Here is a 51745-nt window from a genome sequence, read left to right on the forward strand (position 1 = left end):
AGGGACTGGACGCGGTGCAGGCGGTGGCCGCGGTCCTGGCGGGTTTCCGGGTGTCCGCGCACGAATGGAAAGATCTCCCCCTCCTGGCGGACCGGTTGGAGCTGAGCATCGACCGCAACGTGACACGCACGACGCTCGGCGACGCCGAGCTGTTCGTGACCGCACTGATCCTGGAACTCGACCAGGACACCGTACGCATCATGGACTGCGGCCACCCGCCCCCGATCGCCGTCGGCCCCCACGGCGCCCGCATCCTGGCGACGACCCCCGCACTCCCCCTCGGACTCAAAGAACTCTCTCCCGTCCCGGGGCTGACGACCATGCACAGGCTGCCGCCCGGCGAAGTCCTCGTCCTTTACACGGACGGCATCAGCGAGGCCCGCAACTCCGACGGCGTTTTCTACCCCGTCGTGGAACGGCTCACCGAACACTTCCGCGGCACACAAAGGACGGATCCGGAGGCGGTCGTGGCGTTCCTGGAGACCGACACCAGGAACTGGTCGGCCACCTCCGAGAGAGACGACCAGGCCGTACTCGCCATGGCCTTCATCTGAAACGGCAAGGCCGCACACCGCACCTCTTCTCGCGGACCGTGATCTCCTTCGAGGCTTCGACACTCCGAAGATCAGCCAGTGGCCGTTCATCCATGCCGGCACCATCCCGATGCTGGAGCAAACCCCTGCATCAGGTCGAACCCCTACACCACTTCCTTGGACGCAACCCGAGCGTTGAAGATCGGGAAGATGTGCTGACGGTGATGACGCCTGTACCTCACTACCTACGGCATGTCTGAGCTGAGCTCAACAACCAACTGGACTGGGACAACCAGTAGTTCAGAGAAGCCTCCGTCTGCTGCTCCCCTACGCCCCGACCGCGCCCAGCGCGGCCAGCTCGTAGAGATCCGCGGCAACCTCCTGGACCGGATCGCCGACGCCGAGCGGGAAGGCTGGTTCGGCGAGATCGAAGGGCTCCGGGTCAGCCTCGCCGGCGCCGATTCCAAGATCTGCCAGATCGACTCGGCGCCAGCGGGCGGGCCCGTCCTGCTCGGGCTGTCGACACCGAGAGCGGAGCGGCAAGGATGATCAGGACGGTGCCGGTCAGGCTGCCGGGTCGCCCAGCATCGTCAGGATGTCGCCGACAGCGTGCTCGAAGAGGGGCTCGGGGTCACTGAGGGCGAAGTCGAGGTGTCCGAACACCTCGACCGCGACCGTCCCGTACAGCCGGGCCCAGCAGGCAACGAAGACATAGATCACTTCCAGCGGCACCGGCTCGCCAGCCAGGTGCTCGCGCACCTCCTCCAGCTGCGCGATCCACGCAGGGTCAAGGCCCACGGGCGCATGGAGGGCGCCGCGCCGCCAGAGCTGGACCATCAGGTCGAGGACGATGCCCCCGAAGCGCCAGCTGGGATCGTGCGCCTCTGCCCCGGGAGCGGTGTCGGCATCCTCTACAGGCTTGGCGAAAAGCAGAGCAAACTCCCGCGGGTGGGCCAGCGCCCAGCGGCGCAGTTCCTGGCACACCGCCCGCAGCCGCTGCCCGGGTTCCTCGGCCGGCAGTTGCTCGCGCGCCGCTGCCAGGGTGGCGGCGAGCTCGTCGTAGAGGTGTGAGACCAGGGCCTGGACCAGTTCCCGGTGGCCCGCGTAGTAGCGGTACAGCCCCGGTGCCGTCAGGCCCATCTCCCGGGCGACCGCCCGCACGGTCACCGCGGACGGCCCCGCCTCGACCAGCAGACGGCGGCTGATGCGCATCGCGTCGGCCAGCGCCTCGTCCCGCACGCGATGGCGGCGCCGTTCCGCCGTGGCTCCCGGGGTGTCCGTCATCTGGGCGGGCCTGCCTTCCGCTTGACAAAGTTAACAGGTATCACTTTAGCCCTCCGGTAAGAGTTAACGGTGTTAACAATTGCTTTGGGGGGCTCATGACGTACGGCATAGTGCTGACCTACACACTCACGCCGCGCTGGCTGGCGCTGCCGCGCGAGGAACGCAACCGGATGCGCGAGGCGCACATCGAGCCGGTCTTCGCCCGGTACGCGGAGCAGGTGACCGCCCGGTTCTTCGACACCGAGGCCTTCAGCGGCCGCTGCTCAGACTTCGCGGTCCTGGAGACCGAGGACCTGGGTGCCTACTACTTCCTCATCGAGGCCTTGCGCGACACCCCGCTCATCAGCGACGGCCACCTCGTCCTCGGCGAGGTCCTCCTCGGCGTCCGCGACGGCTTCCAGAGCTACGAGCGTCACCTCGCCCCGACCGCCCCGGCTGCGGAGGCCCACGCGTGAGCGGGCGCACCACTCGCGGAGGGCTCTGGCCGCTGCAGCTGATGCGGACCGCGGCCGTGCTGGTGCGGTGGAGGCTCGGCGGGCCCACCTGGCCAGCCGCAGCAAGCGCCGCACTGGCCGCCCTCGTGGCCGCACAGCAGGGCCTGGGCGAGGCCCGGATGCTTGCGGGCATCTGCCGCTCGGCATGGCGATCTTCCGATTGGCCACCGCCCTGGCGTACTGGACCTGCGCCTACGCTCCCGCCGCCGACGCGCGCATGGCTCCGGCGGAGGCTGCCAAGTGAGACACGCGGTTCGGCCGGCTCTCAGCCGGCGGGCGTTCCTGGGGCTGACCGCCGGCGCCGCGATCACGCTCAGCGCGGCCGGCTTCGGTCCTGCGGTGGACCTCTGAGCCAGCAGCGTGCCGAAGCTCCCCGGCATCCAGCGAATGGGGTGTGAGTGGCAAGAGGTCCTGGTCGTCAGGGTCGGCGACAGGCGACCGCACTGCCCGTCTCTCCGGTGCGCGCTGAGCAAGGGAGGTGTAGACAGGAGTCATGCCGCAGCGCCTCGAAGGACTTCGACGGCCGGTGCGAGCGGGTCGGGCGTCGCTCGCCGTCCCGATCGCGTGGATCGTTGCGGTGTCCGTGATCGACATTCTTGCCCCGCCCGACATCCATCTGGGTCCGCTGCTCGTCGCGGCCCCGGCGATCACGCCGTTGTTCGGCGGGCCCTGGTCGGTGGGCCTGGTCGCTGCATTGGCGGTGATCGCGCAGACGGTCATCGGGCTGGTGCGCGATCCTGACACGATGCTCTCGTCCAACCACCAGGCACAGATCATCGCACTGGTGTTGGTCGGCGCTAGCCTGGTGGTCTTCTGCGTATTCCGGGAGCGTCGCGCAAAAGAGCTGGCGCAAGTGCGGTACGTGTCCGAGGCCGCCCAGCGTGTGGTCCTGCCGCCGCTGCCCACGGAGATCGGGCCGCTGCGCGTCGCTTCTCTATACCTTGCAGCAGAAGCGGAGGCCCAGATCGGCGGGGATCTGTACGCGGCGGCCCGCACCACGACCGGCACCCGGCTGATCGTCGGTGACGTGCGGGGCAAGGGGATGACCGCGGTCAATGACGCCGCCTTGCTGCTCGGAGCGTTCCGCGTCGCCGCCCACCGTCAGGCGAGCCTGGGCGAGCTGGTGAGCTACCTCGACCGAAGCGTGTGCTGGGACCTGATGGAGCCGGGCGAGACGGGCTGCTACGGGGAAACGTTCATCACCGCCAACATCCTGGACATCCTCGACCGGAACGGCAGGGTCGAGATCGTCGCCTGCGGGCATCCGCCGCCGGTCGTCCTGCGCAACGGCCGACCGACGACGCTGGACGCCCTTCATCCCGCACCCCCGCTGGGCCTGGGCGAAATGGCGCATCCGCGCTACCAGGTCGACAGTTTCCCCTTCGAGTCGGGAGACCTTCTGCTCCTGTACACCGACGGCGTCACGGAGGCCCGCGACGCCAGCGGCACTTTCTACCCGCTCGTCGAGCGCATCACGGGCTGGACCGAGAACGACCCCGACGTCTTCCTCGGTCGCTTCCGGCGCGACCTGCTGCACCACGTCGGCGGACACCTGAACGACGACGCGGCCATGATCGCCGTAGGACGCACTGCACACCCCTGGCCTGATCGGTCTCGACAGGACCCACCAGGGAGGCCTTACCGGTAGTTCGTTAAATCCGGTGGTGTGTGGGTTGACGGCAGGTCGGGTTGGTCGTAAGCCGGGTGGGAGGAGTCAACTGCCTTGCTGGGGGCTGAAGATGACCGCTCGCCGTCCGTGTCCGCCCGCGCCGGGGCCGTTGGAGGACTACGCGTCCCGGTTCGACGACCTCTTCTTCAGCCTGGCCCAGCGGCGAGGGTTTCGCGAGTACCTGACCGGACTGCTGGCGCCGCGGGAGCGGAACAAGACGATCACCTGCCTGGCAGGGGGCGAAACCGGTGGCAGGTGCGGCGATGCCGGGGGTGCAGCGGCTCCAGTTCTTCCTGTCCGAGTCGCCCTGGGAGGCCGAGCTGGTCAACGACCGGCGGCTCGAGCTGCTGCGTGAGGAGCCGTCGACGGCTCCTCACGGTGGCGGGGTCATCGTGATCGACGATTCCGGGGACCGCAAGGACGGCACGGCGACCGCGCACGTGGGCCGGGAGTGGCTGGGCCGGTTGGGAAAGACAGACAACGGCATCGTGACGGTGACCACGGTGTGGACCGACGGCCGCGTCTACTACCCGTTGCACGCGACTCCTTACACCCCTGCCCATCACTTCGCCCGCGGCCGTTCCGATCAGGTCTTCCGTACGAAACCGCAACTGGCTGCCGCCCTCGCGGCCCGGGGGAAGGAGGCGGGCTTCGGCTGCCGGGCGGTGGTCGCCGACTGCGCCTACTCCGTCAGCGACGACTGGTACCTCGTACTGCGCGAGGCCGGCCTGCCCTACGTGGTCGCGCTCAAGCCGCACCGCGGCACCTGAGCTCCGGCCGACCAGCCACACACCCCCATCGAAGCGGCCCACGCCCTGAACTGGCGCAATGCCAAGCGTCCAGGCGACTGGACACCCGTGGAGCGTCACTTCCGCGACGGGCACACCGAGACCTGGTGGGCCGCTGACGCCCGCCTGGGCGGCTACGGCCCCGACGCACCCCATGCCACCACCAGCCCGCACCCGCCGGCCGACCTCGCCGAGATCGTCCGCCTCTACGGACTGCGGCCATGGATCGAGCAGAGCTACAAACAGATCAAGGACGAACTCGGCTGGGCCGACTTCCAAGTCCGCTCCGACCGCGCCATCCGCCGCCACCAGACCCTGGTCAACTGCGCCTTCTCCTTCTGCTGGGACCAATGGTTCGCCCCACCCGGACCCCTCGATGCCACCGCGCCGGACCCCTGCCCCGACGAAGGGCCAGAGAGGGGGACCGGCACCGTCCCACCAGCCCCAACAGCCCTGCTGGCCCAGGGCCTTACGAGCCATCCGTTCCTGGCTCACCCCCGCCGTCACCCTCAACCGATGGTGGCAAGCCTGGACGGACACCGACCCACCCTCCGAGCTCCAGGCCCTGATCGACGCGATCACCACCGGACACGGCATTGACCTCTACCTCCGGATTTAACGAACTACCGGTAATCGGGTCTGCATTCACGCAGCCCAGAGATTCAGTGAACTCGACAAGCCCCATCGGGGCCAACTCAAAAGCACAGTGCGCCACGTGTCGTGCTCAAGGGCCAGGTAGCGCGCTCAGTCACACGTTCTTGTGACTGGGCACTGTGCACTTGAGTTGGCACCATTCGCCAACTCAAGTGCACACAGTGGAAGCCTTCACCGCGGCGGGACGGGATCTTCGTCCCGGCTCCAGCCGACACTCGTCCGGCGTCACTTACCGCTGTAGACCGGGAACGCGCCATGCTCGCCGTAGTCCACGTCGCGCAGGCCCCGCAGGGCATCCATGTCATCGCCGGAGATCGCGAAGTCGACCTCGGCGTTGGAGCGCATGTGCTCGGGGTTCGCCGTCTTCGGCAGCGACACCGTGCCCAACTGCAGGGTGTAGCGGATGCACAGCTGCGGGACGGACACGCGGTACTTTTCTGCCATCGCCTGGACCTCGGCGTTCTGCAGGATCGCTCCGTGTGCGATCGGCGAGTACGCCTCGACGAGGATGTGCTTGCCCTCGCAGTAGTCCAGGAGCTCTGAGGGGGTGTTGCCGGCGTGTACGAGCAGCTGGTTCACGTGCGGCACGACGGTCGCGCCCTGCAGGATGTTCTCCAGGTCCTGCTGCTGGAAGTTGGACACCCCGATGGAGCGGATCCTGCCGGCCTGATGGGCCTCTTCGAGCGCGCGCCATGCTTCGCGGTTGCCCTTGGCGTAGTCGCCGCCGCGGAAGTCGTTCCAGGGCTGCGGGCTGTGGATGAGCATCAGGTCGATGTACTCGATCCCGAGTTTTTCCAGTGACCCGTCGATCGCGTCGACCGCCTGGTCGTAGTCCTTGATCTCCGCTGCGAGTTTGGTCGAGACGAACAGCTCGTCGCGGGGCACGCCGGCGGTGCGCACGCCCTCGCCGACGCCGCGCTCATTGCCGTAGGCCTGGGCGGTGTCGATGTTGCGATAGCCGATCTCCACGGCTGCGCGGACCGCCTCAGCCGCCTGGTCGTCGTCGATGAACCAGGTGCCGAGCCCCAGCTTGGGGATCTCGACGCTGTTGGACAGCGTGTAGGTCTCGTCCAGGATGGTCATGCGGTTGCTCCGTTCTTCGGCAGCTCGCCGTACGCCTCGTCGGTGACGGGCTCGAGCCATTCGTTGCTGACGTCTTCGCCAGGGGTGATGAAGGCGACGTGGGAGAACCACGCGTCGGCCTTCGCGCCGTGCCAGTGCTTCGTGCCCGCCGGCACACGGATCACCGTTCCCGGCTCCATGCTGACGGGGTCCTCGCCCTCGGCCTGGTACCAGCCGCTGCCCGCCGTGCACAGCAGGATCTGGTCTCCGCCGCCGCCGTTGCCGTGGTGGATGTGCCAGTTGTTGCGGCAGCCCGGCTCGAAGGAGACATTGCTGACGGGAACGCTCCCCGAGGCGAGCGGAGCCAGGTAGCTCTGGCCGATGAAGTACTGCGCGAAGGCGTCGTTCTTCTCCCCGCGCGGGAAGATCTGGTCGAATCCGTTGACAGTCATTTCGTTCTTTCCTTCTGTTTCAGTGCGTCCCGCCCTAGCGGTTGACGTAGGCCATGTGCTGGGCGTTGTAGCGGTCGCCGCTGACGCCGACCCGCTGGGCGAGGCTGTCGAGGTCGGCGACCTCGTCCGCGGACAGGGCCAGGGCCGTCGCGGCGTTGTTCTCCTGGATGCGTGCCGTGCGGCGGGTGCCGGGGATCGGCACGATCCATGGCTGCTGCGCGAGAAGCCAGGCCAGGGCGATCTGGCCCGGCGTCGCGCCCTTGACTTCGGCGAGCTGCCGGACGTGGTCGACGAGTGCCTGGTTCGCGGCCAGGTTCTTTGCCTCGAAGCGCGGGACCCGATGGCGGATGTCCCCGTCGGTGAAGGACGTGGACGTGTCGACGGTGCCGGTGAGGAAGCCCTTGCCCAGAGGGCTGAACGGCACGAACCCGATGCCGAGCTCGGCGAGCGTGGGCAGCACCTCGGCCTCGGGGTCCCGCGTCCAGAGCGAGTACTCGCTCTGGACCGCGGTCACGGGGTGGACGGCGTGTGCGGCGCGGATGGTGGCGACCGATGCCTCGGAGAGCCCGAAGTGCCTGACCTTCCCCTCGGCGATCAGCTCGCCGACCGTGCCCGCGACGTCCTCGATCGGCACATCGGGGTCGACGCGATGCTGGTAGAACAGGTCGATCGCCTCGCTGCGCAGCCGCTTCAGGGACTCCTGCGCGACGCGGCGGATCTGCTCGGGACGGCTGTCGAGGCCGACACTCCGGCCGTCCTGGATGTCCCATCCGAACTTGGTGGCGATCACGACCTGGTCGCGGATCGGCTCCAGCGCCTCACCGACCAGCTCCTCGTTCACGTACGGCCCGTAGACCTCGGCCGTGTCGAAGAAGGTCACGCCCTCGTCGACCGCGGAGCGCAGCACCGCGATCATGTCGTCGCGGCTGCCGGGGTTGGGGCCGTAGCTCTGGGACATGCCCATCGCGCCGAGCCCGATCGCGGACACATCCAGGCCGCGTCCGAGTGTTCTGGTGTGCATCGTCATCCCTTTTGGATCGTGGTCGGGGGCCCGCTGCGGGGCGGTACTGCGGTGGACGTCGCGGCGAGGCTCGCAAGCAGCTGCAGGCGCTCCTGGCTGGGTGAGCCGGGCTCCGCGGTGTAGATGAGGAAGGACAGTCCGGGCTCGGCGGTCAGCTCCATCCCCTCGTACGTCAAAGTGAGGTCGCCGACCTCGTGGTGGTGGAACTCCTTGGTGCCCGATCCGTGGCGGCGCACATTGTGTGCTCCCCACCGGGTGCGGAACGCGTCGCTGCGCGTGGACAGCTCGCCGATCAGGTCGTGCAGCTGCTTGTCCCGGGGGTCTCTGCCGGCTTCGGTGCGCAGGATCGAAACGGTGACGTCCGCGGCCGCCTCCCAGTTGGGGTAGAACGCCTTGGCCCGTTCGTCGAGGAAGCAGTAGCGCGCCAGGTTTTCTTGTCCGGGGCCGTCGAACACCTCGTCGTAGAAGGCGCGCCCGAGGGCGTTGATCGCGAGGACGTCCATCCGTCCGTTGCGCACGAACGCGGGCCCGTGGTCGATGGCGTCCAGCGCACGGGTCAGGCTGTCTCTGGGCACCCATTTCTTCGGCCTGCGCCGGCGCACGGGCCGGGCGGCGCCATTGGCTGCCCGGGCGAGGTCGAAGAGGTGCTCGCGCTCGGCGTCGTTCATCTGCAGCGCCCGGGCGACCGACTCGAGGACGGCGTCGGAGACGCCGGCCAGGTGACCGCGCTCGATCTTGGCGTAGTACTCCGGGCTCACGTCCGCGAGCATCGCCACCTCGCCCCGGCGCAGGCCCGCCACCCTCCGGTGCCCGGAGACCGTCAGTCCAGCCTGCTCGGGAGTGAGGTTCGCTCGACGGGACATGAGGAACTCCCGTGCTTCGTTCCTGGCGTCCATGCCTTCCACGCTAGAGCGCGAAGCCGCTGTGAGGCACGCCCTGCCAGTACACCCCTCACCAGGGACTCCCTCGCCCGGCATGTCTGGCGATGTCATTGACATTGCACCGTCGACGATCGACCGACGGATGTCACCGCAGATAGGGAGAGATCATGGCTGAGAACACGAGCACCGGCTGGAGCGGCGGGAAGAACGCCTTCGGCGACTTCGCCCCGGGGATGATCCATTACACCGACAGGGTCCTCTTCGACGAGGTCTGGGAGCGCGAGGGCCTGTCCAAGCGCGACCGCAGCCTCGTCACCATCTCCGCGCTGACCGCGCTCGGGAAGATGGACCAGCTGCAGTTCCACCTCACCTTCGCCCGCCAGAACGGCGTCACCGACGAGGAGCTGCAGGAGGCCCTGCTGCACTTGGCGTTCTACTCCGGCTGGCCCAACGGCATGGGAGCGACGAGCGTGCTGAAGAACATCGTCGAGCAGCAGGACTGAGCACACACCAGGCGCGGCCGTCCGTGCCCGCATGCTCCCAGGAGACACCAGTCGTGCCGGGACAACGCGAAGGCGCGCCCTACCCACCACGGTGCGCCGCCAGCGCCAGCGCGGTACGGCGCTCTGCACGGATCAAGGCCGACCCGGCGTGGCTCATTGTGCAATTACCGCCAGCCCGGTCGAGCCCGTCGGCGCAGGCGGGGGCGGACCGTCAGGACGTGGACTTGTTGCGAGTGCCACCGCCGCGTTGGCGCAGGGTGACGCCTGCCTCGGTGAGGATGAGGTGCACGAAGCCGTACGACCGTCCGGCACTGTCCGCGGTGCTCCGGATGGAAGCGCCGCTCTCGTATGCGGCCTTCGGGCAGAACGGTTGAGTCATCGATGAGATTGATGCCCTGGAGGTCCGGTCCGGCCACGCAGGCTCCTGCCGAGTAGCCGCCGTAGGCGAACTCGGAACATCCGTGTCATTCCTGTCTGTTTACCGCACGGCGGGCGGGTCCTGACCCTCGTCGAGCAGTTGGTCGAGTTCCGCGTCGGCCTGCATCGACTGTGCCTCGCTACCGAACGGCATCATGGCGTGGCTGCGCTCCAGGTAGAGCAGCAGCGCCTGGTGGTCGAAGTGGATGTGGGCCTCGCCCCAATCGTTGCGGACTCGCAGCAGGACCGCGAGCGGCTCGGCCTGCTCAGCCACAGGCTCCACGGTGACGTCTCCTGTGCCCGCTGTACCGGTGAGGCCGGCGGACAGCAGGTCCCGCGAGATGACCCAGCAGGCGCTGCCATGGCCGGACCGGGACACGATCAGGCCGACGACGAGCGGGTCGTCGGTGGAGTACCTGAGCTTGATGTCGCACTGCTCGCGGTCGCCGCCGGGCAGGGTGACGAACCCCCGTGTGATGCCTTCGATTTGACGGTCACGGTCAGGACTCACCCTGCCCATCCTCTTCCCCATTGCATCCGCACGCCGACGGCTCGTGCGCCATCGCATGTACGTCTCAAAGATCGAACATAGCCATGTAGCCGGGCATGCACCCGACACCGGCCGGGGGTGGGCGTCAAGCCTTCGCAACGTCTTCGGAAGAGCTCGCACACCACTCGGCTCACCATGCGGCGGTGGAGCCGATTCGTCGCCTCTCATGTCACTCCATCGCGGCTTCCGCCGAGTCATAGATCTGCAAGGACCGGTGCAGGTTCGTGATCTGGAAGATCTGGAGGACATTCGGGTTCGTGATGACCAGCCTCAGGTCACCGGCGTGTGTACGGATCCGCTTGCCGATGCGGACGAAGAGCCCCAGGCCCGTCGAGTCCATGAACGAAACCCCCACCAGGTCCACGATGAGACGATGCCGGCCCGCCTCGATGCACGCGCTCACGTACTCCCTGATCCGCGGCACGGTGGAGACGTCGACCTCGCCGTGGACCTCGACGACGGCCCAGCCCTTTTCGTCACGGTGGCTGATTGCAAATTCCGGGTGCATGGTCCGCCTAACGGCGATGCCCTGGAGAGAGGTTTCGGGCCGTGCCTACCGCACACTCGTTCCGCATATGCCACGACCGTGGCCATGACCTCACCCACGAGCACGCCCAAATCCAAAGCCCCACCTCCGCGAAGGCGCGACATGCCAACCGCGGGACGCTGTCGGGGGCGGTACTCGGCACAGTGCGGAGCTCGAAGCAGATCAAGGCCCGGCTGCGGCGAACTGTGCGGTTACGGCTGGCCCGGTCACTGACGATGCCCCACGCGGTCCCAGCTGGCAGCCGTGGCGTGAGAAGCCCATCTCCCCGTGAGACACACTTGCGGGAGCGCTCCCACACCTACAAGGATCTGCGTCATGACTCCCCCGCCGGCTTCACAGGCAACCCTTCGCCCTTATCGCCCCGAGGACCGCGACGCCCTCTTCGACATCTGCGCACGAACCGGACACGAGGGCGGCGACTCCCGCCACCTCTACCCGGACCCGGAGCTCCTCCCGAACATCTTCGCCGCGCCCTACGTCGTCCTCGAACCGGACCTTGCTTTCGTCGTCGAGAACGGCGGACGGGCCGTCGGATACATCGTCGGTACGGCCGACACCGCATCCTTCGTCGCCCGCTACCGCGTCGAGTGGCTTCCCGGCTTGACGGACCGCTACCCCGCCCTTGTACAGCCCCCGTCCACCCCGACCGAGGTGATGACCGACTTGATGCACCGCCCGGAACGGATGGTGCTCCCGGAACTGGAGGCCTACCCGGCCCATCTCCACATCGATCTGCTGCCCTCCCACCAGCGGCACGGGTACGGGCGGCAGCTCATGGAGACCTTCCTCAGCGCCCTCCACGCCCAGGGTGTCCCGGCGGTCCACCTCTCCATGGTCACCAGCAACACCCCGGCCCGTGCCTTCTACGACCGCGTCGGCTTCCACGAGATCGCCGTCCCGGACCCTGGGCCTGTCACCTACCTAGGTCGGGCCACGACCAGCCCCTGACCCAACGGCCCGGAGAGCTCAACGAAAGATCGAGTCCGCCGCGTGGATCAGAATCAGCGTATGGCCGCGTTGATCAGAATCAGGTATGTACGAACCGTTCCGGCTCCGTCGGCGGGCACCGCCACGCCAGCCGGCCAGGTCCGGCCATCTCTGCAGTCACGGGGCGCGATCCTTGGTCTGCCCCCGCCTCTATGCGCCGACCGGGCCCGCCCTTCTTCGACGAGTCGTGGTACCTGCCGGACTATATGACTCTGCCGAAACCCCCACGACGTCATCACCATCACCGGCCGGCTGAGCATCCCTCTCGGGGTCACCCGAATCCTCGTTGCAGACCTGGCAGAAGCCGGCCTTGGAGAGATCGATACGGAGCCGACGGCTACCGCCCTGCGGAGGAAGCGATCTCAGACTTGCAGTCGGCGCCGTTGCCGCGGAAGGGTCGTAGGCGCGCGTTGAGCCACGGCACGGTGGCGGCGCCGGCGTTGTGCTGCTTGCTGTCGGAGCTGCGGGGGGGCTGGTGTGTCGGGAGGGGATCTTCCGACAACGTGGCGGCCGACACGTACAGGCAGTCACGGCAAGCGGTCGATGATTTCACCGAGCAGCACAAGGACATTTCTCCTGACTCCTTGAGTGAGGCCACGGCGGCGCAGGCTCGTGGTGACGCGCGGACGGAGCTGAACGTCCAGATGCAAAATTCCTACTGTTTCGACCCGAAGGAGCGGGCTCAGGCTCAGAGTTGGCTCGCCTTGATGGACCAGACGGCCGCGAGGGAAGCTCAGCAGCCGGCTCCCGAACAGACCGGGTGTTTCTGGCATGCCGAGGAGTGCTGAGCGGCGGTGCCGGAGAACACGATCGCGCCAACGACACGCGGCTCCGGCGTAGTTGACGGTGTCCGCCCGTACGGAAGATACGGATCAGACCTGGAGAACAGGCGAATCAGCCGCCTGCTCGACAAGGTCGGGCCCAGCGGACTCGGGGCTCAACTTGAGCCGATTGCTTGCGGGTAGTCGAAGAAGCCGGTCGGATCGTACTTCCGCTTCACCTTGACCAGACGGGGGTAGTTCGTGCCGTAGTAGGCCTCCCGCCAGTTCTTCAGCGTCGGGTCGGGGAAGTTCTGGTATGCCTGGTCGGGCGACTTGCGGGGGAAGATGTCGTCGTAGAACTGCTTGAGCCAGTGGAGGTTGGCCCTGGCGACGTCGGGGCGGTCGTAGTCCGCCCACGAGGTCTCGGCGGCGAAGACGAAGAGGTCGTTTCGGTGTACGAACGCAGTCGCGTTCGGCGCTACCTCGTTGATCTCACCGCCGAGGGCGAACATGGCGAACCCGGCTCCGTCCTCGTTGTTGCTGCCGGGCCAGTCCAGCAGGCGCTCGGCTGCCGCGACGACCTGCTGATCGGTCAAGAGGGTGCGGGAGTCCAGGATCGCCGATTTGGTGGCAAAGCGGTCGACGGGTGTGGTGGCGCTCAGCAGTTCGCTCGCCTCACCGGGCGTGACCTGCCGAACGGAAGCGCTGTTACGGTCGCGTTCCTCGGTCGTGCCGATCTTGAGCAGCGGGTCGAGGATGGCGCGCAGTTCCTGCACGGTGCCGTAGAACTGGCCGATGGCGTTGACGTTGGCGTTCGCATGGATCTGCGTCTGGGTCGTCCCGTTGGTGCCGATGCCCAGCCGCAGATGGAACCGCCTGTCGCCCGCGGTGTCCTGGGCGATGCGCTGTGCGGCGGCGATCACCGGCAGTACGGAGTCCAGGCTCCAGCGGAGCTGGTAGAAGCCCACGGTGCCTTCGAACTGCTCGTACTGGAAGGTGAATGAGGTGTGGACACCGAAGTTGTTGCCGGCTCCGCCGCGGCAGGCCCAGAACAGGTCGGGGTGCGAGTCCTTGTCGGCCTTGATCGTGTGTCCGTCGGCGAGGACGACGGTTGTGGCGATGAGCCGGTCGCAGGTCAGGCCGAACATCTTGTCGCTGAAGCCGATACCGCCGCCGAGCACTAGCCCCGCGACCCCGACGCTGGGGCAACGACCGGTCGGCACGAACATGCCATGGTCCTCCAACATCGGGTGCAGGTCGCCATTGGTGACGCCGGCGTCCACGGTGACGGTACCGGCGTCGTGCACGACCTTCATCGGCCCGTAGACGCGGGAGCGGGCACCGCCCGGCGCCGGGGTGGAGACGATGCTCTTCATGCGGGCCATGTTCAGCAGCAGGCCCGTGGTGGTAGAAAACCCGGCGTAATTGTGTCCCAGCCCCGAGCGCGGCACGGCGGGCAGCCCCACCGAGCGAGCCCAGCGGATCGATGCGGACACGTCCTTGGTGGTCGCGCAGGCGACAATGCCGGCAGGTCGAATTCCGGCGTACCTGTGGTTGAACGGCAGGGCCAGCGACTCGTATTCAGAGCCGTGCGGCCGGTAGAGCGTGGCCCCGGGGGACAGCGCGTCAGCCAGCCGCTTCCACTCCCGAGCGCCGACCGGCCCTGCCGCCTCAGCTGCCGCAGCCGCACTGTCCGGTGCCTGCAGACCCAGCGCCCCACCAATGCCGCCCAGCACACCTGCCCGCAGCACGTCCCGCCTGTCGATCACAGTGACCTACCCTCACGCAGCGGTCGCAGGCTCGTCCTGCGATTCCATCGGCCAGTTCACTGGTCGTCGACCGGCGCCACCCCCGTCTGCCGTCCACTCGCCACACCCACCACGCGAAAGGACGAGAGACGCACCGCCAAACAGCTCAGACACCGGTACCGCCGGCCCGTCGAACGCACCATGGCCTGCCTCGCCGGATGCCGACGTCTTCGCTGCCGCTACGAACGTGCCGTCAGCGCCTTCGCCTGCGGTACTCGGCAAAGGCGCTGACGGCTTTCCGGACACCGGTGAGAGGCGCCACGAAGCCGTCCTGGGGCAATGCCGCTACCTACCAGTGCCTCATACCGCTAGACGCCAGTGGTCCGAAGGCCAGATTCGCCACGCCAGCAGGCAGCCCCAAGGAGTCCGGCGATGGCAGAGAAGCAGCATGCAGTCACTGACGCTGTAACAGCACTTCGCACTTGGGCCGGGCAAGAAAGCGACGACATGCTCGTCTCGAATTCTCATGACGCCCCGCGGCAAGGTCCTCGGCGCTGCGGGCCCCCTACACAGAGACCATAGAGGTCCTCGCGGATCCCCGTGTCCGCAGCGAGAGTTGGGCCGACAGCGAGAATCAGGACGGCGACGGCTCCCTGTCTCACGATGACCTCGACGACGATGCCAGCGACCGAAGCGACCGTGGATCCGTCCTCCGTGAAGCGGAGGACGGTGAGGAGACCGTCGAGCCGGTGAGTGGGCAGGCCGCTGCGTTGCTACGGCTTGCCACTGGCGGACCCGGCTGGAGCTGTCCACCGCGCTCTTCGGGTACTTGGAAATCTTCCACAACCGACAGCGCAGGCACTCCGCGCTGGCATGCTCAGCCCGGTGGAGTACGAACTCCGCACCCCACCAGTAGCGTGAATCCAAGCAACTCGACTCCACCCAACTCGGGACAGTCCGCAGCCTCCACCGATCCCGGAGCGGTTCACGGCAGCAGTTGTGCGCGAGTTCGGAAGGCCGTTAGCGGTCACCTCGGCGAGGGATGTTCACGAGATTTGACAGCGCCGCTGTGCCGCCGCGGCGTGTGAAGAATTCGCTGTGCCTTGGGGAGGGCTGTCCGTAGGGTTCCTGCATGGACGACCCCGTACTCACCGCCCGCGACCTGATACGGGACCGGTTTCCCGCCGCCCGAGCAGCCTTCCTCGCCGGCAGCGTGCTGACCGACCGCCGGACGCCCACCTCCGATCTGGACATCGTGGTCCTCCTCGACGGGCCGCCCGCACCCAACCGGGAGAACCTGATCTACCGCGGCTGGCCGGTGGAGCTGTTCGTGCAAACGGAGGCTGTCTGGCACAGCTTCGCCGACCAGGAGACCGCGAAGCGGAGTTCGCCGCTACTCGCCATGTGTTCCGCCGGCATGCTCCTGGTGGACAGGGATGGACTGGGCGCTTCGCTCCAGGCCGAGGCGCGACAGCGGTGGGCCGCGGGCCCGCCGCCGCTCTCGGACCGCGAGCGGGACTACCAGCGGTACGTCCTGACCGACCTGCTCGACGACCTGCATGGCTGCGCGGACCCTGCCGAGCAGGTGCACTTGGTCGCGCACATCCTGCACCGCGCCTCGGAACTGGTCCTGCTGGTCGGCGGGCACTGGCTCGGCGGAGGCAAGTGGTTGTCGCGGCGGCTGGCTGCGGCCGACCCCGGGCTGCACCGCACGTTGACCGCTGCCGCCGCGCAGGCGATCGCCGGGGACACAAACGTGTTCGCCGCGGCCGTGACACAGGTGCTGGAACGAGCCGGCGGCCCGCTGTGGGACGGGTACGCCATCCGATGAGTCAGCGGGGCGTGGGATACACGGCTACGCCACTCCAGGGCTTACGACCCTGCAGGCGGCTGCAGTTGGCTATGCCGAGAGACGGCACAGGGCGCGAGACGACTCGCCACGGGCGGCGGCTCTGTGCTCCTCAAGCTCCGTCATGACGTCGCGATCGACCATGGCCTTGATGTGGCGGCGGACCTCGTAGGTGCTGGTCTGTTTCGTCTGGCGCAGTGCCTTGAGGTCAACGGCTATGCGCCCGTAGAGCTACTCGTTGTGGGCCACGGTGGCAATTGCCAGGACGGTGATCGGCCGTGCCGGCGACCGGTAGGCGGCTTCGGACACCCGCTCTCACAGCGTTCGACGAGGCGGCGTCGGCCTTCAGCAGACAGCGGGGCGTTGCGGTGAAGTGCGAGGGACCCACTGGCGTGCCGGTCGCCATCAGAGCTTGCGGGTATCGCGGGGCTCGGCGTACGGCTCGTCGCCCGGTGGGAGGCCTCCTTCGATGGCACGTCCGCGTTCGAGTTCAGCGTTGAACTCCAGCCCGAGCAGGATCGCGATGTTCGTGAGCCACAGCCAGATCAGCGCGACGATGGGGGTGGCGAACGTGCCGTAGGTCTTGTTGTAGCTGCTGAGGTTGGCGACGTAGAGAGCGAACAGCGCGCAGGCGATGAGCCAGATGACTACCGCCAGGGCTGCGCCGGGCATCACTCGCCGGACTCGGCGTTTGACGTTGGGTGCGGCCCAGTACAGCAGCATGACGATCAGCACGACCAGGATGAGCATGACGGGCCATTTGGCGATGTTCCACGCGGTCACCGCCGTGTCGCCGAGCCCCAGGACCGACCCCATCTTCTTGGCCAGGGTGCCGGTGAAGACGACGCCGACCGCGGTAAGGGCCAGGAGGATCACCACCGCCGCGGTGATGGCGAGGCGGACCGGCAGGGTCTTCCATACCGGCCGGCCCTCACCGATGTCATAGACGATATTGGAGGCGCGCATGAAGGCGGCGACGTAGCCGGAGGCCGACCACAGCGCCAGGACGACACCGATGATCAGCGCGATCAGGGCCTTGCCCTGGCCGCCCTTGAGCTGCTCCAGCATGGTGGTGAGGATGTTGCGCAAGGACCCGGGCGCGATGCTGGAGAGGTTCTTGATCAGCGAGTCGATGGTAGAAGGACTCAGCAGGCCCAGAATGGACACAAGAGCCAGCAGAGCAGGGAAGATGGCCAAGACTCCGTAGTAGGTCAGGGCGGCCGCCCAGTCCGTGAGATTGTCCTCTTTGAACTCGCGCATAGTGCGCTTGACGGCGCCTCTGGACGAACTCTCTTCCGCGGCACCTTTCTGGGATGCACGGCCGGCATCGCCGCCGTGGCTCTCCCCGCCGGCGCGCGCAGGGCTGTCTGCGCCACCATCGTTACCGCCCTTGTGTGCCTGGGGGCCATCCGAGGAGGGCGTTGCCACATTGACTCCTTCGTCGAGCGCCGACACCCGCGACAGTCGGCGCGCTCTGCCTCGCCTGCACTCCAGCGGCAGATGCCGGCCGTCGAGGCGGTCGGCGGGACCGCACCCCCATCACACCTGCGGAGCTGGGTATCTGCGAGTGGACGGCACCCACATGGGCCAGCCGACCAGCGCCGGAGACATCCCCCAGGAGACCGTGCTCAGCAACTCCTTCGGCTTCGGCGCGCAGAACGTCTTACTCATCGTCACCGGCGCACGGCACCCAGTCTCCCGTACAGCCCCGATTCCTCAGACGTGCAGATGCTGATCTGTGAATGGATGCCGAACTGCGCAGAGGGCTTGCTCTTCGTCCGGTGGCTGGGTGGGGTCTCGCTCGTGGGTGGGACATGGGTGCTGCGGGAGCGGGCTCAGGGTTCGATGGAGAGGTGTTCGATGAGGTCGTCACGCAGCGTGAACTGATAGCGCAGATCGATGGTGCCGCCGGGGAAGTTGCCTTCGAGGTGGCGTGTGGCGATGTAGTGGGCCGGGTGGGTCTCCTGGGCGTTCGTGAGGTGGATGGTGTAGGTGAATTCGGTGGCGGATCGATCCAGCCACCGCTCGATCGCGGCGCTGCCCTGGTAGGTGTTGCCGTCGTCGAGCACTGTGGCGTCGTCGGTGAAGGTCGTGACCGCTGTGGCGGTGTCATGGGCGCGGTGCGCTGTGAGGTAGCGGGTGATCACCTCGGGCAGGTCGTCCGGGGCGATGGTGCGGGGCTGCTTGTCGTGCATGACGCTCCTGTTGGTGATGGCGGGTTCAGACGGTGGGGGTGGTGCCGCCGTCGATGACGTGTTCGGCGCCGACGATGGCCGAGGCGCGGTCGGAGACGAGGAAGGCGACGAGTTCGGCGACTTCCTCGGGCTGATTGGGGCGGCCGAGCGGGATGCCTCCGAGGCTGTCCATGAGCCGGCCCAGCGCCGCTTGCTGGGTGATGTCGGCGTCGTGGGCGATCCGGGCGACGAGGTTGTCGGCGGCCGAGGTCTGGACGAAGCCGGGCGAGACGGTGTTGACGCGGACGCCGTGCGGGGCGACCTCGTTCGCCAGGCCCTTGCTGTAGGTGGTCAGGGCGGCTTTGGCGGCGGCATAGGCCAGGGTGCCGTTCCACAGCGACATGCGGCGCTGGATCGAGGTGACGTTCACGATCGCGCCCTTGCCCAGGGCGATCATGTGTGGGAGGAGTGCGCGGTCCAGGCGGACGGCGGCCAGCAGATTCGTGTTCAGTTCCCTGGCCCAGTCGTCCTCGCTCAGCGCCACGAACCCTCCGGCTGGCGCCTCGGATCCGCCGAGGGTGTTGACCAGGATGTCGACGCCTCCCGCCCGGGCATCCACCTCGGCAGCCACGTGTGCGGCGCCTTCGGCGGAAGACAGGTCGGCAGCGATGAAGGTCTTCTCCTCAACGTCGTGGGGGCGGCTGCGGGCCGTGACCAGCACGGTCGCACCGGCCTGGGCGAGGCGCCGGGCGATGGCGGCTCCGGTGCCCTTGGTGCCGCCGGTGACCAGAGCGCGCCGGTGTTCGAGGGATTCGCTGATGGTGGTCACGGTGTGTTCCGTTTCCGGATGCGGGGCGTGCGAGCCGCCACCCCGATCTCTACTGCTAAAATAGAAGCTACTAACTTCGATTTTAGCAGTAACCGAGGGGATGATCGCCGTGGCAAGCCGGATCAGGCTGGAGGACCGAGAGTGCCCGCTGTCCACGACGGTGGAGCACGTCGGCGAGTGGTGGACGCTGCTGATCCTCCACGATGCCTTCGACGGCTACACCCGCTTCGACCAGTTCCAGGAGAGCCTGGGCATCTCCTCCAGCATGCTCACCACCCGGCTGAAGACCCTCGTTGCGGACGGCCTGCTGGAGCGCCGGCCCTACCAGACCAGCCCCGTCCGGCACGAGTACGTACTCACCGAACTCGGGCGCTCCCTGCGTCCGGTGATCGTCGCCCTGGCCGCGTGGGGCAACTCCCGCCTCACGCCGGCGGAGCGCAGCATGATCCTCGTCGACGCGCACAGCGGCGCGGAGGTCGAGCCCGTCGTCGTCGACGCCAAGACCGGCCGTCGACTCGACGACAGCGCCGCCTACGTCTTCACCGCGGGCCCCGCGGCCAGCGACGCGATGCGCAGCCGCTACGCGGAACGGCTCGTCATTCCCGCGGAAGAGGCGTAAGCCCGCCCGGAAGAGCCTCGTACAGCCCCGAGCCGGGCCGCAAGCACGGACTGCCCTTGACCAGCCTCGCGGCATCGACTTGTCGCCTGGGCGATACCTGCCAGCCCTCCGCTCATTGAGAACTGGATCAAGCTAAGTGGTAGTCCCCGTAAATCCTTCGGGGATTGACTCCGGAACCTGTGTCGTGCGTGGTAACGGGGCTGGTGCTGCCGTGGGAACGGGGGTTGTGACGGATCTTGTGAGCCATCGCCGCATGTCAGAGGTGCACCCGCGCTGTTCTGCCAGCGGTGAACCCCGGCCCGACCGGGCTCGACGGTCCCTACGGTCCGGTCTATGACGACGATTACCACGCGCACGGTCGAGTACCCGGCCGACGGCCTGACGATGATCGGGCCCCTCCCGCTCCCGGCCGGTGTCGACCGCCGGCCCGCAGTCTTGCTCGGACCAGAGGGCATGGGGCTCAGCGACGTAGAGCGCCGCCGGGCCGATGCGCCTGATGCTCTCGCTGAGCTGGGATATGTAGCGCTGGCCTTCGACCTCCACTGCGGGCGCTATTTAGGTGACCCCGAGGAGATGCTGGCCCGTTGCATGCCACTGCTCGCCGACCCCGACCGGATGCGGGGCATCGGCCACGCGGCGCTCGACGTGTTGTGCGCCGACCGCCGGCGTGGCCGGTTCGCCGAACAGGGATTGCCGGGCTCAAAAACACCCCAGTGCGCGCTTCCTGGATGAACCAAGTGGAGATCTACTTCTCCGTCGTGCGGCGCAAGGTGGTCCACCCCAACGACTTCACAGGCCTCGCTCAGGTCAGGGACCGGCTCCGAGCCTTCGAAGACCGCTACCGGGATTCATGTCGCTGTTCCGGCGCCGTGTTGGCCTGGCTCTTGTCGGATCTACTGCTGCCCGCCGCACTTGGGCCCGCACCTTGGAATCAACCGCGACACCCATCGTGGACCAGCGCCCCGTGCCCGGCTGAGTCACAGCCCGTGCCGGTCAAGGATGGTCATCAGCTTGCGCCTGCGCTTCAGTTCCGCCCGCAGTGCACAGACGTACGCGGTGAACTCACCCAAGGTGTCCAGCGCTCCGTGACAGTCACGGGCACCCCGCAGCAGCAGAGCCATGCGCTCATAGACACGGTCCCCTGTCGGCTCCTTCAACTGTTCAACCATGCGCAGGTACACCGCGAGCGCCTCGGCCGGCCGCGTCGTGCGCGAGAGGTCGGCGAGCTGCTGCCACTGCCGGTCGTCGGCGCCACCGGACGCCTCCCGCCAGGCGGCGTCCAGATCTCTGTCATCCAGCAGCGCGTCCATCAGCACAGACCCGCCGAAGCGTCTGTCGCGCCCCTGGCGGGCATCCTCCCGCAGGACCGCGAGCGCCGCCTCACGCTCACTCTCCCAGCCTCCCACGGCCCCAGCAGCGGTGCGCAGTTGCTGGTAGGCAGTCAGGGAGCGCGCCGCCCGCAACCGGTCCCGTCGGACCGAGACCGCCTCGGCCGCCCGGCCCGCCTGTGCGTATCGGGCGCACACGTAATCGACCAGACGGCCGTCGACATGGGCCTCAGTGGAGGTGTCTCGCAGCCCGCGCTCCGCCCAGGCAAGCGCCTCGCTTTCGCGGCCCGCCGCGTCGAGTTCTTCGGCGATGCGCAGATGCGTGGCACCGGAGGGGAGCAAGTCCTTTGCATACAGGGCGACCAGCGCATCCACGTCGCCCTCCGCCTTGACCAGACGCTCCATGAGGTACTGCTCCGCCCAGCCGTGCGGGCTGCGCCGGAGCGCCTCGGCCGCCAGCTGCCGCATGCGGGCCAGTCCGGCCGGCCCCAGCACATCGGCATAGTCGAGCGGATCCAGGTCCATCACGTCGTTCCCGTCCCCGAGCACATGACTGACCAGCCACTCGGCCAGCCGCTCCGGGTCGGGGCGCGCTTTCCGGCACGCCTGCTTGTGGGCATCCACCACCGCATGGGCGGCCTGCCCGACCATGCCGTCGGAATCGTCGATCTCCCCAGACGCCTCGTCGAGTATCCGGATCGTCTCCTCAGCCAATCCGGCTGCCTGCTCCGCCTGCCCCCCGACGGTCAGGGCGCGCAGCGCGTCCGCCGCCGCCTCGACCTGCCGTGCGTACCCACGGGCGTCCGAATACTCCACGTACCCGTACCGCTCGAACGGCCGCGGGTCGACCAGCGTCAGAACCCGCTCCCGGACCGTATCCAGATCAATGTGGGCGGCCGCAGCCCGCAGCTCCAGCCGCCTGCGCAGCTCCCGATCCCCGGCGACCTGCTCCCGCACCAACGCCACAAGCTCCTCGCGAGACAGTTCCGTGAGCCACGCCTCCAGGCCCAAGGCCCGTGCCCGGGCCGCGGCCCGCTGACGTGGAATCGCCGCCCGGCGGAGCACGGTCAATCCCACCGCCACGCAGTGCTTGCAGAAGTTGCCCTCCTGCCCGTACGGGCAGTCACACCACCCCAGGACCCCGGTCCCGGCGCCCTCACCGAGGGTGAGCTCCACCTCATAGACGTCGGAACCATGCACCCTGGCGGTGACCGCAGCGTCACCCACCTCCAGGCCGCTGACCGCATCCAGATACCCCACACCCCGCTCGAAGGACCGAGCCCCGGCCAAGGTCCGCAACTCGTCCTCGCCGAATCCCACCGCGTTCTGTGCCACACAGGACATTCAACCGCTCTCGCAAGATCACGTCGAGGTCGGTCCCGGATGCGTTCTGGGCGGCCCAGCGGACCTTGACGGCGACGGCGTCTGCCGTGTTTTCCCCGGCCCGCAAAGCGGCGGGAATCGGCCCGGTCACGCCGGCGGTTCCCCACCGAGGCGGCGGTCCCGTTCCCCGTCACGGGTCTGGCCAGTTGCCAGTCGGCGTAGTGGCGGCAGAGACCGGCAAACCGTCGGCAGTACGGCTCCTCACTTCGTCGCAATGCCGCTGTCTTACGCGCGCCGGGCACAGCACTGGCCCGCTGAGCAGCACACCGAAGACCGGGGGTTCCGCGATCCGCGATCGCTGAGCAGAACACACCCAGCGACACGTTCGCCCGTCGGGCAACAGCGTTGTCCAGGGCGGTCACAGCGACATCCTTCCCACCCGCCCCACAGGGCAAGCCAGTTCAGATGTCAGCCGATCGCGCAGCAGACTCTCTGTGTCGCAGTTGAGGGCGGAACTGCTACGTGGGGAGAGGGTGTCACCGTCCGTGCTGGCGGTGTTCTGAACAAGGCACGGTTCCTGAGCAGCCGACGGACGAAGTGGCTCACCCGGCTGGAGTGGACTTTCGGACTGATCAGCGGATTCGGTCTGGTCGTCGATGTCCATGACCTCGCCGCCCTGATGGGCTTTGGCGCGCTGTTGATGACCGTTGCCCTGTGCAGAATCCACTACGTGCTGACCCGGTCCATGCTCGTCCACGAGCCGCGCGGTATCCGAATGTTCCTGGTGCAGCGCAGCTCGAACCACACCTGCACCGGCAGCCGCGGCCAGACCGTCGTCGTACTCGGTGTGCTCTCCGCTATTGCAGGGATCGTCAGCGGGATCGTGGCCATTCTCGACTACCTGCGCGGCTGATCCCCCTGATCTTCTTCACGGTTCCGCAGCGGGACCGCCGGGCTCCGGGCCCGGCATGGCTGTTCCCCCTGCCGGAGGGATGGCCTGAGGGGGCGGTGCCACCGGGTCCGAGACGCGCCGTTGCGAAGCTGATGAGAGGTCCGCCTACCGCCCTGGCCTGGTGCAACGCCCGGCCAAGTGCCGGGGCAGCGGGCACCGCACAACGGCCGGAGTTTTTCATCCAGTTGGTGCTTCCGTGGTCGAGATGGAGCAGGAGCCCTCCCGTCGGCCTGCGCTCAAGCGGCTCGTGCACACTTCGGACTGGCATCTGGGAGGTGACATCTACGACCGGGCCATTCCCAGTCTGGACGCTGTGCGCCTGTTCCATCGCGCCCTGCATCAGCTCGCCGACCTCGGCGTGCCGATTCGGGAGGTGTCGACCTGGTGGTCGAGGAAGGCTCTCTGGGCGGGAATGCGACGGCGCGGCGGGGGGTCGGGCGTCATCCGAAAGTAGGTAACAGCGCCGCCGCCCGAACCTCGGTGGGGCTGGAGCGGTCCTCACGGCCCGGGGCAGGCAGCAGACGCGAAACGAAGGACCTCGCACCACAGATCTCGGTACGGGTGTTCACAGAGCGCCGGGCAGGCCTTGCACCTGCCCGTCTCCCCGCAGGAAGCGCGACTTTCAACGCGCCGGTGCAGGTCTTCTCTGTCTTCTCCGTCGGCTTCGGCCGTGTGGGGACACGTCCGCCCTCGTGCGGTGGCCCCGGGCGTAGTGGTCTTGCCGTCACGTGCCGCTGCCCATGGAACGCGGCATAGCGCAGCGGTGAGAGGATTGCGAGGGTGACGGCACGAACCAGTGATATCGACAAGGCAGCCGGTGTGCTGCGTGGCGGAGGCTTGGTGGCCTTCCCGACCGAAACGGTCTACGGCCTGGGCGCCAACGCCGAGGACCCCACCGCCGTAGCGCGCATCTTCCAGGCCAAGGGCCGCCCGCCCTCCCACCCGCTGATCGTCCACATCGGCGGCGCGGAACTTCTGGGCGACTGGGTCGAGGAGGTACCCGCAACAGCACGCCTGTTGGCAGAACACTTCTGGCCGGGGCCACTGACGCTGGTCCTGCGGCGCAGCCATCGGGTGCCCCTCGAAGCGACCGGGGGCCTTGAGACGGTCGCCGTACGCGTGCCCGAGCACCCCGTCGCACTCACGCTGCTCTCGGCGTTCGGCGGCGGCATCACGGCCCCGTCCGCGAACCGTTTCGGCTCGGTCAGCCCCACCACGGCGGACCACGTCCGTGCGGAGCTGGGTGACGCGGTCGACTTCGTTCTGGACGGCGGCTCCTGCGAGGTCGGCGTCGAGTCGACCATCGTCGACGTCACGGGCGAGATCCCGAGCCTTCTTCGGCCCGGCGGGGTGACACGCGAGGACCTCGAAGCGGTCTTGGGCCGCCCGATCGCGGCCGACGCGACCAGCCCCGTCCGGGTGCCGGGCCAGCATCCGTCCCACTATGCGCCGCGGGCGAAGGTCGTCCTCGTCGAGGCCGAGAACGTCAAAGCCGAAGCGGAACTCGCGCAAGACGCTGGGCACCAGGTGGGCGTCTTTCTCCCCCCTGCCTTCGCCGATAGCCCGGTGAAGGCACACGCCGTGGTGGCGGTCCCCGCTTCGATGGCCGCCTACGCGCGCGGGCTGTACGGGTTCCTGCGCGAACTCGACCAGCAAGGGTGCGACCTCATCATCGCCTCCTTGCCGGCAGAGAAGGAATTGGGACTCGCCATCGCCAACCGGCTCCGCCGCGCCGCCGGACCCCGACCCACCGCCTGAACGTCAACCAAGGCCCGCTTCACGTTCCTGACCACGCGCACCGGCGCCACAGCAACCGATGCACCACAGGTCGCGCGCACCGACAGGCGTGCGCGACCAGTGGTGCCCTGCCACGCGATGGCCGAGCACCAGTGGGCACCCCAAGGGGTGGCCGCCTCACGCCTCATCCGCAGGCCTTCGCTGGCACCGGACGCCCGCACCGGTGCTGTCACCAGCGGCAGTGCCACCCGCGGCTGCGACATCGGCGTGACCCGCCGCTACAAGCCGGTGCCGGCAACCTCCCGCACCGCCATGCGGTTTTGCGACCGCACGTGCGGAGCGGCAAACCGAAGATGGCGCCGCCACCGGCGGACGCCTTCGCCATCAGCCTTGCCTGCCTCTGGGGCGAGAGCCCGCACAAGTCGTGCGCTGCCCGGTGTGCGGACGGCACTGTGCGCACGGTGTCTGGAGGCGCACGAGTGCGGCCCACACGGGCCGAAGCTCTCGTGAGCTGGCACGCGTCTGCCGGATGAACGGGCGGCGCCGGCCCCTCGCCTCCATGTTTGCGCGGCACGCAGTGGAGATCCCGCAGTCGGACGACGTCCTGTTCGTCGAGAAGGGTTGGTACGACTGGCGGGCGCTGGACGAACTGGCGGTCTCGGCGTAGTGGGTGGGTGAGTACCGGAGTCACTCAAGTGCGCCGAGAAGCTCCTCGACGACGGCAAACTGCTCGAAGGGCATCGCCAACGCATCATCGAGAACAGGGACTTCGCGCGCTCCGAGCTGCGCTGGCCACGCGAGCGAAGACACGGAAACGCGCCAGCACCTGACTTGCGCCGACACGCGCCGCGGCCGTCGACTCGGCCATCCAATGCACCGCTCGGTGCTACTGGCGGTCCGGCTGCGGCAGGTCCTGCTCGGTCCAGATGGTCTTCCCGGTGGACGTGTAGCGCGTGCCCCAGTGGTGGGTCATCTGGGCGATGATGAACAGGCCTCGACCTCCCTCGTCGTCGCTCGCGGCGTGCCGCAGATTGGGCGCGGTGTGGCCGGTGTCGGACACTTCGCAGGTCAGGGTCCGGTCGCGGATCAGGCGCACCTGGATCGGGCCGCCACTTGCGTAGCGGATGGCGTTGGTGACCAGTTCGCTGACGATGAGCTCCGTGGTGAACGCCACGTCGTCCAGCCCCCAGTCGCCGAGCTGCTTCCCGACGGCGGAGCGGATGGCGGCCACGGCCGCCGGGTCCGGGGCCAGTGCCCATTGGGCGAACCGATTCCGGGCGAGCAGGCGCGTGCGGACCAGGAGCATCGTCGCGTCCACGTCCACCGCCCCGGGCAGCATGGTGGTCACCGCCCGGTCGCACAGTTCTTCCAGGGATCTTCGGTCGTCGGAGAGGACCTGTGAGAGGTGCGCGAGCCCGGCTTCGCGGTCGTCGGCCGTTTGGAGGAGGCCGTCCGTGAAGAGGGCGACGAGAGTGCCCGGCGCGAGTTCCAGTTCCGTGCTCTGGTGGGGCGGGCCGCCGATTCCCAGCGGTGGTCCTGGCGGCAGCTCCGGATAGTCGACGGCGCCCGTGTGCGGTTCGACGAGCGCCAGCCCCGGCTCCCCGGCTCGCGCCATGATGCACTCCCCCGAGATGGGGTCGTACACCGCGTACAGGCAGCTCACGCTCAGAGCCGCGTCGGTGTGCGCTTTCCGGTGGCCCGGGCCGCGGCCGGTCCCGCTCTCGTGCGTGGTCTGCTCGACCAGGTCGGCCAGGCGGGACAGCAGCTCGTCCGGGCTCAGGTCCAGCCGGGCCAGGACGCGCACCCCCGTGCGCAGGCGTCCCATGGTGGCCGCGGCGTGTATGCCGTGACCGAGCACGTCCCCGACGACCAGGCCGACCCGGGTACCGGAGAGAGGGATGACGTCGTACCAGTCGCCGCCCACCCCGGACCCGCTGTCGGCGGGCAGGTAGCGGCTCGCCGAGTCGACGGCGGCGTGCGGCGGCAGGCGGCGTGGAAGCAGGCTCCGCTGGAGCTTGAGGGCCACGCTGTGGCCACGGGTGACCATCGGCATCAGCAGGAAACCGATCAGCAGGGCGCTCAGGCCCAGGACGGCGACCCCGCCCGTCCTGCCGATCAGCGGCAGGTCGACGGCGGTCGTGCCGTACCGGGGATCCGCGTAGACGACGAAGGTGGCGTAGAGGAACAGCAAGAGCATGAACAGCGCGCCGAGCCCCGGTAGCACGCCCTTGAAGACCAGGTCCTTGACGCTGCGGGTGAGGATCTTACGGTGGTACCAGACGCAGGCGAAGCCGGTCAGTCCGTACTGGAACGCGATCGCGAGACCGACCGACTCGATCGAGTCGGCCAGGACGTTCTGGCTGAGCGAGGTCAGCAGGACGAACAGGGCGACCGAGGCCGCTCCCATGCCGATGGTCCCCCAGGTGGGGGTGAGAAACCTGCGGTGGACCCGGGCGAACCGAGAGGGGACGGCCTTGTGGACCGCCATGGAGAAGACGGTCCTGGCCAGGGGCAGGATGGTGGTCTGTGCGGAGGCCAACGCGGAGGTCAGCACCATCAGGATCAGCAGTCTCGACAGGAACAGCCCCGTGCCGTGGCTCCCGAACACGGCCTCACCCAGCCCGGAGAACACATCGTCCGCGTTGTCCGCGTTGCCGAGTCCGATACCCGAGGTGCCGACTCCCGCGAACGCCTGGGCCGACGTGGACACCAGCCCGTACATGACCAGGAGCAGCACGGTGGACAAGACTGCGGCGCGGCCCGGGATGTGCGTGCTGTCGACGGTTTCCTCGTTGACGGAGAACGCGGTGTCCCAGCCCCAGTAGATGAAGACCCCCGCGAGGATGCCCGAGGTCATGGCCGTCACCGAGGGCACCGCGAAGGGGTTGAACCAGGACGCGGACACATGGATCGCCGTCGGCGGAGGGCTGGTGTACACCCTTACCAGCGCGGCGACGGCGAGCAGGATCAGCATCACCACTTCCATGCACAGCAGCCAGCGCTGTACAGCCGCCGAGACCGAGATGCCGACGTAGCAGATCACTGTCAGCACGGCGATCCAGACGACGCCTGCCGCGGTGGTCCACAGCCGGTTTTCCGCCAGTTCGTCCAGGCCCATCAACCGGAAGCCGTAGGCAGCGGCGATCTGCGCGAGGCTGGCCATGACGATGATGTTGGCGACGATGAGACCCCAGCCGCCCATCCAGCCGGTGCGCGGTCCGAAGGCGCGGGTGGCCCAGGTGAAGGTGGTCCCGCAGTCGGCGTTGCTCGCGTTGAGCTCCCGGAAGGCGTACGCGACCAGCAGCATCGGGACGAAAGCCAGCATGGTGACGATCGGAGCCTGCAATCCGACTCCGGCCACGATGATGCCCAGCGTGGCGGCGAGGCTGTACGCCGGGCCGGTGGAGGCCAGGCCCATGACGACCGAGGAGAACATCCCCAGGGCATCGTTCTTGAGCCCCTTCCGGCCGGACCCTGTGCCCGGAGCGGGAAGACCGGCCGACACGGCACCGCCGAAAAGCCTCACACTTGATTCCAACGCAGGGCCGCTTCCCTTGGCAACCGCGCAGGGACAGCGGGAGTGGCTGCCACCGTGAACGACGGCGATGCGGCCGTTCTGTGCCGCTCGCAGAGAAAGCCGCCGATGGCTCTGAGCTGCACTGGCGTCGCGCCTCGGGTCTCGCAGCGTCACAGGCGGATGACGACCCGGGCGATGTCGTCGCGGGGCTCGCTGGTGACTGGCAGCCGGGCCGGCAATGCGTTTGCCGACTCGTCGAGGGGAGGGCGATGTCCTGGGCGAGGGCTGAGATCAGGCGGGCCGGGCCGGCATCGATGTCCTCGTCGCGGCGTTCGATGAGCCCGTCGGTGTAGAGCACGAGGGTGTCGCCCGGTGTGTAGGGCAGACCGGCCTGGGGCGGGGAACGTGGTACGGGCGGGGCACCGAGCGGGAGGTCTCCGTGCCCTGGACCAGCTAGCTCGCAGGCCCCGTCGAGATGGAGCAGGACGGGCGGCGGGTGCCCGGCCTTGCTGTAGACAATCAGCCTGCTGCTGGGGTCGATGAATACCTGCACCGCGGTTGCCGCCGTCGCCCTGTGGATGGAGCGAGCGTGCAGGCCAAGGACCTCCAGGGCCTGGGCTGGGCTGGGGATGGCCCGGCTGGCTGCGCACTGCGCACTGCGCAGCATGCCCATGACGGCTGCGGCCGGCAGCGGACGTTGACTGTGAGGGCGTCCAGTTCAGGGCAGTGGACCGGAACGGCCTTGAGTCGAAGGTGCTCCGTCTCGGTGAGAGTCTCCGGCCGACGGAGGATCCATCATCGTCGCGTCCTTGCCGGCGGAGGAGGAATGGGGTCCGCCTCCCCCATGATCGTTCAGGACTTCGGTCCGGAGGATCAGTACGCACACCAGATCGTGGCCGCTTCCGATCGCCGTTCGACCGGGTACTGGAGCCGGCTGACCGGTTGGCCATATGCGCGGCATCGAAATACTCGGCGCCCACCACCGGTCGCCTCCCCTGGCCGGCCAAGCAGTCCAGGACATGCTCTCGGCTCGCCGGCAAAGAAGGAGGACGCGTTCGGGGGCGCCCACCCGCCAGGCCAGGCCCTCTTGCGGGCGAGCATCGATAATCCGCCGACCCAGCCCACTACGCCGCGAATACAGAGTGCATTTTCGCCATTACCGTGAGCGAATGGGACACCCTCAATATGGCACAGGTCACATGATTCACGTCACTCTTGTCCGTCTTTGAGGCATTTGCTGCGTGGGGTGGGTCATATGGCCTGCGTCACTATGAAGTCGAATAGTAGACCGACACCGCGTTTTCCCCGGGCCTGACGGCACCCCCGGATCACTTTTGAGTACCTCATACTAATCCCCATCGTAAGAGGGGCTCATTGACCTGTGTTTCATCCCTGATTAACAATTCTTGGCATCACCCCCCGACAGAACAGGAATTACTGCATGCAGTTCACCGCGATGCCCAAGAAGTTCGCCCGCATGACCAAGACCAAGAAGGTCTCGCTGGGCATGGTCGCCGCCGGCGCCGCCGTGATGGCCGGCACCGTCATCAGTGCCCCGGCCGCCTCGGCCGCCACCCCCGCCCAGTCCGGCGGCGGCAACGTCGACACCTGGATCAACGAGTCGCTCAAGGTCATGCACGCCCAGGGCATCCCGGGCACCTACGAGGGCATCCACCGCAACCTGATGCGCGAGTCCGCCGGCAACCCCAACGCCATCAACAACTGGGACTCCAACGCCGCGAAGGGCATCCCCTCCAAGGGCCTGATGCAGGTCATCGACCCGACCTTCAAGGCGTACCACGTCGCCGGCACCTCGCAGAACATCTACGACCCGGTCGCCAACATCACCGCCTCCGCCAAGTACGCCGCGCAGCGCTACGGCTCGATCGACAACGTCAACTCCGCGTACTGATCCGGCCCGACGCACCCCCCCCCACGCACGGCCGGCAGCAGGCGCCACGCCCCGCACCGCGCCGAGGGGACGAACCACCGCAGGCCGCGTCGCTCGCGACCGGCCTGCCCACGACAGCCGATCCCCCAGCCACACACACGGCACACCCCGCCCCCGGACACCCCCACGCCATGGCAGCGGTCGAGGCGGCATCGATCCGCACCGCGCCCGCACCCGCACCCGCACCCGCACCCGCACCCGCGAGGACGGTCCCGGCACTGGACTCCGCTCGCCCAGCACCACCGTGCTACCCGCACCGACGGATTCCTCGAGCACACCAGCGGCGCACTACTCGTCATCACGCCCGACACAAACTTCGTCACGCCCGACGCGATCGGCGCCACGTACGTGCGGGAGAAGCTCAAGGAAAGCCCTGCCCGAGGGCTCTGAGCACCGACGGGTTCCACGAAGGCGCTTCCGTGTGACGGTCTCCATCGTCCAGGCGCTGCGGGTCCCTGAACCCGGACGGCGCCGGGGTGAAACTGTTGTCCTCGGATCTGCAGCGCCCCCTGCAATCGGGCCGAGGATGTGGCCGAACGGTTTGGCGTGAAGCCGATCCTGGATCGCAGACTGCGATTCTGGCCGTCCCGCCCAAGTCCTGTGCCGCGTGGCGCCACAGGACTTTGAGTTTGTGCACCACTGCTCATCAGGCCAGCGGTCGACAATCCCCCGCTCTGCCGGCTGCGGGCGTCAGTAGCCGGTGCCGCGCTTGATCTGGGCTCGCTCGGCGTCGGTGGTCCCACCCTTGTGGTCCAAGGTGTCGCACGCGTCGGCGATGTCCCGAGCCAGACGGTCGATCTGCTCGCGGCTCAGGGTCTCCTTGACCAGGGCGCGAAGGATCTTCACCTGTTCCGCATTGGGCGGGAGCGTATACGCCGGCACCATCCAGCCGCGCTCGGCCGAGAGCTGCCAAGCGATGTCGGACTCGTCGTAGGCGTGCTTGCCGGCAAGACGGAAAGCTACCAGCGGCAGCTGCTCGAGGTCGCTGCCGATCACTTCGAAGCGGCCGCTGCTCTGCAGGTTGTCCGCCAATGCGTGGGCGTTCTTCTGCATCGTCTCCATGACGTAGGTATAGCCCTGACGCCCCAGCCGCACGAAGTTGTAGTACTGGGCGAGCACCATCGACGCACCGGTCGAGAAGTTCAGCGTGAACGTCGAGTCGGTCTTGCCCAGGTAGTTCTCGTAGAACACGAGGTCCTCGGCCAGGTCGGACTCCTGACGGAAGACCAGCCAGCCGATTCCGGGGTAGACCAGGCCATATTTGTGTCCCGATACGTTGATCGAGCGGACTTGCTCGAGCCGGAAGTCCCATTTCGAGTCCGGATAGAGGAAGGGCCACACGAAGCCGCCGCTGGCGCCGTCGACATGGATCGGGATGTCGAGGTCCCGCTCCTTGCGGACGTCCCGGAGGAGCTTGTCGATCCCGGCCACGTCGTCCTTGTGGCCGGTGAACGTGGTGCCGACGACGGCGACGACACCGATCGTGTTCTCGTCGATGTGGGGTTCTACGTCCTCCGGGCCGATCGTGTACTTGTCCTCGGCAAGCGGCACGATCCGCGGCTCCACGTCGAAGTAGCGGCAGAACTTCTCCCACACGACGTGGACGTCGCCGCCAAAGACCAGGTTGGGCCGGTCAACCGACAGGTTGGCCGCCTGGCGTCGCTGCCGCCACTTCCACTTCAGCGACAGCGCGCCGAGCATGATCGCCTCGGACGATCCCTGGGTCCGGCATCCGGCGGTCTTGCCCGGGGCATGGAAGAGGTCCGCGAGCATGCGCACGCAGCGCTGCTCGATCTCGGCGGAGATGGGGTACTCCGCGTGGTCGATGAAGTTGCGGTGGAGGTTCTCGGCGATGATCCGTTGCGCCTCCGGCTCCATCCATGTGGTGACGAACGTGGCGAGGTTGCGCTGCGGGTCACCCTCCATGACCAGGTCTTCATCCAGCAACCTCATGGCATCCGTCGCGGTCATGCCCTCCTCGGGGAAAGTCTTCGAGGGAGCGGGCTCGGTCAGGAACCGGTTTCCGAACAGGGCCGCGGCGTCTGTCTTGGTCATGCCGACGATTCAACCGGTTCCCGGACAAGAGCCCTTCTCAGGAACTCGGGCCGGTCTTGGGATTCACGAGAACGGCGCACTCCGATGTCCTCTCAACGCGACCACTCCCATGCCCGCATCCGGGAGCAGCGCGCCGCTATCTACAGAGGCTCGATCTGGTCACAGAAGAAAGTGGCCGACACGCCGGATAGTGACCGGTCCATTTGGTCAGCCGACGGGACCATTCCGGTGGTGGTCCTGGGCCGCCATCAGCAGGTCACCGCACAGCCCTCTTTGATCGTCACAGGACCGGCCAGGGCAGGGAAGACCACCGCGCTGCTCCAGGTCGGCCGCGCCTGCCACCCGATCCACAGTCGGCGCCACGTCCGCCGCTGCGGCGGGGCAGGCATAGGTCGCCGACGTGCTGGTCTCGCCGCCCCCAGTGCGCGAGGACCCTGGCCCTCGAACTCGCCCGCTGCCTCGGCGCAAGTGCCGCTCAGAGGCCTGCCAGGGGCCGAGGATCCCGGTTCTTGCCATGCCGCACCTTCCACCTTCGGCGCAACATCCGACTTGTTAGCAATTCAATACAATTAGCCCCCTGTCTGTGTAATGGCCGGCGGTCGTGAAGCGCGAACAGGCCGGTGCAACGACGGGAGGTGCCCTGGTGACAGGGATCAAGCTGGGAGAAGGACGACCGGCCAAGTCGTCTCCTGGCGCCGCCTCCACCTGTTCCGAGGATGGCGCGAAGCCGTTCGCACGGCACAGCCTGCGACAGCCGCAGCGATGGCTCGCGGGTGTCGCAGGACGCAAAGGACCGCCTCGCCGACCTCATCACCCAGTGTGACCACGAGGGCTCAGTCCACTTGGGCCCAGTCAGTCCCCTATGGACACCCCGGAAGGACCTACCACGGAGGCCCTACGCCACCCAGGCTCGAACGTGGGGCCGATATACCAGGAGGAGCCATGGGCCAGACGCACTTCCACGCTGCGGAGGGGATCGTCCACCTGACGAAGTCCGTCCCCGACGCGGCCCTGAGGGATGTGCTGACGCGTGTCGCACGCACGGTTCAGGGGATCGCCGACGTCACCGCACAGTCCGACATCGAAGTCCCCTAGGAGGGCGATGATGAGGCACCGCACCGTCGCCGACCTGATGGCCCCGACAGCAATCAGCGTTCAGCGCGGCACCCCGTTCAAGGAGATCGCCCGGCTCCTCGACGAGTTCGACATCACCGCCGTGCCCGTCGTGGACGAGTCCGAACGTCCCGTGGGTGTCGTCTCCGAGGCTGACCTCCTCCACAGACGTGCTTCCGGGCTGGGCGCGCCCACCGCGGCCGACATCATGACCAGCCCGGCCATCACCGCCGCACCGGAATGGAGCGTCGTCCGCGCCGCGCGTGTCATGGGCAGACACGCGGTCAAGCGGCTGCCTGTGGTGGACGCCGCCGGCCGACTCATCGGAGTCGTGAGCCGCAGCGACCTTATACAGCTCTTCCTACGCCGTGACCAGTCGATCCGGGAAGAGATCGTCGAGGATGTGCTGACCCGCACGCTCCAGCTCAGCCCATCGGCTCTGTCCGTCGAGGTCACCGATGGCGTGGTGACCCTCAGCGGCACGGTGGGACGGCGCATGCTCATCCCCGTCGTCGTGCGGCTGTGCCACAGCGTCGACGGCGTGGTGGACGTGATCAATCGGCTCGGCTTCGAGTTCGACGACATGTCGGTCGACCCACCAACGACCACCGAGCGGTAGGAGAAGGCGGTGAGGCGTCGAAGAACAGACGAGGTGATGACCCGGGAGGTCCTCACCGTCCCTCAGAACGTCGCCTTCAAAGACATCGTCCGGACACTGACCGAACGCCAGATGCCGGCGGTACCGGTCGTCGACTCCGCAAGGCACCCCCTCGACCTGATCTCGGAAGGAGACCTCCTCCAGAAGTCCGCAGGACAAGACGACTGCTTCCGGTCACTGCCCGAACAGGAACCACGCAGGTGTCTCGCGGGCCTGGTCGCGGTGGTCTGCCCAGTCTCGTAGGCGCTGAGCAGCATTGCCGACAACCTCGGCGACAAGGGGCAAACCCAGCTGATGCCCGTCGACTGCAGGGTCTCACGCCGCGGTGCGCTCCCGTCCCAGCGTCCTCGGCCCTGGGTGCCCTGGCATCACCCCGGCCGACTGCCGCTGCGGACGCGAGAGTTGGCATTGGATGCCCTGCACTTCGGGCATCGCTCTTGCTTGTTGGCCTGCGCGGCGAGGACGCCAAGCGCCTGCTGTAGGGCCAATTCCAAGGCGCCGGGCAGGTACAGCGCGCCGGTACCATCCGGTGGAACCAGCCACCGCAGGCGCCCGGCAGCCTGCTGCGGCGCGGGCACCGTGATCCACGAGCCTTTGCCCAGATATCGGACGTCCGAGCCGATCCAGCGGCCGACTGGATCGGGCGGCAGGAAGAAGCAAACCCGACGGGCAGCGATGTCGGCGAGCGCGGGACCAGGCGCCTCAGAGATGCACAATAGGGCGTCAAGAGCCGGCATGCCCAATTCCTCCGGCACGCTCAGCACGTCCCAGAATCGCCCGCAGGTCAATACCGCCACCCCGGTCTCTCCGTGCCACTGCCGTTTGCACGCTCGCGGGTCGGTCGAGGCGGCTGACAGCCATTCCACGGCTTGCCGTGTGACTCCTCGCATTTGCGCACCTCCAGATCCGTCAGTCCCGTAGACGGGACACACTTCCCCCGCGCCGCCGGGACCGCCCAGCCTGGGACGTTCATCCTGATAGATAAATGCGCAGCTCGGAAGGGGTGGCGAACCATGGCGAATAACCTCATATTGTTTGCTATTGAAGCAAGCACCCCATTGGACTCAGAAACCTCAAAATCATGACCACACACGGATTGTGAGCTCATCTGAGTTATGTGTGGCGGGCTACGCGGCGGAAGCCCCTGGCTGCGCAGCATTGGCCGGCACTCCGCCCAAGCAGACCCATTGGCGCGCTTCGTAAAGACTGCATGGCACCTCAAACAGGCGCCTGCCCATAAGCATCAGCAGCTCCACAGTGCCGTGACCAGCGTGACTCCTCCTCATGAATGAAGGGCTTCTCGCTACGCCGGTGCGGCTTCTGACGGACCAGCCCGGCACACAGCACCGCGGGTTGAGGACGAATCCGCCGTCAGAGGTGGCGAGGAAGTTGGCTATGCCCGGGTCGATCCCGACGACGCAACCCGCCGCGGGAAACAGCCTGCCGGTGGCCAGATCGAAGGCGCGAGCATGTGCCTCACACCGTTTGTGCGGTTGTAGATGACCCGCAGTCGGCGCGAACGTTTGGACGCGTTCCAGGCAGCGGTGGTCTTCCAGGGGAACTCGCCCTCGCGCAGGATCCGGCGCGGAGTCTCCTGGCTGACGGCCGCAGTCACCGTCTGCATGACTAGCGAAGTCCGAACCCCAGACTCAGCGGGCGAAGGTGACCTTGAGTGGTTCGTCGGGGCACCGCCAGCTTAGATGATCAATTCCAAGGGATGCCTGCGGAGGGTGTGGGATGGGCGGCGGCCGAAGCCACCGCGAGACGGTCAGGCGGCGGGCTGCCGACCCTGGTTGCCGAGGTGGCAGCGAGCGGTCAGGCGTCAGGGTCGACTTCGGGGTGCGCGAACCGCACGGGCTTGCCCAGCGACCGGGCGTAGGCAATTTCGGCTCGGGTGCTGTCTCCGATGTAGTCGCCGACTACGAGCACCTCATCAGCGAGCCGGATCTTCGCCCGGTGCAGATCGTCGAGTCGAACCTTCAGCGTCTCGGCCTCGACAGGATCGGACCAGAGTTCGTGCGGTGACTTCATGTCACAGCCCGGTTTGACGACAATCTTTCCGGCTTTGGTCTCGCGCAGATCGGCCTCGTTCATCTCGGTCATGAAGCGGGTGGAGCCGCAGATCACGACGATACGCGGGAGCCTCAACAGCTTCTTCGCATCGGCGAGTTTCTCCTCGGGGGTGAGCAGTCGCGGGTATGACACTCGTTCCTCCTGGGGGTGTAGTCCAAGGGGTGCCTGCGGAGACGAGAACGAGGGTGTCCAAGATCGTCTTATGGCGAACGACGTGGACACCCTCGCGACAGCACTCTATGTGACGACCGACGACATGCTGAAGGAACATCCCGACCTGGCGCCATGGCGCCCGCCGGTCAGCAATACGCCCCGCCTGAGCGATGCCGAACTGGTCACCCTCGCCACGATGCAGGCCATACTCGGCGGGTCGTGGGGTCCACCCCGGTGGAATGCGGCCGGTCCCGCGAGACCGTCAAACCCTCCGACCTGGCAGGATGGGCCGAATACGGCTACTGGGCCAGCCACAGCCGCTTCTTCTGAGGGCTGCGCCTACACCTGGTCTGCACCCTCCAGGGCCTGCCCATCGCCTTCGCCTTGCCCCGGGCCAAGGCCGACGAATGCCCGCTTCTGCGAGAGCGCCCCCGACAGACTCTCATCGGCGACAAGAACTACTTCGGCCGTGGTTTCGAACGCGAACTGTTTGAGCATGGAGCCCAGTTGCTGCGGCCTGCCCGTAAAGGTGAACGGGAACGGCCTGGCGCAGCCCTGTTCAGGCAGGGCGATGGCCCTGCGCCGGAGGCAACTCGCGAGTTGGCAAACCGGTTGGATCGGCGGCTGCGACTGGCATACCCGGAGGTGCCGGCAACAGGTCCGGGGGTGCCGAGTACCCAGTACGGAGATCTGTGATGAACGACGACGACCCAACTGTCATGGATCCGCCGGCTCCACTGCTGCCACTGGTGACGTTGGAGGAGGCGCAGGACGTGGTCGAGGTGCTGGCGCTGGTGGCGGCGGGTGAGCCGGTGGATCGGGACTGGACGCGCAGCCTGGCGATGAACCTGGCTGCGCGCATCCCGTCACGGGACTAGGTGCGCACCGTCACAGCTTGGCGGTCAGTCCGTTCACGCTCTGGGTGACCGCGTCGACGATCTTCTTGATGCCGCCGGTGCTCGCGTTGGTGGATTTGAGAAGGTCGGTTATCGCGGTGGTCAGTTCGACGTTGCTGGCGGCAAGGGCGAGTTGTGTGGCGGCTTGAGCCCGGTTGATGTCGTCGGGGTGGGCGTTGCCGTTCTTAAGTTTGCCGACTTCGGTCTCGGCCTTGCCTACGAGGATCCTTGCTGACGTCGTCATGGTCCCCCCAGTGATGGCGTGCATGTCCCGACCAAAGTACGTGCGGGATGCATTCGCCGCCACGGTGCCTCACGCCGCGGCCCTCCCGGCGAACGGCAAGTCCATGAGCTCGCCGTGCCCGTACTGCGTTCCGCAGCCGCGGTCCTGTTCGCCGGGGGTGTCGAGAGTGACGCGAAGGTGGTACCCGCAAGGGCAGGCGACGGGAACGCGGTGGGCGGCTTCTCGCCGGTGACCTGAGCGTGACACTGGCCACGGATCTGGCTTGCCTCGCGGCTGAACTCGTCGAATGCCAGCTGGCTTTCAGCCGTCCAGGGCAGTAGGACGCGGAGTCGTTTCACGACCTGCTCGCACTGCTGCTGGAGGCCGCCCTGCCAGCGCGGATGCCGGTAACCGAGCTGCTCGCGCCAATCGATCAGCCCGGTTCGGAGGATCGCCACGACGCCTCCGCGGGCGTGAAGGCTCAGTACTTCCGGGCGGAGCGGGAGCGGCACCATACGGCTCCATGAGACGGCGGGCCCGCCTGTCCCGCTGCCGGGGGTCATGCAGGTGGCGAGGCCGGCTTACAGGCCTGGCATCGCGGCGAGTTGCTCGTCGGTGCGACGGATGCAGGGCCGGCATGCCTGATGCCCGGGCTCGTCGGCAAACAGGCCGCGGCGGCAGATTGTGCAGACAGGGGCGTGGCGCCGTGGAGGGACATCGGCAGTGCTCCGTTCGGATGTATTGCAGTTACAGGCTGAGCGTTGGCGCGTTGAACATGCATGAGCAGAAGTCGCAGGTTGCGGGAGCTATCAGGACCGGCGGCGTTCGACCAACTGCAGGCAGAGTTGGCCCGTGCTGCCGCCGGGATGGCGAGGGACAAGCCACCCCGCGGGAAAGCCGTTGAGGGAGCGCTTCACCCTCCGGGCGCGGAGCCTGATGACAGCCCCGGTGAGGCGGCGCCGCCCCCCGGCTCGGGCTGAACCCCTCCTGGATCGGGCTGGTCACACAGGCAGGTATCGCGGCCTTCACCGAGCCTGGTCGCGGCGAGCAGGTCGGGAACCACGGGGCCGCCCACCACGGACCTACCGCGTACGGGCCGACCAGCGCCTTCGCGGAGCAATGCTCATTACCCGTGGATCGGCTCGTGAGGGCACACGAAGGGCGTACCTTCCCGAGTGATCGATCGACTGGTATCGAGTCGCGTTGGCCCGTGGGTCGGGAAGGCACGCCCGTGCTCAGCGTGGTCAACTCCGACGGCACCACCGCCGACGGCTCCTCCCTGATTGACGAGATCGTCCGTGAAGGCGCCCGGCGCACTCGCCGCTGCCCTGGGGCGGAAGTCCATACCTATGTATCCGAGTTGGCCAACGAACGGGACGACACCGGTCGTCGCCTGGTCGTCCCCAACGGCTATCACCGGCCCAGGGAGGTGACCACCGCGGCCGGTGTCGTCGAGGTGGCGGCCCCGCGGGTGAACGACAAGCGCACGGACGAGACTACGGGCGAGCGCAAGCGGTTCTCCTCGGCGATCCTGCCGCCCTGGGCACGGGAGTCCCCGAAGATCAGCGAGGTCCTGCCCCTCCTCTGTCTCCACGGCCTGTCCTCCGGGGACTTCGTGCCCACTCGAGCAGTTCCTCGGCTCCACGGCCGGCCTGTCGGCGGCGACCGTCATCCGCCTGACCCAGCAGTGGCAGGCTGACCACGCCGCATCCGGTGAGCGTGACCTGTCGGGCAGCGACTACGTCTGGGCCGACGGCATCCACCTGCGCATCCGCCTGCGCGAGGAGAAAGCATGCGTACTCGTATTGATGGGCGTGCGCGCCGATGGCGCCAATGAGCTGAGTCCGGCGGAGGACAACCCCTCGTACTTTGCTGTGACATTGCGGTGTTCCTCTCAGGATTCAGATGCGGGAGGCGGGACGGACGCGGACGGGGAGTGACTCCCATGCGCGCAAGGTGTTGTTGGCGTGGCGGCGCGGTGTGGCTGTCAGCTCGATCGACTCGACCCGGCGGGCCAGCGCTGTCAGCAGGGCCTCCGCCTCCAGGCGGGCGACATGCTGGCCGATGCACTGGTGCAGGCCCATCCCGAAGCCGACGTGGCCGGACGGGTCCCTGGCGAGGTCGAAGCGGTCGGGTTCCTTCCAGCGGCGAGGGTCGCGGTTCGCGGCGCCGAGGAACATCAGGATCTTGGTGCCTTCGGGAACGGTTATCCCGGCGATCTCCACATCCGTCGTGGCAGTACGGAAGAACGTCTGCACCGGTGACTGCCAGCGCACCGCCTCGTCGAACGCCACCCGCGTCAACTCGGGGCGCACGCGCAGTCGCTGCCACTGCTCCGGGTGTGTGGCGAAGGCGTAGAGACAGGCGGACAGACCATGCACGGTGGTATCGACGCTGGCGGTGAGCAATGAGCGCACCACCAACGGCGCCTGTTCATAGGTCAGTTCACCGCGGTCGGCCGCAGCCCAGATCTCGGCGCCGAACCCAGTGTCGGCGAGGGCTTCCCGCGCGCACTGGGCGTTGACCCAGGATCCGAGCTCGGCGGCTCGGTGGGCATCGGCGGCCACCAGCTCGTTGCGCGGGCCGAAGGCGTTGAAGGCCATGTTCCCGTACGGCAGCAGATGCTCACGGCCATCCGGGCCCAGGCCCACGGCGTCGGGAAACGCGCGGAGCGGGAACGCCTCCGCGAGAGCGGTGAAGGCGTCGAACTCCGCTCCTTCGGCCAGGACTTGATCCACCAGCTCCTCTGCCACAGCGGACCACGCCGCGCGCAGTCGGCGCAGCGCGGGCGGGGCGAGGATGTCCCGCAGGACACGGCGCGGCGCATCGTGCAGGGGCGGGTCGGCCTCCAGGAGCAGGCTCGGCGCCCGCCACGGCTCCTCGTGGCGGAAGTTGGCCAGGCCCACGCCGGAGCCCGATTCGAAGCGCTGCCAGTCCACGAGCGCGGCGTGGACCTCCTCGTACCGGGCCAGGGCGTGGACGCCGTAGCGGGAGAGGTATACGAGGGGTCCGATCTCGCGCAGGGCCTCGTGGAACGGCTCAGGGTGGAGCAGGTGCTCGTGGGCGAACGGGTCGATGTCGCTGACGGGCGGCGTCACGGCACGCACGGGTGTCTCGGTCATGGCGGCTCCTCGGCAGAAGACAGAAGGCGAAACAGAAGGGGACCTGTGAGGCGGCACTCAGAGGTCCAGGACGAGGCGGTCACTGCACGAGCGTGAGACGCACACGAACATGCAGTCACTGACATTCCGTTGATGGTCCGTCAGGACCGAGTCCCGGTGGTCCGGCCGCCCGTCGAGGACGGGTGTGAGGCAGGTGCCACACGTGCCCTGCTCGCACGAGGAGAGGACGTCCACGCCCGCCTCGCGCACGGCGTCCAGTACGGAGATGCCTGGCGTCACGGTGATGGTGCGTCCACTGCGCCGCAGCTCCACCTCGAACGGCGCGTCCCGCGTCGGCGGGGCTTGCTCAGCGGCGGTGAAGCGTTCGCTGCGCAGGGCGTAAGGCGCCCAGCCGGAGCCCGCGGCCTCCACGGCGGCGAGCAGCGGTCCCGGGCCGCAGCTGTACACCTTGGTGTCGGCACACGGCGTGCCGAGCCAGGCGTTCAGGTCCAGGAGACCCCGCTCGTCCTGCGGGACGATGTGCACGCGCTCGCCGTATGCGGCGGCCAGGTCCTCGTGGAACGCCATGGAGGCACGGCTTCGGCCCCCATACAGCAACTGCCATTCCACGCCGAGCAGTTCGGCCTGATGGATCATCGGCAGAAGCGGGGTGATGCCGATGCCCCCCGCGATGAACAGGTACGCCTGCGAGGGCACCAGCGGGAAGTGATTGCGCGGCCCGCCGACCCCCACCCGGTCGCCCGAGCGGAGCCGATCGTGGACGTACGCCGAGCCGCCCCGCCCCTGAGGTTCGCGCAGCACGGCGATACGGAATGTGTGGGCGTCCCACCGGTCACCGCACAGGGAGTACTGGCGCACCGTGCCGTCCGGCAGGATCAGGTCGATGTGGGCGCCGGGCGTCCAGTCCGGCAGTCGGCGCCCGTCAGGGTGGGACAACGTCAAGGAGACCACGCCGTCGGCCACTTGCCGCTTGTCGGCGACCGTCAACGTCACCGCGTTGCCTGCGCCCGCAACGGCTCTTGCAACCCCGGTGTCCCCGCTGGTTCCGACCATCCTGTCGCCTCCCGTCGTTGGGTTTCAGGAAGGATGCGCGGGCGGGGACACACACGGCGACGCCCTTCTCAATGATTGAGAGGGAAATTCTTCGAAGCTCTCGCCTCCAGAGCGCGGGAGATGCCACGGGCGGCAGTGCGCACCACGGGCACCACATCCGCAGCGCCGGACTCGTTCGGCACGATCACCGACAGGGTGGCCAGCACGCTGCCGCGGCGGTCCCGCACCGGCGCGGCGATGCCGCACGCGTCTGGATGCACGAAGCCGGGACAGCAGGCGTAGCCACGCTGCCGGATGTCGGCGAGCAGCACCCGGAGCGCGGGTGCGGTGGCGGGCGTGTCCGGCGTGTAGCGGTGCAGCGGCTCGCCCAGGACCCGCTCCTGCACGTCGGCCGGGGCGTGCGCGAGCAGGACCAGACCGCTGGACGAGGCATGCGGCGGCAACCGGCCCGCGATGCGCGTGTAGTTGATGACCCCGCCTGGCGCACTCAACCGTTCCAGGAACAGCACCTCGTCACCGTCGAGCACGCCCAACTGCACATGATGGCCCACCACCTCGTGCACGCCCTCCATGAACGGCATCGCGACGTCGCGCAACGACAGGGCGGGCGACGCGCGGGTCACCAGCTCCCACATGCGCAGCCCGATCCGTACGCGCCGGTCCGCGTCCCTCGCCAAGAAGTCGTACGACACAAGCTCGGCCACAAGCCGCGACGCGGTCGCCACATGGAGCCCGGTGCGCCGGGCGAGTTCCGAGACGGTCAGCGCCGGCTCGTCAGGGGTGAACGCCTCGAAGATCCGCACGGCCCTGGCCAGCACCGACTCGCCGTTCTGCGTCCTCACCCGGCCATCATCGGCTCCCCGTCGCGCACGTCAAGACCCGCGGGCTCAGAGATCCGCAAATGTCATCGCAGCGGCCGTCGACCGGCGGTTAACGGCTCGCCAGGGCAGTGGCCATACGGGTCGTCACCACGGTGAGCCCCTGCGCGGCACCGACCGCAAGGAACACCGGGCCCGCCGCCGCACTGCCGGCCAGCCACGGGCGCGCCGCGCTGGACGCGGGCGCCACGGGCGCGACGTGCTGGGATGCCCTGGGCGTCTGCGTCATGAACGAGCCTTCCTCGCGTGGTGTTGTCGCTCATCTGACCGACGGGACCCGGCAAAGTCATCGGTCCGAACAGGGTGCGCCAGATCACGAGCACCTCGTCCGACCGCACGGAACACGCCTCGCCCGCTACCTCACGGCCATCCAGCCAGCCCCACGGGCCACCTATCTCGCTCAGTCACACCTGCTCCGCTGTGACTGAGCGCGCTGGTTGGCCCGTCCGGCCAAGTACGTGCTCAGTTCCGGCGCCTGCGAGTCAGCTCCCGCGAAGACCCCACTCGTCGAGGCCGCTGTAGACGTGAGCTTCAAGGCATTGCGGAGCGTCAAGGCCCACAGCCTCACCTCGATACAGGGCGATGAGCGAGTTCCTGCCCCGCCACCAGGTATCCATCACTCCCTCCACTTCGGGCACCGGCTCGTAGCCGCTGAGGTCCAATGACTCGACGGCCTTCCCCTTGATCCTTGTGACGGTCTTGGCCCAGCGACGAGCATGGGCGGCGAGCGCCAAAGACTCCACCCACCCGTCCGTGCTGGCGTGCAGGGGTGTCCAGCGGTAGGCGTCGATCCCGAATGCTCCGTCGGGACCGATCCTGAATCCGTAGGCCATGGATACTCGGCAGCTCCCCGCCTGGTACGACCATCCCTCTGTATCCGACCCCTCGGGACAGTCGGCATCGAGGACGTGCGGGCCCCCTTCGTAGAACGGGGCCGGCGGCAGGGCAAGGCCGCCCCAGCGGTCCTGGAAGGCTGCCGCCCGGTCGATCTCCGCAGCAGGGATCCCCCGCCCGACCCACGCGTCGCGGTATCGCCGGATGTCCTGCCGGTGGACGCGGATGCCGTCCACCTCGACGAACCTCTGGGCTCGGCAGCTCAGGCCGACGGGCCCGACCGGTATCGGCGATACGAAACCGTCAGCCATCAGCGCTTCCGGCCGTCACCGGAGTGGAGCACAGCCTCCGCGATCTCCCGCACGCGGTCCAGGGTGATCCCCGTGCGCTGTTCGACGGCGAGGGGGTGGTCGGTGGGCTCCAGCTCGACGCAGGGGCGCTCACCGATCGGGCGGGTGTGGACGTGCGTCTTGAGGTTGAGGGTCGCGGCCGGGTAGACCGGCAGGTCGGTGGTGAGCCAGCCGAAGTACGGTTTCTCGGCCTCGCGGCCGGGGGTGCCCCACAGATCTGCGGCCCGGGAGAAGCTCTCTCGGCTGAGCGACACCCAGACGCCCCAGGAGAACACCTCGTCGCTGCCGATGACCGGTATCTCGATCAGGCCCTTGACGAAGTAATGCTGCCCTCGGACCACGCACTGGTCCGAGGAGAGCAGGCAGTCATCGGCACCGGCAAAGGCCGGATCCCACACGGCGGGGGCCTCAGCCGTGTAGTTCATAGGCAGCTCACAGTGCTGAGCCCCGCAACGCATGCAGGTGAATCCGAGATCAGTGGTCATGGCGCTGGAGCCTAGCCACGGGCTCCGCCACCGCCTCGGGCGGTTCCCCTCCCGTCCGCTGCCTTGCCGGAGTCCACGACCTGCGCCAGCAATCCGTAGTACTGACTGGTGCGGCTCTCGAAATCTGCCCGTGCGGACAGGCCGTCCTGGTCGTCCGGTGCGCGCAGCAGGTCGACGGAGGTCTGGGCGAAACGGGCGGGGAGCCCTTCCTGTTCTGCGAGAGCCATGAGGGAACGCAGCTCGGCGACGGCGGAGTGGGCGCTGTCGCCCTGTTTCCGTCCGGCGCGCAGCATGTTCCGGTACCCGGATGCGGGTTCGGCCTCGGTAAGGACCCGGTCCAGCTGGTCGGCGAGTTCCTTGCCAGTGCGTGCCATCTCTTGGGCCTCGGTCCCGGCTTCCAGCAGGACTTGCAGCGCGACGAGCAAGGCGGTGGTGTGCGGCCCGGATGCGGCGGGGTCGAGGCGCACCGACAGGGTGGCCTCGATGTCGTCGGCGAGGCGGCGAGCGGCGGTATGGGCGCGCTCGGCCGTGCGACGGTCCACGCCCATGTGTTCCAGACCCAGCACTCCGGCGTCGAGGACATCGCGCGCGGTACGGGCGCCGGCTGCCTCCACCTCCTGTGCCGCCCGGCCGACGGCCACTCCCTTGATCAGCCGCGTAATGGGGGTAGCGCTCAGCTTCGCCTCGGTCTGCTCGTGGCGCAGCGCGTTCCACGCCGCGCGCACGGCGTCGCGAGCCTGTGCATGGTCCTGGGCCACCTGGTCAGCGGTCTCGTACAACTTGCGTGTCCGAGCCACGGTCTTGGGGCGTACGCCCGAAGACAGGCGAACCGAGCTGCGGATGTTCCCTCCGACGAGGCCGACGGCGATCAAGGCCAGCCCGATCAGCGCGAGCGCGTCAGACAGGGCGTAGGGATCCGTGTCATCGAGCGACGGCTCCAGGTCTCCCTTGTGCCGGCCTTCGGTGAACATGAAGCCGGATTCCCAGCCGTTGTCTGTGCCCAAGATGGAGTGCGATGGCTTGAGCAGCGCACCGCGGCCCGGATCGCACTGGTAGGCGGCCTCGCGCCAGCGACCCCTGTCGTGGTACGGGTCCTTCCAGCGAACCGTGCACCGGCCGTCCGGCTTCTCGCTGATCACAGTGAGGCTGATCTGCTCTGTCTCGGGATACGACGCGTAGAGGTACACCGACCAACCGAACAGCAAAACGCCGAGCGTCAGTACCCACCGAAAGAACGGCCTGAGCCGCATAGTCTCCCCCTCGCCCCCGGCCGATGACCCGGCCCACTCCCCGAGTTCATGATCTGCCTGCACGGCACGTCGGCTCAAGCCTTGGACGGCCTCTCTTACGCAACAACCACCACGCCTTGCCCTGTCATCGCGGACTGTGCAGTCACCGCGCAGGCATCTCTGACGGTGCCGAACCGGTACGCGGTTCTGTCGGCGGTGAACTCCGGTGCCGGGTACAGCGTCCTGCCCCGTTCCCAGTGCCAGGAGTACCTGGACTCCAGCCGGCTGGCCCTCCTCAACGACCCGGTGGAGCCGTCGCTGAACACGCTGTTCCTCTTCCAGCGGCCCGGCGCCGAGACCGATCCCGCCGTGCTGCGTGTCCGAGACCTCCTGCGGCAGGCCGCCCTTAGCTGGTGAGCCGACCGTACGGAGAGGCAAACGTGAGGGCTTGGCCGTCACGTTCCACGCGGGCGATGCGGTCGGCGGGCGGACCGGTGGGGCGGAGCTCGCCGGAGGCACTGTGGTCCGGCGTGATCCAGTTCGGGCCGGTCACGAGATCGATCGGACAGCGCCTGTTCATCACTTCGGGAGGCGCGTCAGCTGTGTCGTGTTCGATGCTCACCACTTTGGACTGCACCTGCCGGCTTCGCGGGAGGGCTTTTCCGCAACTGGCCGCGTGAGCGGGGGGGTGGGGGTGGGGGTGGTGAGGACGGCGAGGCAGGTGATGACGAGTGCAATGCCGCTCCAGCCGGTGGCGGGGAGGCGTTCGCCGACGACCAGGACGGCGAGGACAGCCGCGACGGCCGGTTCGAGCAGGGACAGGGTGGTGGCGGTGCTAGCAGGTACGTGGGCGAGGCCCCAGCCGAAGAGCACGTAGCCGGCGAACATGGGGACGATCGCCATGTAGATGCCGACGAAGGCGTTGCTCCAGGAGGCGAGTAGTGGGGCGCCTGTGGCCAGGAGGACGGGCAGGAGGAGCAGTCCGCCGAGGCCGAAGACAGCGCCCATCGCCGCCCGGGAGGGGATCTGGCGGGTGATGAGCCGGTGCGCTGCCCAGGAGTAGAGGGCGTAGGTGGCGGCGGCAATCAGGCCGAGGCCGATGCCGAGCAGCGTGCCTGCCAAGGAGCTGCGGCCGCTGTCATCGGTGGCGTGGGCAGCTTCGGCGACGCACAACAGGGCGGTTCCGAACAGGCCGAGGGTGGCCGCGAGCATCCAACGGCGGGCGAGCCGGCGGCCGTCCACGACGCGCTCGATCAGGGCCGAGGCCAGCGGGGCCGTGCCGATCGATACGACAGTGCCGACGGCGACGCCGGCCAGGTGCATGGAGCTGTAGAACGCCAACGGGTAGACCACCACCGAGACGGCGCCGAGCAGGACCGTGCCGCGCTCGTCGCGCAGCCGGGATGCGTGACGGCCGATCTGCGGGGCGGCGAACAGGGCCTGGAGCAGTCCCCCAAGGCCCATGGCGACGGCCCCGATCCCGAGCGGTCCCACGTCCGGGGCGAAGGTGGCGGCCGTGCCGGTCGTCCCCCAGAGCACGGAGGCGGCCAGCACGCACAGGGCCCCCATTCCCGCGGACCGGCCGCGGCCGATGCCCGTCACAGCCGCTCCAGCAGGGCCGCGGCCATCGAGCGGGCGTGCTGTACACGCATACCGTCGCCCTCCAGGCCGGCACGGGCCATCGCACCCTCCAGCAGGAAGGAGAGATGCTCAGCCGTCGCGCGGGCCTCGTCGGGCCGGCCAGGCAGCAGCTGCTCCAGGTGACCGGCGATCAGCCGCTCGACCTGCTCCTTATGGACGCGCACGACGACCCGGCCCTCGTCCCCGGCCGGGAGCTCGGCGGCGGCGTTGAGCAGCCCGCAGCCTCGGAACCCGTGCTCGTAAGCGAAACCCGCGTGATCGGCGTATGCATCGAAGACCGCCAACACGCCCTCACGCGGCCCCTCGGTGTGCTCCAGCCGGGCCCGGTACAGGCCGAGCCACTCCTCGTGCCGGGCATCCAGGTAGGCCCGGACGAGATCGGCCTTGGAGGAGAAGTTGTTGTACAGACTCATCTTCGCCACGCCGGCCTCGGCCGTGATCGTGTCGATACCGGTCGCTGCCACACCGTCGGCATAGAAGCGCCGGGCCGCCGCCTCCAGGAGCCGTGCCCGGGCCGGCCGCCGCCGTCCACTCCCCGCCATGCTCACGTCGGTGTCGCTCATCAGATTCCAAACTAGGTAGGTAGGTCTACCTAGAGTAGCGGACGAGCTGACATCACGGAAGTCGGGCACTCGCCCCGGACGGCAGTCCTCCGGGGCATCCGCGAAACGCCGCACATGCTGTCTGATGCCATGCACCGTTCGATTCCGGGTGAGGCGGCGATGCCTCCCGAAGTCATGAACAAGCGCTGTCGCAATTCGGGTTCTGGCTCACTTACCCGTGGAGGGCTGACTGAGAGTGAGTCAATGGCTTCCCGAGCCGTGGACAACGGACACTCGGAGTCACACGCCCAGGGCCTCGCTACAACGCCTGATCGCCGTTCTCTTGGTGGCGTCGCGACGTCCGACACTCGGCCGCCATGCTGCTCCTGGAACAGGGCGTCGAACTCGTCGTGATCAAGGAACTCCTCCGCCACGCCCACATCGGCGTAACCGCCACCATCTACGCCCACGTCCGACTCCGCCTCCAACGAGACACGCCATCGACAACCTCAGCACCCCACTCGGAAGCCCGACGATCGCCACGACGGTCAGTGCCGACGACAGCGAACCACCGCCCTGCGTCGCAGCCGTCCGCTGACGTCGCCGTCAGCTACTGCCGTCACCCCGCACAGAAGCCCCGCCAGGACTCACCTGACGCGGTTTCATATTTGTATCGGCGTACTGCTGCGCGGGGTTCAGTACCTGGGCCGGATCGCGGAACTCGACAAGGTGCCCCGGCCCCCAAGATGCCGGCGGGATGCCCCGTGACGTTACGGCCGCCTACCGCTCGCAGGTCCATAGTTGGCGGTCAGGGTTGCGGCGTACTCGTCCAAGACGTGTTGGCCTATGGGTGCGGGCAATCGGAATACGGTTCCCCTGGGCTCTCCCATTGCCCCCTGTTCATCCCATCCGAGTCCGGCACCACGGCACACCAATCGCCCATCACCCTGTCCGCCAGCATGAGTGAGAAACCCTCACCCGTGACCTCAGAGAGCGTATCGGCGCCACCGGGGTAGTCCTGGTAGACCAACTCGCCGGGCAGCAGCGGGGCTACGAAGGCGGTCCGTCTCGGGCCGAGTCCTTGAGCCTTTTCCATCTTGCCCAGCTGGCCTGTTCATGGAGGATGACGGCTCGGCGATGGCGGTGATCCAGGTCGTGCCACATCGGTGACTTCTACCGGCCGCCGCCCAGTCGCCTGGTCACCGCGTCGAAGGTCGGCCAGGGTGGACCCTCTCGCAGCAAGCGGAGGAATTCTTCTCCGAATCGCTTCCCGTTCGGGAACTGGTCGCCGAGCTCCCAACGCCATGCTGCGAGCATCGCGAGGACGAGCTGTCGGCAGTCATCGAGCAGCCCTTGGTCGACGTTCGGGTAGTGCTTGCAGACCTCGTCGGGAGCGTGGGCGAGGTCGAACTCGACGGGGCCACGGCAGCACGTCTCCAGGTCGATGAACAACGGGCCGTTCTTCGTGCTGAGCACATTGCCTGGATGCGGCTCGCCGTGGAGCAACTGCTCCACGGCGCCGCGGTCCTCGATCGCACGTCGCAGGCTTCCCAGCCTGCCGCTGAGGAGCACACGGTCTGCGTCGGCCAGCTCCGGCGAGAGATCCGGGTTGGCAACGACTTCTTTCGCCTGCGTGATCCGGTCCATGAAGCTCGGGCTCGGCACATCGACCTTGCGCATGCCGGCGTGCAGTCGCTCCAGCGCCTCGGCGTAGTCGACTGGAGAGAGGTGAGGTGTCGCGGGCTCGTAGTAGGTCCACAGCGTCACGGCGAAGCCGTCGCGCGTGTACACACGCGGGTCCACCCGAGGCTCCAGGAGGCCCACCGGAGATCCGAACTCGGCGAGCCGTTGCGCGAGCTCGACTTCGAACTGTGCAACCTCTTGTCCCACAGGGGCGACCCGGGCAAGGACATCGCTCGGCGTCAGCCGCAGTGCCAGCTTGTTCGAGTTGTGGAGAACGATCGCGTCGTCGGCCGGCAGGCCGAGCGATGCGGCAATCGAGGTCGCAGCAGCGATCGCACGCGAGGTGTCGGACATCTCCATCCGGTGGTCTCCTCAGTTTCCGCTTCAGGTGTCTGCAGCTCTGCCTCTTGAGGCAGAGCGCGCGAGCGGACGAAGTCACAAGCCCAGTGCTCAACGCCGGCGCCGGTCGATCAGGGTGTTGTCGAGGTCGAAGAATGCCAGCACAAGGCGACGTTACGCGAGCGACATAGGCGCCTCACACCCCTCCCCGGGGGTCCCGCCGGGGGCCAAAGAGGGGGCCAAACGCAACAGTCCGCGCCGGACCGTCGTGGACAACCAAGGGCTCCGGAATGTCCGCGTCGCATGCGGCGTCGGAGACTGGCCCCCGGTCACCGGTGTGGCTGCCGCCGGCCTTCTCGCCGTCTCCCAGCGCTCGTGGTAAAGACGCACCAGGTGGTCGGCGGGATCGGTGCGGTGGTCGTTGAGCGTGGTCAGCAGTCGGTAGGTCCCGCCGAAGTCGCCGCCGTCGGCGGTGCGGGAGGGGATCTCGGCCTCGATTACCCGCAGCGGGAGGCCTCCGATCCGGTTCAGGTAGGAGCCGTCGGGCAGCAGTGTCAACACCGCCGGTCGTCGGGTGCTGGTGGCGCGGAGTTCACCATCGGCCGTATGTACAACCTTCCGGCCACCCTGGAGGTCGGAAGACCGGAGTCCCACGCTCCCTCTTTCTTCCGTCCGGCTGAGACTGGAGCACTGTTTTGCGCGTACGCAACCTCCGCGCCGGCCGCCGCCGAGGGCGACCTCCGCGGCCACCGGGCGGGACAATGCAACGCGCCCCAGCGCGAGTGCTGCGCGCAATCACCGCACGTTCGGGTCCATGCTCAACGACTGGCCGGAGCCTCCCCCACACCAACCACCGGCCTGGATCCTCAATCGCCCCATAAAGAAGGACTGTTCATGCGTGTACGCCGCAACCTGACTGCAGCCCTGTGCTGCACCGCCCTGCTCGCCGGCTGCGATTCGCCGGGCGGCGCGCACGACGATCCGGCGCCACCCGCGCTACCCCCCGTGGGCAAGCCCGGCAACGTAAAGGATCACAAGGACTTCAACGGCGACGGGTTCGACGACTACGTCACGGTCCTCAGCCCGCATTCCAAGGACCGGAAGAGGACTTTGCCGACGCTCGTCGTCACCTACGGGTCCCGGAAGGGCCTGCGCCCCGAGACGGCCGAGCGTGTGACGGCCGGGGCGGGCGGCAACGGCTTCACCCGGGTGCTCCGCGGTGACCTCGACGGCGACGGCTTCACCGATCTCATCTCCGCCCGAGAGCCGAACAGCAAAGAGCCCGGGGCGTTCGAACCCTTCGCGATGTACGGCGGCAAGCGCGGCCTTGGGAAGCCCACGTCCCTTGTTGTGGAAGGGAATTTCACCCCGCTCGCGGTAGGCGACTTCAACGGCGACGGCTCGGCCGATCTGCTCGACGGCGGATCCGGCGGCAGCGGCGACCCGAACGCGCTGCCAGGCTTGGAGAAGCAGGGCAGGTTGCTGATCGGGCCGATCGACCGCTCCGGCAAGCCCGCCCGGCAGATCAAGCTCGATCTGGGCCAGCACGGCTATTCCAGCCCGCAGTCCGCCGCCACGGGCGACTTCGACGCGGACGGTCGTACTGACGTGATCTTCACCTACCACTTCGACGCGGAGGAGGACGAGTTCGCGCCCGAGGATCTCAGGTCCGCGGCCTATTACCGGGGCTCGACTGTCAACGGTCGTGTGGAACTCCCCGTAGGCGGCCAGGAGTTCTCCCTGCTGGCGGCCGTCGAGCTCTCCCCGCTGGCGGCCAGATAGCTCCCC

At 67.9% G+C, this 51745-nt stretch carries 47 protein-coding genes and 8 pseudogenes; 26 read left to right on the forward strand and 29 right to left on the reverse strand.

The annotated features are described in order from the left end of the window. Positions 1-554, forward strand: a 554-nt coding sequence (locus ACZ67T_RS40665; RefSeq protein ID WP_469991353.1) for a PP2C family protein-serine/threonine phosphatase, incomplete at its 5' end; no start/stop codon positions are given. 231 nt (positions 555-785) lie between these two features. Further along, entirely contained in the window at positions 786-1082 is a 297-nt protein-coding gene (locus tag ACZ67T_RS40670) for a hypothetical protein (protein WP_469991355.1), read from the forward strand. A 15-nt stretch (positions 1083-1097) separates the two neighbouring features. On the opposite strand, the gene ACZ67T_RS40675 is transcribed toward ACZ67T_RS40670, so the two are convergent. Then, complete coding sequence (locus ACZ67T_RS40675) at positions 1098-1817, reverse strand: TetR/AcrR family transcriptional regulator (protein WP_469991357.1); 720 nt, start codon at positions 1815-1817, stop codon at positions 1098-1100. A gap of 95 nt (positions 1818-1912) precedes the next feature. Between ACZ67T_RS40675 and ACZ67T_RS40680 the strand changes: the two genes are divergently transcribed. The 3 genes and pseudogenes from ACZ67T_RS40680 (at position 1913) to ACZ67T_RS40690 (ending at position 5368) form a co-directional block, all read left to right on the forward strand. Beyond that, positions 1913-2272 (forward strand): darcynin family protein, encoded by a 360-nt coding sequence (locus ACZ67T_RS40680; RefSeq protein ID WP_469991359.1) that lies wholly within the window; start codon positions 1913-1915, stop codon positions 2270-2272. A gap of 532 nt (positions 2273-2804) precedes the next feature. Continuing rightward, complete coding sequence (locus tag ACZ67T_RS40685; RefSeq protein ID WP_469991361.1) at positions 2805-3959, forward strand: PP2C family protein-serine/threonine phosphatase; 1155 nt, start codon at positions 2805-2807, stop codon at positions 3957-3959. A gap of 91 nt (positions 3960-4050) precedes the next feature. Further along, positions 4051-5368: pseudogene (locus ACZ67T_RS40690) on the forward strand (IS701 family transposase). A 279-nt stretch (positions 5369-5647) separates the two neighbouring features. On the opposite strand, the gene ACZ67T_RS40695 reads toward ACZ67T_RS40690, so the two are convergent. The 4 genes from ACZ67T_RS40695 to ACZ67T_RS40710 are packed head-to-tail and all read right to left on the reverse strand — an operon-like array spanning position 5648 to position 8853. Further along, positions 5648-6505: an aldo/keto reductase gene (locus ACZ67T_RS40695; protein ID WP_469991363.1), complete on the reverse strand. Its 858-nt coding sequence runs from the start codon at positions 6503-6505 to the stop codon at positions 5648-5650. Continuing rightward, positions 6502-6936: a cupin domain-containing protein gene (locus tag ACZ67T_RS40700; protein ID WP_469991365.1), complete on the reverse strand. Its 435-nt coding sequence runs from the start codon at positions 6934-6936 to the stop codon at positions 6502-6504. The genes ACZ67T_RS40695 and ACZ67T_RS40700 overlap by 4 nt, the downstream gene beginning before the upstream one ends. 34 nt (positions 6937-6970) lie before the next feature. Then, a complete protein-coding gene (locus ACZ67T_RS40705) occupies positions 6971-7957 on the reverse strand; it encodes an aldo/keto reductase (RefSeq protein ID WP_469991367.1) in 987 nt (328 codons plus the stop codon). Between the two features lie 2 nt (positions 7958-7959). Next, positions 7960-8853, reverse strand: a complete 894-nt coding sequence (locus ACZ67T_RS40710; RefSeq protein WP_469991368.1) for a helix-turn-helix transcriptional regulator — start codon at positions 8851-8853, stop codon at positions 7960-7962. Positions 8854-9005: 152 nt separating this feature from the next. On the opposite strand from ACZ67T_RS40710, the gene ACZ67T_RS40715 reads away from it, so the two are divergent. Continuing rightward, positions 9006-9341, forward strand: coding sequence for a carboxymuconolactone decarboxylase family protein (locus ACZ67T_RS40715; RefSeq protein ID WP_469991370.1), 336 nt, complete (start codon positions 9006-9008; stop codon positions 9339-9341). Between the two features lie 211 nt (positions 9342-9552). Here the strand turns inward: ACZ67T_RS40715 and ACZ67T_RS40720 are convergent, their stop codons facing one another. The 3 genes from ACZ67T_RS40720 to ACZ67T_RS40730 all read right to left on the reverse strand — a co-directional run bounded on the left by ACZ67T_RS40720 (position 9553) and on the right by ACZ67T_RS40730 (position 10816). Further along, a complete protein-coding gene (locus tag ACZ67T_RS40720; RefSeq protein ID WP_469991372.1) occupies positions 9553-9720 on the reverse strand; it encodes a helix-turn-helix domain-containing protein in 168 nt (55 codons plus the stop codon). 99 nt (positions 9721-9819) lie between these two features. Then, positions 9820-10269 carry an SsgA family sporulation/cell division regulator gene (locus tag ACZ67T_RS40725; RefSeq protein WP_469991374.1) on the reverse strand — a complete coding sequence of 150 codons (450 nt, stop codon included), beginning with the start codon at positions 10267-10269 and terminating at the stop codon, positions 9820-9822. A gap of 208 nt (positions 10270-10477) precedes the next feature. Next, entirely contained in the window at positions 10478-10816 is a 339-nt protein-coding gene (locus ACZ67T_RS40730) for an STAS domain-containing protein (protein ID WP_469331393.1), read from the reverse strand. 354 nt (positions 10817-11170) lie between these two features. Between ACZ67T_RS40730 and ACZ67T_RS40735 the strand changes: the two genes are divergently transcribed. The 3 genes and pseudogenes from ACZ67T_RS40735 to ACZ67T_RS40745 all read left to right on the forward strand — a co-directional run bounded on the left by ACZ67T_RS40735 (position 11171) and on the right by ACZ67T_RS40745 (position 12630). Next, entirely contained in the window at positions 11171-11803 is a 633-nt protein-coding gene (locus tag ACZ67T_RS40735; RefSeq protein ID WP_469991376.1) for a GNAT family N-acetyltransferase, read from the forward strand. A gap of 261 nt (positions 11804-12064) precedes the next feature. Then, positions 12065-12256, forward strand: a pseudogene (locus ACZ67T_RS40740) (DUF742 domain-containing protein); the annotation flags it as partial. Between the two features lie 89 nt (positions 12257-12345). Then, positions 12346-12630, forward strand: coding sequence for a hypothetical protein (locus ACZ67T_RS40745; RefSeq protein ID WP_469991378.1), 285 nt, complete (start codon positions 12346-12348; stop codon positions 12628-12630). Between the two features lie 149 nt (positions 12631-12779). Here the strand turns inward: ACZ67T_RS40745 and ACZ67T_RS40750 are convergent, their stop codons facing one another. Beyond that, positions 12780-14372: an FAD-binding oxidoreductase gene (locus ACZ67T_RS40750; protein ID WP_469991380.1), complete on the reverse strand. Its 1593-nt coding sequence runs from the start codon at positions 14370-14372 to the stop codon at positions 12780-12782. Between the two features lie 1111 nt (positions 14373-15483). Between ACZ67T_RS40750 and ACZ67T_RS40755 the strand changes: the two genes are divergently transcribed. Continuing rightward, complete coding sequence (locus tag ACZ67T_RS40755) at positions 15484-16182, forward strand: nucleotidyltransferase domain-containing protein (RefSeq protein WP_469991382.1); 699 nt, start codon at positions 15484-15486, stop codon at positions 16180-16182. A gap of 423 nt (positions 16183-16605) precedes the next feature. On the opposite strand, the gene ACZ67T_RS40760 is transcribed toward ACZ67T_RS40755, so the two are convergent. The 3 genes from ACZ67T_RS40760 to ACZ67T_RS40770 form a co-directional block, all read right to left on the reverse strand. Further along, positions 16606-17628, reverse strand: coding sequence for a YihY/virulence factor BrkB family protein (locus tag ACZ67T_RS40760; protein WP_469991384.1), 1023 nt, complete (start codon positions 17626-17628; stop codon positions 16606-16608). A gap of 407 nt (positions 17629-18035) precedes the next feature. Beyond that, a complete protein-coding gene (locus tag ACZ67T_RS40765; protein WP_469991386.1) occupies positions 18036-18395 on the reverse strand; it encodes a nuclear transport factor 2 family protein in 360 nt (119 codons plus the stop codon). 25 nt (positions 18396-18420) lie between these two features. Continuing rightward, entirely contained in the window at positions 18421-19203 is a 783-nt protein-coding gene (locus ACZ67T_RS40770; RefSeq protein WP_469991388.1) for an SDR family oxidoreductase, read from the reverse strand. Between the two features lie 100 nt (positions 19204-19303). Between ACZ67T_RS40770 and ACZ67T_RS40775 the strand changes: the two genes are divergently transcribed. Both ACZ67T_RS40775 and ACZ67T_RS40780 read left to right on the forward strand, forming a co-directional pair. Next, on the forward strand, positions 19304-19822 hold the full coding sequence (locus ACZ67T_RS40775) for a winged helix-turn-helix transcriptional regulator (protein WP_469991390.1): 519 nt from the start codon (positions 19304-19306) through the stop codon (positions 19820-19822). Between the two features lie 333 nt (positions 19823-20155). Continuing rightward, positions 20156-20488, forward strand: a pseudogene (locus ACZ67T_RS40780) (dienelactone hydrolase family protein); the annotation flags it as partial. A 311-nt stretch (positions 20489-20799) separates the two neighbouring features. Here ACZ67T_RS40780 and ACZ67T_RS40785 read toward each other — a convergent pair. Continuing rightward, the gene (locus tag ACZ67T_RS40785; protein WP_469991392.1) at positions 20800-22485 is read right to left on the reverse strand and encodes an SWIM zinc finger family protein; all 1686 of its coding nucleotides are present in this window, start codon (positions 22483-22485) and stop codon (positions 20800-20802) included. A 718-nt stretch (positions 22486-23203) separates the two neighbouring features. On the opposite strand from ACZ67T_RS40785, the gene ACZ67T_RS40790 reads away from it, so the two are divergent. From ACZ67T_RS40790 to ACZ67T_RS40800, 3 genes and pseudogenes are all read left to right on the forward strand, one after another. Next, the gene (locus tag ACZ67T_RS40790; protein WP_469991394.1) at positions 23204-23386 is read left to right on the forward strand and encodes a hypothetical protein; all 183 of its coding nucleotides are present in this window, start codon (positions 23204-23206) and stop codon (positions 23384-23386) included. Positions 23387-23630: 244 nt separating this feature from the next. Continuing rightward, positions 23631-23870, forward strand: a pseudogene (locus ACZ67T_RS40795) (hypothetical protein); the annotation flags it as partial. Between the two features lie 335 nt (positions 23871-24205). Continuing rightward, a complete protein-coding gene (locus tag ACZ67T_RS40800) occupies positions 24206-25183 on the forward strand; it encodes an L-threonylcarbamoyladenylate synthase (protein WP_469991396.1) in 978 nt (325 codons plus the stop codon). A gap of 865 nt (positions 25184-26048) precedes the next feature. Here the strand turns inward: ACZ67T_RS40800 and ACZ67T_RS40805 are convergent. After that, the gene (locus ACZ67T_RS40805) at positions 26049-28598 is read right to left on the reverse strand and encodes an amino acid permease (protein ID WP_469991398.1); all 2550 of its coding nucleotides are present in this window, start codon (positions 28596-28598) and stop codon (positions 26049-26051) included. A gap of 418 nt (positions 28599-29016) precedes the next feature. Further along, a pseudogene (locus ACZ67T_RS40810) lies at positions 29017-29352 on the reverse strand (PP2C family protein-serine/threonine phosphatase); the annotation flags it as partial. Positions 29353-30120: 768 nt separating this feature from the next. Between ACZ67T_RS40810 and ACZ67T_RS40815 the strand changes: the two are divergent. Further along, positions 30121-30591: a transglycosylase SLT domain-containing protein gene (locus ACZ67T_RS40815; RefSeq protein ID WP_469991400.1), complete on the forward strand. Its 471-nt coding sequence runs from the start codon at positions 30121-30123 to the stop codon at positions 30589-30591. A gap of 729 nt (positions 30592-31320) precedes the next feature. Here the strand turns inward: ACZ67T_RS40815 and ACZ67T_RS40820 are convergent. After that, positions 31321-32685, reverse strand: a complete 1365-nt coding sequence (locus ACZ67T_RS40820) for a glutamate decarboxylase (RefSeq protein ID WP_469991402.1) — start codon at positions 32683-32685, stop codon at positions 31321-31323. Positions 32686-33627: 942 nt separating this feature from the next. Here ACZ67T_RS40820 and ACZ67T_RS40825 point away from each other — a divergent pair. Genes ACZ67T_RS40825 through ACZ67T_RS40835 form a run of 3 tightly spaced genes read left to right on the forward strand, consistent with a single transcriptional unit; the run spans position 33628 to position 34699 of the window. Then, positions 33628-33780: a hypothetical protein gene (locus ACZ67T_RS40825; RefSeq protein WP_469991404.1), complete on the forward strand. Its 153-nt coding sequence runs from the start codon at positions 33628-33630 to the stop codon at positions 33778-33780. 10 nt (positions 33781-33790) lie between these two features. Continuing rightward, the gene (locus ACZ67T_RS40830) at positions 33791-34417 is read left to right on the forward strand and encodes a CBS domain-containing protein (protein ID WP_469991406.1); all 627 of its coding nucleotides are present in this window, start codon (positions 33791-33793) and stop codon (positions 34415-34417) included. Between the two features lie 36 nt (positions 34418-34453). Continuing rightward, positions 34454-34699, forward strand: a complete 246-nt coding sequence (locus ACZ67T_RS40835) for a CBS domain-containing protein (RefSeq protein ID WP_469991439.1) — start codon at positions 34454-34456, stop codon at positions 34697-34699. 125 nt (positions 34700-34824) lie between these two features. Here the strand turns inward: ACZ67T_RS40835 and ACZ67T_RS40840 are convergent, their stop codons facing one another. Then, entirely contained in the window at positions 34825-35346 is a 522-nt protein-coding gene (locus tag ACZ67T_RS40840) for a hypothetical protein (RefSeq protein WP_469991408.1), read from the reverse strand. A gap of 925 nt (positions 35347-36271) precedes the next feature. Continuing rightward, the gene (locus tag ACZ67T_RS40845) at positions 36272-36661 is read right to left on the reverse strand and encodes a hypothetical protein (protein WP_469991410.1); all 390 of its coding nucleotides are present in this window, start codon (positions 36659-36661) and stop codon (positions 36272-36274) included. A gap of 70 nt (positions 36662-36731) precedes the next feature. Here ACZ67T_RS40845 and ACZ67T_RS40850 point away from each other — a divergent pair. Together ACZ67T_RS40850 and ACZ67T_RS40855 are read left to right on the forward strand one after the other, a co-directional pair. Next, positions 36732-37246 (forward strand): annotated as a pseudogene (locus ACZ67T_RS40850) (transposase); the annotation flags it as partial. Positions 37247-37377: 131 nt separating this feature from the next. Further along, entirely contained in the window at positions 37378-37560 is a 183-nt protein-coding gene (locus ACZ67T_RS40855) for a hypothetical protein (protein WP_469991412.1), read from the forward strand. 10 nt (positions 37561-37570) lie between these two features. On the opposite strand, the gene ACZ67T_RS40860 is transcribed toward ACZ67T_RS40855, so the two are convergent. Beyond that, on the reverse strand, positions 37571-37846 hold the full coding sequence (locus tag ACZ67T_RS40860; RefSeq protein WP_469991414.1) for a hypothetical protein: 276 nt from the start codon (positions 37844-37846) through the stop codon (positions 37571-37573). 90 nt (positions 37847-37936) lie between these two features. Here ACZ67T_RS40860 and ACZ67T_RS40865 point away from each other — a divergent pair, with 90 nt between their 5' ends. Together ACZ67T_RS40865 and ACZ67T_RS40870 are read left to right on the forward strand one after the other, a co-directional pair. Beyond that, positions 37937-38059 (forward strand): hypothetical protein, encoded by a 123-nt coding sequence (locus ACZ67T_RS40865; RefSeq protein WP_469991416.1) that lies wholly within the window; start codon positions 37937-37939, stop codon positions 38057-38059. A gap of 973 nt (positions 38060-39032) precedes the next feature. Continuing rightward, positions 39033-39657, forward strand: a pseudogene (locus tag ACZ67T_RS40870) (transposase); the annotation flags it as partial. A gap of 45 nt (positions 39658-39702) precedes the next feature. On the opposite strand, the gene ACZ67T_RS40875 reads toward ACZ67T_RS40870, so the two are convergent. The 7 genes from ACZ67T_RS40875 to ACZ67T_RS40905 form a co-directional block, all read right to left on the reverse strand. Continuing rightward, on the reverse strand, positions 39703-40923 hold the full coding sequence (locus ACZ67T_RS40875) for a cytochrome P450 (protein ID WP_469991418.1): 1221 nt from the start codon (positions 40921-40923) through the stop codon (positions 39703-39705). 57 nt (positions 40924-40980) lie between these two features. Beyond that, a complete protein-coding gene (locus ACZ67T_RS40880) occupies positions 40981-41976 on the reverse strand; it encodes a PDR/VanB family oxidoreductase (RefSeq protein ID WP_469991420.1) in 996 nt (331 codons plus the stop codon). 68 nt (positions 41977-42044) lie between these two features. After that, a complete protein-coding gene (locus ACZ67T_RS40885) occupies positions 42045-42818 on the reverse strand; it encodes an IclR family transcriptional regulator (protein WP_469991422.1) in 774 nt (257 codons plus the stop codon). Positions 42819-42906: 88 nt separating this feature from the next. After that, the gene (locus ACZ67T_RS40890) at positions 42907-43083 is read right to left on the reverse strand and encodes a hypothetical protein (RefSeq protein WP_469991424.1); all 177 of its coding nucleotides are present in this window, start codon (positions 43081-43083) and stop codon (positions 42907-42909) included. A 253-nt stretch (positions 43084-43336) separates the two neighbouring features. Beyond that, the gene (locus ACZ67T_RS40895) at positions 43337-43999 is read right to left on the reverse strand and encodes a hypothetical protein (protein ID WP_469991425.1); all 663 of its coding nucleotides are present in this window, start codon (positions 43997-43999) and stop codon (positions 43337-43339) included. After that, a complete protein-coding gene (locus ACZ67T_RS40900) occupies positions 43999-44463 on the reverse strand; it encodes a DUF2199 domain-containing protein (protein ID WP_469991427.1) in 465 nt (154 codons plus the stop codon). The genes ACZ67T_RS40895 and ACZ67T_RS40900 overlap by 1 nt, the downstream gene beginning before the upstream one ends. Positions 44464-44534: 71 nt before the next feature. Beyond that, positions 44535-45773 (reverse strand): hypothetical protein, encoded by a 1239-nt coding sequence (locus ACZ67T_RS40905; RefSeq protein WP_469991429.1) that lies wholly within the window; start codon positions 45771-45773, stop codon positions 44535-44537. 48 nt (positions 45774-45821) lie between these two features. Between ACZ67T_RS40905 and ACZ67T_RS40910 the strand changes: the two genes are divergently transcribed. Then, positions 45822-46169, forward strand: coding sequence for a LysR substrate-binding domain-containing protein (locus ACZ67T_RS40910; RefSeq protein WP_469991431.1), 348 nt, complete (start codon positions 45822-45824; stop codon positions 46167-46169). Positions 46170-46370: 201 nt separating this feature from the next. On the opposite strand, the gene ACZ67T_RS40915 is transcribed toward ACZ67T_RS40910, so the two are convergent. Next, entirely contained in the window at positions 46371-47321 is a 951-nt protein-coding gene (locus tag ACZ67T_RS40915) for a DMT family transporter (protein ID WP_469991441.1), read from the reverse strand. 29 nt (positions 47322-47350) lie between these two features. Next, a complete protein-coding gene (locus ACZ67T_RS40920; protein WP_469991433.1) occupies positions 47351-47956 on the reverse strand; it encodes a TetR/AcrR family transcriptional regulator in 606 nt (201 codons plus the stop codon). A 335-nt stretch (positions 47957-48291) separates the two neighbouring features. On the opposite strand from ACZ67T_RS40920, the pseudogene ACZ67T_RS40925 reads away from it, so the two are divergent. After that, positions 48292-48533, forward strand: a pseudogene (locus ACZ67T_RS40925) (site-specific integrase); the annotation flags it as partial. A gap of 575 nt (positions 48534-49108) precedes the next feature. On the opposite strand, the gene ACZ67T_RS40930 reads toward ACZ67T_RS40925, so the two are convergent. Beyond that, the gene (locus tag ACZ67T_RS40930; RefSeq protein WP_469991435.1) at positions 49109-49978 is read right to left on the reverse strand and encodes a phosphotransferase family protein; all 870 of its coding nucleotides are present in this window, start codon (positions 49976-49978) and stop codon (positions 49109-49111) included. 873 nt (positions 49979-50851) lie between these two features. Here ACZ67T_RS40930 and ACZ67T_RS40935 point away from each other — a divergent pair. Then, on the forward strand, positions 50852-51739 hold the full coding sequence (locus ACZ67T_RS40935) for an FG-GAP repeat domain-containing protein (protein WP_469991437.1): 888 nt from the start codon (positions 50852-50854) through the stop codon (positions 51737-51739). Positions 51740-51745 lie beyond the last annotated feature (6 nt).

It is taken from the genome of Streptomyces sp. NPDC107517 (genome assembly GCF_055582645.1).

Coding starts and splice junctions, on each gene's coding strand:
- ACZ67T_RS40860 (WP_469991414.1), bottom strand. CDS start 37,846: ATGCACGCCATCACTGGGGGGACCATGACGACGTCAGCAAGGATCCTC.
- ACZ67T_RS40670 (WP_469991355.1), top strand. CDS start 786: ATGTCTGAGCTGAGCTCAACAACCAACTGGACTGGGACAACCAGTAGT.
- ACZ67T_RS40880 (WP_469991420.1), bottom strand. CDS start 41,976: ATGGTCGGAACCAGCGGGGACACCGGGGTTGCAAGAGCCGTTGCGGGC.
- ACZ67T_RS40930 (WP_469991435.1), bottom strand. CDS start 49,978: ATGGAGATGTCCGACACCTCGCGTGCGATCGCTGCTGCGACCTCGATT.
- ACZ67T_RS40755 (WP_469991382.1), top strand. CDS start 15,484: ATGGACGACCCCGTACTCACCGCCCGCGACCTGATACGGGACCGGTTT.
- ACZ67T_RS40905 (WP_469991429.1), bottom strand. CDS start 45,773: ATGCGGCTCAGGCCGTTCTTTCGGTGGGTACTGACGCTCGGCGTTTTG.
- ACZ67T_RS40765 (WP_469991386.1), bottom strand. CDS start 18,395: ATGCACGACAAGCAGCCCCGCACCATCGCCCCGGACGACCTGCCCGAG.
- ACZ67T_RS40895 (WP_469991425.1), bottom strand. CDS start 43,999: ATGGCTGACGGTTTCGTATCGCCGATACCGGTCGGGCCCGTCGGCCTG.
- ACZ67T_RS40705 (WP_469991367.1), bottom strand. CDS start 7,957: ATGCACACCAGAACACTCGGACGCGGCCTGGATGTGTCCGCGATCGGG.
- ACZ67T_RS40875 (WP_469991418.1), bottom strand. CDS start 40,923: ATGACCGAGACACCCGTGCGTGCCGTGACGCCGCCCGTCAGCGACATC.
- ACZ67T_RS40915 (WP_469991441.1), bottom strand. CDS start 47,321: ATGGGGGCCCTGTGCGTGCTGGCCGCCTCCGTGCTCTGGGGGACGACC.
- ACZ67T_RS40720 (WP_469991372.1), bottom strand. CDS start 9,720: ATGACTCAACCGTTCTGCCCGAAGGCCGCATACGAGAGCGGCGCTTCC.
- ACZ67T_RS40775 (WP_469991390.1), top strand. CDS start 19,304: ATGATCGCCGTGGCAAGCCGGATCAGGCTGGAGGACCGAGAGTGCCCG.
- ACZ67T_RS40920 (WP_469991433.1), bottom strand. CDS start 47,956: ATGAGCGACACCGACGTGAGCATGGCGGGGAGTGGACGGCGGCGGCCG.
- ACZ67T_RS40910 (WP_469991431.1), top strand. CDS start 45,822: ATGATCTGCCTGCACGGCACGTCGGCTCAAGCCTTGGACGGCCTCTCT.
- ACZ67T_RS40680 (WP_469991359.1), top strand. CDS start 1,913: ATGACGTACGGCATAGTGCTGACCTACACACTCACGCCGCGCTGGCTG.
- ACZ67T_RS40730 (WP_469331393.1), bottom strand. CDS start 10,816: ATGCACCCGGAATTTGCAATCAGCCACCGTGACGAAAAGGGCTGGGCC.
- ACZ67T_RS40700 (WP_469991365.1), bottom strand. CDS start 6,936: ATGACTGTCAACGGATTCGACCAGATCTTCCCGCGCGGGGAGAAGAAC.
- ACZ67T_RS40805 (WP_469991398.1), bottom strand. CDS start 28,598: ATGTTCTCCTCGGTCGTCATGGGCCTGGCCTCCACCGGCCCGGCGTAC.
- ACZ67T_RS40900 (WP_469991427.1), bottom strand. CDS start 44,463: ATGAACTACACGGCTGAGGCCCCCGCCGTGTGGGATCCGGCCTTTGCC.
- ACZ67T_RS40830 (WP_469991406.1), top strand. CDS start 33,791: ATGAGGCACCGCACCGTCGCCGACCTGATGGCCCCGACAGCAATCAGC.
- ACZ67T_RS40735 (WP_469991376.1), top strand. CDS start 11,171: ATGACTCCCCCGCCGGCTTCACAGGCAACCCTTCGCCCTTATCGCCCC.
- ACZ67T_RS40685 (WP_469991361.1), top strand. CDS start 2,805: ATGCCGCAGCGCCTCGAAGGACTTCGACGGCCGGTGCGAGCGGGTCGG.
- ACZ67T_RS40710 (WP_469991368.1), bottom strand. CDS start 8,853: ATGGACGCCAGGAACGAAGCACGGGAGTTCCTCATGTCCCGTCGAGCG.
- ACZ67T_RS40890 (WP_469991424.1), bottom strand. CDS start 43,083: ATGACGCAGACGCCCAGGGCATCCCAGCACGTCGCGCCCGTGGCGCCC.
- ACZ67T_RS40695 (WP_469991363.1), bottom strand. CDS start 6,505: ATGACCATCCTGGACGAGACCTACACGCTGTCCAACAGCGTCGAGATC.
- ACZ67T_RS40820 (WP_469991402.1), bottom strand. CDS start 32,685: ATGACCAAGACAGACGCCGCGGCCCTGTTCGGAAACCGGTTCCTGACC.
- ACZ67T_RS40815 (WP_469991400.1), top strand. CDS start 30,121: ATGCAGTTCACCGCGATGCCCAAGAAGTTCGCCCGCATGACCAAGACC.
- ACZ67T_RS40715 (WP_469991370.1), top strand. CDS start 9,006: ATGGCTGAGAACACGAGCACCGGCTGGAGCGGCGGGAAGAACGCCTTC.
- ACZ67T_RS40840 (WP_469991408.1), bottom strand. CDS start 35,346: ATGCGAGGAGTCACACGGCAAGCCGTGGAATGGCTGTCAGCCGCCTCG.
- ACZ67T_RS40825 (WP_469991404.1), top strand. CDS start 33,628: ATGGGCCAGACGCACTTCCACGCTGCGGAGGGGATCGTCCACCTGACG.
- ACZ67T_RS40855 (WP_469991412.1), top strand. CDS start 37,378: ATGAACGACGACGACCCAACTGTCATGGATCCGCCGGCTCCACTGCTG.
- ACZ67T_RS40675 (WP_469991357.1), bottom strand. CDS start 1,817: ATGACGGACACCCCGGGAGCCACGGCGGAACGGCGCCGCCATCGCGTG.
- ACZ67T_RS40935 (WP_469991437.1), top strand. CDS start 50,852: ATGCGTGTACGCCGCAACCTGACTGCAGCCCTGTGCTGCACCGCCCTG.
- ACZ67T_RS40835 (WP_469991439.1), top strand. CDS start 34,454: ATGACCCGGGAGGTCCTCACCGTCCCTCAGAACGTCGCCTTCAAAGAC.